Source organism: Anaerobacterium chartisolvens, assembly GCF_003337415.1.
In the GTDB taxonomy this organism is placed as follows: domain Bacteria; phylum Bacillota; class Clostridia; order Acetivibrionales; family DSM-27016; genus Anaerobacterium; species Anaerobacterium chartisolvens.
On the sequence record NZ_QPJT01000026.1, the window covers coordinates 1 to 57,671 of the forward strand.

56 protein-coding genes and 2 pseudogenes (1 of these 58 running past the window's edge) are annotated in these 57,671 nt (G+C 42.3%); 12 read left to right on the forward strand and 46 right to left on the reverse strand.

The genetic code is table 11. The features are described 5' to 3' along the window. The 10 genes and pseudogenes from DFR58_RS17545 to DFR58_RS17590 form a co-directional block, all read right to left on the reverse strand. A pseudogene (locus tag DFR58_RS17545) lies at nucleotides 1-277 on the reverse strand (hypothetical protein); the annotation flags it as partial. A 305-nt stretch (nucleotides 278-582) separates the two neighbouring features. Next, a complete protein-coding gene (locus DFR58_RS17550; protein WP_114299161.1) occupies nucleotides 583-1,749 on the reverse strand; it encodes a hypothetical protein in 1,167 nt (388 codons plus the stop codon). 63 nt (nucleotides 1,750-1,812) lie between these two features. After that, the gene (locus tag DFR58_RS17555) at nucleotides 1,813-2,121 is read right to left on the reverse strand and encodes a hypothetical protein (RefSeq protein WP_207659271.1); all 309 of its coding nucleotides are present in this window, start codon (nucleotides 2,119-2,121) and stop codon (nucleotides 1,813-1,815) included. A 361-nt stretch (nucleotides 2,122-2,482) separates the two neighbouring features. Next, nucleotides 2,483-2,596 (reverse strand): annotated as a pseudogene (locus DFR58_RS17560) (sporulation transcriptional regulator SpoIIID); the annotation flags it as partial. A gap of 269 nt (nucleotides 2,597-2,865) precedes the next feature. Next, on the reverse strand, nucleotides 2,866-3,744 hold the full coding sequence (locus tag DFR58_RS17565) for a M23 family metallopeptidase (RefSeq protein WP_242987717.1): 879 nt from the start codon (nucleotides 3,742-3,744) through the stop codon (nucleotides 2,866-2,868). 106 nt (nucleotides 3,745-3,850) lie between these two features. After that, complete coding sequence (spoIID, locus tag DFR58_RS17570) at nucleotides 3,851-4,885, reverse strand: stage II sporulation protein D (RefSeq protein WP_341457410.1); 1,035 nt, start codon at nucleotides 4,883-4,885, stop codon at nucleotides 3,851-3,853. Between the two features lie 62 nt (nucleotides 4,886-4,947). Further along, complete coding sequence (murA, locus tag DFR58_RS17575) at nucleotides 4,948-6,210, reverse strand: UDP-N-acetylglucosamine 1-carboxyvinyltransferase (protein ID WP_114299166.1); 1,263 nt, start codon at nucleotides 6,208-6,210, stop codon at nucleotides 4,948-4,950. Between the two features lie 33 nt (nucleotides 6,211-6,243). Beyond that, a complete protein-coding gene (locus DFR58_RS17580; protein WP_170138209.1) occupies nucleotides 6,244-6,942 on the reverse strand; it encodes a YwmB family TATA-box binding protein in 699 nt (232 codons plus the stop codon). A 200-nt stretch (nucleotides 6,943-7,142) separates the two neighbouring features. Continuing rightward, the gene (locus DFR58_RS17585) at nucleotides 7,143-11,087 is read right to left on the reverse strand and encodes an S-layer homology domain-containing protein (protein WP_114299168.1); all 3,945 of its coding nucleotides are present in this window, start codon (nucleotides 11,085-11,087) and stop codon (nucleotides 7,143-7,145) included. A gap of 30 nt (nucleotides 11,088-11,117) precedes the next feature. Further along, the gene (locus tag DFR58_RS17590) at nucleotides 11,118-16,187 is read right to left on the reverse strand and encodes an S-layer homology domain-containing protein (protein ID WP_114299169.1); all 5,070 of its coding nucleotides are present in this window, start codon (nucleotides 16,185-16,187) and stop codon (nucleotides 11,118-11,120) included. Between the two features lie 249 nt (nucleotides 16,188-16,436). On the opposite strand from DFR58_RS17590, the gene DFR58_RS17595 reads away from it, so the two are divergent. After that, a complete protein-coding gene (locus DFR58_RS17595) occupies nucleotides 16,437-16,958 on the forward strand; it encodes an A24 family peptidase (RefSeq protein WP_114299170.1) in 522 nt (173 codons plus the stop codon). On the opposite strand, the gene DFR58_RS17600 is transcribed toward DFR58_RS17595, so the two are convergent. Further along, nucleotides 16,936-17,169: a hypothetical protein gene (locus DFR58_RS17600; protein ID WP_114299171.1), complete on the reverse strand. Its 234-nt coding sequence runs from the start codon at nucleotides 17,167-17,169 to the stop codon at nucleotides 16,936-16,938. The two genes, DFR58_RS17595 and DFR58_RS17600, sit on opposite strands and share 23 nt — an antisense overlap. 128 nt (nucleotides 17,170-17,297) lie before the next feature. Between DFR58_RS17600 and DFR58_RS17605 the strand changes: the two genes are divergently transcribed. Further along, nucleotides 17,298-17,804: a shikimate kinase gene (locus tag DFR58_RS17605; protein WP_114299172.1), complete on the forward strand. Its 507-nt coding sequence runs from the start codon at nucleotides 17,298-17,300 to the stop codon at nucleotides 17,802-17,804. A 115-nt stretch (nucleotides 17,805-17,919) separates the two neighbouring features. Here the strand turns inward: DFR58_RS17605 and DFR58_RS17610 are convergent, their stop codons facing one another. From DFR58_RS17610 to lplA, 3 genes are all read right to left on the reverse strand, one after another. Continuing rightward, a complete protein-coding gene (locus DFR58_RS17610; RefSeq protein WP_114299173.1) occupies nucleotides 17,920-18,336 on the reverse strand; it encodes a hypothetical protein in 417 nt (138 codons plus the stop codon). Nucleotides 18,337-18,415: 79 nt separating this feature from the next. After that, a complete protein-coding gene (gene yfcE / locus DFR58_RS17615) occupies nucleotides 18,416-18,961 on the reverse strand; it encodes a phosphodiesterase (protein WP_114299174.1) in 546 nt (181 codons plus the stop codon). Between the two features lie 22 nt (nucleotides 18,962-18,983). Beyond that, nucleotides 18,984-19,982, reverse strand: coding sequence for a lipoate--protein ligase (lplA, locus tag DFR58_RS17620; protein ID WP_114299175.1), 999 nt, complete (start codon nucleotides 19,980-19,982; stop codon nucleotides 18,984-18,986). A 372-nt stretch (nucleotides 19,983-20,354) separates the two neighbouring features. Between lplA and pdxR the strand changes: the two genes are divergently transcribed. Then, entirely contained in the window at nucleotides 20,355-21,857 is a 1,503-nt protein-coding gene (gene pdxR / locus DFR58_RS17625; RefSeq protein WP_114299176.1) for a MocR-like pyridoxine biosynthesis transcription factor PdxR, read from the forward strand. Nucleotides 21,858-21,886: 29 nt separating this feature from the next. Here the strand turns inward: pdxR and DFR58_RS17630 are convergent, their stop codons facing one another. From DFR58_RS17630 to DFR58_RS17665, 8 genes are all read right to left on the reverse strand, one after another. Beyond that, a complete protein-coding gene (locus DFR58_RS17630; protein WP_114299177.1) occupies nucleotides 21,887-22,084 on the reverse strand; it encodes a hypothetical protein in 198 nt (65 codons plus the stop codon). Nucleotides 22,085-22,449: 365 nt separating this feature from the next. After that, the gene (locus DFR58_RS17635) at nucleotides 22,450-22,902 is read right to left on the reverse strand and encodes an Hsp20/alpha crystallin family protein (RefSeq protein ID WP_114299178.1); all 453 of its coding nucleotides are present in this window, start codon (nucleotides 22,900-22,902) and stop codon (nucleotides 22,450-22,452) included. Between the two features lie 168 nt (nucleotides 22,903-23,070). Next, nucleotides 23,071-24,639, reverse strand: a complete 1,569-nt coding sequence (gene spoVB / locus DFR58_RS17640) for a stage V sporulation protein B (protein WP_114299179.1) — start codon at nucleotides 24,637-24,639, stop codon at nucleotides 23,071-23,073. 55 nt (nucleotides 24,640-24,694) lie between these two features. Beyond that, a complete protein-coding gene (locus tag DFR58_RS17645) occupies nucleotides 24,695-26,536 on the reverse strand; it encodes a stalk domain-containing protein (protein ID WP_114299180.1) in 1,842 nt (613 codons plus the stop codon). 17 nt (nucleotides 26,537-26,553) lie between these two features. Then, nucleotides 26,554-27,060, reverse strand: coding sequence for an acyl-CoA thioesterase (locus tag DFR58_RS17650; protein WP_114299181.1), 507 nt, complete (start codon nucleotides 27,058-27,060; stop codon nucleotides 26,554-26,556). Between the two features lie 83 nt (nucleotides 27,061-27,143). Further along, a complete protein-coding gene (gene dusB, locus DFR58_RS17655; RefSeq protein ID WP_114299182.1) occupies nucleotides 27,144-28,124 on the reverse strand; it encodes a tRNA dihydrouridine synthase DusB in 981 nt (326 codons plus the stop codon). Nucleotides 28,125-28,351: 227 nt separating this feature from the next. After that, on the reverse strand, nucleotides 28,352-28,789 hold the full coding sequence (locus tag DFR58_RS17660) for a PilZ domain-containing protein (protein WP_114299183.1): 438 nt from the start codon (nucleotides 28,787-28,789) through the stop codon (nucleotides 28,352-28,354). Nucleotides 28,790-29,125: 336 nt separating this feature from the next. Further along, a complete protein-coding gene (locus tag DFR58_RS17665) occupies nucleotides 29,126-29,686 on the reverse strand; it encodes a biotin transporter BioY (protein ID WP_114299184.1) in 561 nt (186 codons plus the stop codon). Nucleotides 29,687-30,450: 764 nt separating this feature from the next. Here DFR58_RS17665 and DFR58_RS17670 point away from each other — a divergent pair. From DFR58_RS17670 to DFR58_RS17695, 6 genes are all read left to right on the forward strand, one after another. Next, entirely contained in the window at nucleotides 30,451-31,545 is a 1,095-nt protein-coding gene (locus DFR58_RS17670) for a methyl-accepting chemotaxis protein (protein ID WP_207659272.1), read from the forward strand. Nucleotides 31,546-31,633: 88 nt separating this feature from the next. Beyond that, nucleotides 31,634-32,029, forward strand: a complete 396-nt coding sequence (locus DFR58_RS17675; RefSeq protein WP_114299186.1) for a SpoIIAA family protein — start codon at nucleotides 31,634-31,636, stop codon at nucleotides 32,027-32,029. Nucleotides 32,030-32,321: 292 nt separating this feature from the next. Next, nucleotides 32,322-32,639, forward strand: coding sequence for a hypothetical protein (locus tag DFR58_RS17680; RefSeq protein ID WP_114299187.1), 318 nt, complete (start codon nucleotides 32,322-32,324; stop codon nucleotides 32,637-32,639). Between the two features lie 104 nt (nucleotides 32,640-32,743). After that, the gene (locus tag DFR58_RS17685) at nucleotides 32,744-33,295 is read left to right on the forward strand and encodes a MarR family winged helix-turn-helix transcriptional regulator (RefSeq protein ID WP_114299188.1); all 552 of its coding nucleotides are present in this window, start codon (nucleotides 32,744-32,746) and stop codon (nucleotides 33,293-33,295) included. A 112-nt stretch (nucleotides 33,296-33,407) separates the two neighbouring features. Further along, nucleotides 33,408-34,583, forward strand: coding sequence for an ArsA family ATPase (locus DFR58_RS17690; RefSeq protein ID WP_114299189.1), 1,176 nt, complete (start codon nucleotides 33,408-33,410; stop codon nucleotides 34,581-34,583). Beyond that, nucleotides 34,576-34,785, forward strand: coding sequence for a hypothetical protein (locus tag DFR58_RS17695; RefSeq protein WP_114299190.1), 210 nt, complete (start codon nucleotides 34,576-34,578; stop codon nucleotides 34,783-34,785). Before DFR58_RS17690 ends, DFR58_RS17695 begins: the two co-directional genes overlap by 8 nt. A gap of 306 nt (nucleotides 34,786-35,091) precedes the next feature. Here the strand turns inward: DFR58_RS17695 and DFR58_RS17700 are convergent, their stop codons facing one another. The 11 genes from DFR58_RS17700 to DFR58_RS17750 form a co-directional block, all read right to left on the reverse strand. After that, on the reverse strand, nucleotides 35,092-36,264 hold the full coding sequence (locus tag DFR58_RS17700; RefSeq protein WP_114299191.1) for an NAD(P)-dependent malic enzyme: 1,173 nt from the start codon (nucleotides 36,262-36,264) through the stop codon (nucleotides 35,092-35,094). 232 nt (nucleotides 36,265-36,496) lie between these two features. After that, entirely contained in the window at nucleotides 36,497-37,264 is a 768-nt protein-coding gene (locus DFR58_RS17705; RefSeq protein ID WP_114299192.1) for a type III pantothenate kinase, read from the reverse strand. Beyond that, entirely contained in the window at nucleotides 37,261-37,767 is a 507-nt protein-coding gene (locus tag DFR58_RS17710; protein WP_114299193.1) for a hypothetical protein, read from the reverse strand. Before DFR58_RS17710 ends, DFR58_RS17705 begins: the two co-directional genes overlap by 4 nt. A gap of 101 nt (nucleotides 37,768-37,868) precedes the next feature. Then, entirely contained in the window at nucleotides 37,869-38,660 is a 792-nt protein-coding gene (locus tag DFR58_RS17715) for an amidohydrolase family protein (protein ID WP_114299194.1), read from the reverse strand. Between the two features lie 17 nt (nucleotides 38,661-38,677). Next, entirely contained in the window at nucleotides 38,678-39,724 is a 1,047-nt protein-coding gene (locus DFR58_RS17720; RefSeq protein WP_341457411.1) for a biotin--[acetyl-CoA-carboxylase] ligase, read from the reverse strand. Between the two features lie 48 nt (nucleotides 39,725-39,772). Further along, nucleotides 39,773-40,405 (reverse strand): hypothetical protein, encoded by a 633-nt coding sequence (locus DFR58_RS17725; protein ID WP_114299195.1) that lies wholly within the window; start codon nucleotides 40,403-40,405, stop codon nucleotides 39,773-39,775. Nucleotides 40,406-40,516: 111 nt separating this feature from the next. Further along, the gene (folK, locus tag DFR58_RS17730; protein WP_114299196.1) at nucleotides 40,517-41,044 is read right to left on the reverse strand and encodes a 2-amino-4-hydroxy-6-hydroxymethyldihydropteridine diphosphokinase; all 528 of its coding nucleotides are present in this window, start codon (nucleotides 41,042-41,044) and stop codon (nucleotides 40,517-40,519) included. Continuing rightward, nucleotides 41,034-41,411: a dihydroneopterin aldolase gene (gene folB / locus DFR58_RS17735; protein ID WP_114299197.1), complete on the reverse strand. Its 378-nt coding sequence runs from the start codon at nucleotides 41,409-41,411 to the stop codon at nucleotides 41,034-41,036. Before folB ends, folK begins: the two co-directional genes overlap by 11 nt. Before the next feature lie 19 nt (nucleotides 41,412-41,430). Next, complete coding sequence (folP, locus tag DFR58_RS17740) at nucleotides 41,431-42,270, reverse strand: dihydropteroate synthase (RefSeq protein ID WP_114299198.1); 840 nt, start codon at nucleotides 42,268-42,270, stop codon at nucleotides 41,431-41,433. A 13-nt stretch (nucleotides 42,271-42,283) separates the two neighbouring features. Further along, nucleotides 42,284-42,775 carry a metallophosphoesterase family protein gene (locus DFR58_RS17745; protein WP_114299199.1) on the reverse strand — a complete coding sequence of 164 codons (492 nt, stop codon included), beginning with the start codon at nucleotides 42,773-42,775 and terminating at the stop codon, nucleotides 42,284-42,286. 45 nt (nucleotides 42,776-42,820) lie between these two features. Continuing rightward, on the reverse strand, nucleotides 42,821-43,927 hold the full coding sequence (locus DFR58_RS17750; RefSeq protein ID WP_114299200.1) for an iron-containing alcohol dehydrogenase family protein: 1,107 nt from the start codon (nucleotides 43,925-43,927) through the stop codon (nucleotides 42,821-42,823). A 236-nt stretch (nucleotides 43,928-44,163) separates the two neighbouring features. Between DFR58_RS17750 and DFR58_RS17755 the strand changes: the two genes are divergently transcribed. Together DFR58_RS17755 and DFR58_RS17760 are read left to right on the forward strand one after the other, a co-directional pair. Continuing rightward, nucleotides 44,164-45,540, forward strand: a complete 1,377-nt coding sequence (locus tag DFR58_RS17755) for a DUF4046 domain-containing protein (RefSeq protein WP_114299201.1) — start codon at nucleotides 44,164-44,166, stop codon at nucleotides 45,538-45,540. 36 nt (nucleotides 45,541-45,576) lie between these two features. Then, nucleotides 45,577-47,085 carry a Ppx/GppA phosphatase family protein gene (locus DFR58_RS17760; RefSeq protein ID WP_242987716.1) on the forward strand — a complete coding sequence of 503 codons (1,509 nt, stop codon included), beginning with the start codon at nucleotides 45,577-45,579 and terminating at the stop codon, nucleotides 47,083-47,085. Nucleotides 47,086-47,087: 2 nt separating this feature from the next. On the opposite strand, the gene DFR58_RS22635 is transcribed toward DFR58_RS17760, so the two are convergent. Together DFR58_RS22635 and DFR58_RS17770 are read right to left on the reverse strand one after the other, a co-directional pair. Further along, nucleotides 47,088-47,324, reverse strand: coding sequence for a PH domain-containing protein (locus tag DFR58_RS22635; protein WP_114299203.1), 237 nt, complete (start codon nucleotides 47,322-47,324; stop codon nucleotides 47,088-47,090). After that, a complete protein-coding gene (locus tag DFR58_RS17770; RefSeq protein WP_170138211.1) occupies nucleotides 47,321-48,049 on the reverse strand; it encodes a response regulator transcription factor in 729 nt (242 codons plus the stop codon). The genes DFR58_RS22635 and DFR58_RS17770 overlap by 4 nt, the downstream gene beginning before the upstream one ends. A 216-nt stretch (nucleotides 48,050-48,265) precedes the next feature. Between DFR58_RS17770 and DFR58_RS17775 the strand changes: the two genes are divergently transcribed. Continuing rightward, on the forward strand, nucleotides 48,266-48,832 hold the full coding sequence (locus DFR58_RS17775) for a hypothetical protein (protein ID WP_114299205.1): 567 nt from the start codon (nucleotides 48,266-48,268) through the stop codon (nucleotides 48,830-48,832). Nucleotides 48,833-48,881: 49 nt separating this feature from the next. On the opposite strand, the gene DFR58_RS17780 is transcribed toward DFR58_RS17775, so the two are convergent. From DFR58_RS17780 to murB, 11 genes are all read right to left on the reverse strand, one after another. Next, nucleotides 48,882-49,454: a stage V sporulation protein AE gene (locus DFR58_RS17780; RefSeq protein ID WP_114299206.1), complete on the reverse strand. Its 573-nt coding sequence runs from the start codon at nucleotides 49,452-49,454 to the stop codon at nucleotides 48,882-48,884. Further along, the gene (locus DFR58_RS17785) at nucleotides 49,447-49,626 is read right to left on the reverse strand and encodes a hypothetical protein (RefSeq protein WP_114299207.1); all 180 of its coding nucleotides are present in this window, start codon (nucleotides 49,624-49,626) and stop codon (nucleotides 49,447-49,449) included. The genes DFR58_RS17780 and DFR58_RS17785 overlap by 8 nt, the downstream gene beginning before the upstream one ends. A gap of 95 nt (nucleotides 49,627-49,721) precedes the next feature. Then, complete coding sequence (gene sigF / locus DFR58_RS17790) at nucleotides 49,722-50,477, reverse strand: RNA polymerase sporulation sigma factor SigF (RefSeq protein ID WP_114299221.1); 756 nt, start codon at nucleotides 50,475-50,477, stop codon at nucleotides 49,722-49,724. A 124-nt stretch (nucleotides 50,478-50,601) separates the two neighbouring features. Beyond that, the gene (gene spoIIAB, locus DFR58_RS17795; RefSeq protein ID WP_114299208.1) at nucleotides 50,602-51,030 is read right to left on the reverse strand and encodes an anti-sigma F factor; all 429 of its coding nucleotides are present in this window, start codon (nucleotides 51,028-51,030) and stop codon (nucleotides 50,602-50,604) included. Nucleotides 51,031-51,041: 11 nt separating this feature from the next. Next, nucleotides 51,042-51,377 (reverse strand): anti-sigma F factor antagonist, encoded by a 336-nt coding sequence (spoIIAA, locus tag DFR58_RS17800; protein WP_114299209.1) that lies wholly within the window; start codon nucleotides 51,375-51,377, stop codon nucleotides 51,042-51,044. 251 nt (nucleotides 51,378-51,628) lie between these two features. Further along, complete coding sequence (locus tag DFR58_RS17805; RefSeq protein WP_114299210.1) at nucleotides 51,629-51,892, reverse strand: HPr family phosphocarrier protein; 264 nt, start codon at nucleotides 51,890-51,892, stop codon at nucleotides 51,629-51,631. A gap of 3 nt (nucleotides 51,893-51,895) precedes the next feature. Beyond that, a complete protein-coding gene (gene whiA, locus DFR58_RS17810) occupies nucleotides 51,896-52,870 on the reverse strand; it encodes a DNA-binding protein WhiA (RefSeq protein WP_114299211.1) in 975 nt (324 codons plus the stop codon). A 91-nt stretch (nucleotides 52,871-52,961) separates the two neighbouring features. Continuing rightward, nucleotides 52,962-54,944: an amylo-alpha-1,6-glucosidase gene (locus DFR58_RS17815; RefSeq protein WP_114299212.1), complete on the reverse strand. Its 1,983-nt coding sequence runs from the start codon at nucleotides 54,942-54,944 to the stop codon at nucleotides 52,962-52,964. A gap of 101 nt (nucleotides 54,945-55,045) precedes the next feature. Further along, nucleotides 55,046-56,380, reverse strand: coding sequence for a gluconeogenesis factor YvcK family protein (locus DFR58_RS17820; protein WP_114299213.1), 1,335 nt, complete (start codon nucleotides 56,378-56,380; stop codon nucleotides 55,046-55,048). A 26-nt stretch (nucleotides 56,381-56,406) separates the two neighbouring features. Continuing rightward, nucleotides 56,407-57,276 (reverse strand): RNase adapter RapZ, encoded by an 870-nt coding sequence (rapZ, locus tag DFR58_RS17825; RefSeq protein ID WP_114299214.1) that lies wholly within the window; start codon nucleotides 57,274-57,276, stop codon nucleotides 56,407-56,409. A gap of 53 nt (nucleotides 57,277-57,329) precedes the next feature. Next, nucleotides 57,330-57,671, reverse strand: partial view of a UDP-N-acetylmuramate dehydrogenase gene (murB, locus tag DFR58_RS17830; protein WP_479722751.1) — the end only. The gene runs 573 nt beyond the window's last position; only the last 342 of its 915 coding nucleotides appear in the window; the start codon falls outside the window, past its right edge; the stop codon is at nucleotides 57,330-57,332.

A 57,671-nucleotide genomic window follows, 5' to 3' on the forward strand; every position in this document is an offset into this window, starting at 1 on the left:
CAAGCCTGATGCAAAATCCTAGCATTCTTGTTACCATGTCAATAGCCTCATTTGCAAGACCTGTAACAGGGTTCAGCCGATTAATTTTACTGTGCCGGCTGTCCATGTCGGGCATCAGCGCGGCCAGTGCCGCAACCAGCACCCCGGCGAGGCTGATCCCATCCTTTGCGATATCCCCTATTACCGGGACAGCCGCAATCAGGGGAACTGTGCCTGCCACAGCTCCCAGCAGTATGTAATACAGTGCCGCCAGCCTGTAGTGAGTTGTACCCATCATTTTTGCATTCCACCTTGTTGATTATTTTGTAGTAGTTGAAGCTGCCGGGTTCTTGCCGTCGTATTCCTTATTGATAATGTTCGTTACAGGATCTACAATAAGCTGCTGCCCCGTTTTGAAAAACTGCACCCAGATACCGCTGCCGTCCCCAGTTCATCCCATATGCTGTCTGCCGCAAAAGCGGGGATGGCGTATAGAGCCAGTGTTATTATTATACCAACAAAAAACAAGGTAAGCAGCATAGGGCTGAATGCCTTGTTTTTGGGACAGATTATATATGATTTTAAGATTTCTTTATTAGGTATTCAATAAACATACTTTGATAATTCTTTAAATGTACCAAATATTTTCTCATATGTGTTGTCAGCCGTAATCTCCAGCAAGGGTATTTCATACCCCATTACACGTTTTAATCCCCAATAACGCGAAATCGGCTTATCAACCTCTCCACAATACATTTCACCACATTCATAATCTGGAAACTCAATTATATCATTATACAAAGGGTCATAGAAAATCCAATGGTCACTTGGAGAGAGCGGAGCTGAAGACCAGTTCTTCTCAATATTATCATAATCATAGCGGGCGACATTAGCCATTGGTATTTCATAATCGGCAAAATTAAGTTCCAAAACATATAATGCACCGTTACGATAGCCATTTTTCAGCTTGGTGTCAAGGCACCTTTGGAATATTACAATAAAGCTGAAGTATGCCCAAGCATTGGAGTCTCTGTCACTACTCCATCTAAGAAACCTGTTGTTTCCCGTTATAGGAGCAAGCTCAAATTCGCATTTTTCATCTGCAAGCGCAATACAACAGGAAATGAACTCCTGTACATTTTTATGAGTCTCCTGCACTATACGAAAGGCTTTTATTGTTTCTTCGTTCATCATACCAAACCCCCTGAAACCGCCGAATCCCTTTTCATTTAACAGCGCTGACAAATCATCGCATATAAGACTACCGGCGGTGTTTTTACTTATAGAGTTATATAATCGCTGCCAAGTGATATAGCCAAAAGACACTTCCGCCGGAATATTTGTTTTGTTCTCATTAAAGATACTAATTGCCGATTCCTCACGAGCAAGTAATAATAGAAAATTCGCTTTATTGGGATAGTTGCTAAGAAGCAGCTCCGCCTCCCGAATCAACTGATCATTGCCGGATAAGTCGCTGTTATATTTAACCTCAATCAATATAGCCCCTTGCCCCAGCTCCATTACAACGTCGGGCTCTGTATTTGAATTGGGATAGTGCCTCCAGAAATAAACATTTCTCCCCCATTCATCACAGATTTCTGATGGCAGCGTTTTTTCAAGAAGCTCATTTGTGGCAGCCGGAAGAACGCTATTGATTATTATTTGCCGGGCCATAGGATAAGGCAAATATCTCAATGCTCCAAAAACATTTCCTGTCAGCTGGTCTTCAGAGGCAGTATCAACATTTTTATGATAAATCTCAGTAATCATAATGATTTAAATAAATCTCCTTCATGAAAATTTGATTATCTATATATTTAGCAATAGCAAGCACTATATTGCAACCCACCAATAAACACCGAATTTATCTACTAAATAAAAGCACAATTCACTCCACGGTAACGGCGCAGGTCCATCGGGATTTTCATTGTGAAAAGCACCTTCACTTAATACATTATATGCCTGAAGCACGGCTTCCCTTGTCCCCAGTCCATAACAGTTGAAAGACATAACAGGCCTTTTATTATCCCGTATAAAAGGGCTGCTCATATCTCCCTTATCTTCAGCCACTGCAAGTATTTCGCGCTCGCCGAACATAAGTGACGCATGCTCATATGTACCATCGCCGTCTTTAAAATTCATCCCCAATGTCAAATTAAGAGCTCTTTGATAAAATGCTGCCGCCTCAACTGACCCTTTCACATAAATCTGGCATCCTGATTGCATTTGTTCTACCTCCGCTAATATAATCTGTTACTCCTGCCTTATTTGTATATTTCGCCATAATTTTCCGAAGTCCTTTTTCTGAATCCTTCTTTTTCCAAGAGGATTCAAATAAATAACGGCATTAAAAAACACACCCTTTTAGATGTGTTTTTTTAATATATTTTAAAAATTAGTTTACCTGTTTCATTTTAGTGATATAATTTTAATTAAAGGCCTAACGCAGCCGTTTAGTAGCTTCCTGCCCTTTTCGTCCACCGTTCTGTTAATTTACAACCGTATGGACGGTACTTTTGCTTATTCCAAACTTTTTAGCAGCCGCCCTCACTGTAGTCTTCTTTTCAATAATATAGTTAGCAAGCTCAATAACCCTGTCCTCAATATAACCCTTCAACAACAAGCCCCCCTCTATAGATAATTGACAATTCAAATGGCAATTTATAGCTAAAACCATAACATTGAAGCCGTAATTAAAATGTATAGAAGGTTTTAATACTAATTGTCAGTTTTCTGTCTTATAGAGCATAATCTATTTTATATATATGCCTCTGCATAGGGTGATATGATAAAAAGGAGAAAGCTTAGACGCTTTCTCCTTTTTATCAATTACAGAATATTTATATAATTATATAGCACATATAAGATATGGCAATTTCAGCTCCGCTACTTTTCAGGCAAGTATTCTTTAGGATTTACAGGCTGGTTTTCCTTCCATACCTCAAAATGAAGGTGGGACTGCTCCGACGACTCAAAAACCGCCGTGTTGCCTATCGCCCCTATTACCTCGCCTTGCTTCACCTTCTGATTTGGGGAAGCCATTTCATCGCTTGCCAAATTTGCATATACTGTTTTAAGTCCGTTGTCATGCTCAATTACAACCATAATTCCATACCTGGGATCATTTTTAACCTCGGTTACTACTCCGTCATTGACGGCCTTTACAGGTGTTCCCCTGTCGGCCGCAATGTCCAGTCCGCTGTGACTTCTCCATTCCTCCAGCGTCTTGGAGTATACAAGCTCGTCCTCAGCATACCCAAGCGTAATGTCACCAAAAACCGGCATTACAAACTTTGCCCCGCCGGTGCTACCCGCACTTGTGCCGTCAGTCTTTTTCCCAGCCGGGTTTGTCTTTTTCCCTTCATCCTGCTTTTTCTCCTGCTGCTTGGGTGCCGCATTTTTATTATTTTCAGCAAGAACAGGCTCTTCTGCATCCGAGGCAGTTGCTCCTTCGGCATTGGCCTGAGGATTAAGCACCGGCCGGTTTGCCTCTTCAGGCTCTTTATCCGCTATAGATGGCTTCCCATTCTCATCAAGGCTTAAGCCTTCGTCATAATTGTCAACCAGCCTTTCTTCTATAGGCTCCTGAGGTATTTTAGCCTGAGGCTCATCCCCTGACGGTGTTATCCCTTGTGTTGACATAAACACCGCGGTTGCCCCGATAATGGCAATGCAAAGTATTAATACTATATAGAATCCCTTTTTATCAAGAAATTCCAAAAAACCCTTTTTTGTTAAACGCTTCTCTGGAAACAGCTTTTTCATATTCACATTTTCCACCTCCATATAATATTGTTTCCGCTCATGGCAGCAATATACATGGAAATAAAAAAATAAGAGGTTATTTTATTTTTTCAGGCACGGTATATTTTCAAGTGTCGTTAATGTTAAGCTGTGCCAAATCTACTCCTCTGTAGTAATACTTTAGAATCTCTTCATAGCTTCCTCCTCCCACAGACAAGTAATTTGCTCCCCATTGGCTCATCCCTGCCCCATGCCCGTTGCCTAAGGTGGTGATGCTAATGGAGTCCTCTCCTTCATTTTCAAGCTTAAAATTCGCGGATTTTAATGAAAAAAGCGTCCTGAATTCGGTTCCCTTCATTGATATATTTCCCACCCGGATATTTCTCACTCGGTTTCCCTCTGTATAATCAATTATTTTTATATGCTGTAAAATATCCTTTTTTTCTATTTCAAAGTCAGAGTATTTATTTTTTATAGTATCATAAAAATCCTCTATTTTAAAAACCACCGTATTCTTATAAGACGCGCTGTTTTCCTCTCCGCTGCTGGCAACACTTTTGAGATAGGGCTCGTTTGCTCCTTCCCACACATCCTCGGCATTTTCAGTTCTCCCTCCGCTGTTGGAATGAAAAACAGGGTTAATTATTTTTCCGTCGTACGTTATTATGACACCCTCTGTTTGCTTTACAGCTCTCTCGATTTTGCTCCAGTATTTAAATGAGTTTATGGCACCCCATTTTTTAAAGGCCTCAGCTTTGCTTACCCAGGCCTGACAATGTGCGAAGTCTGTACATACGTGGGCATCGGGGTGAATATCCTCTTTGGATTTGTAAATTCCCTTCATTCGTCCAACGGCGTACGTTCTGGCCGCCACAGCCTGCGCCTTTAATGCCTCCGCTCCGAACTCCGCAGGCATTTCTGCGGCTACAACGCCTTTTACATATTCCTCGAGAGGCATTTCCTCCGTCTTTTTCTCAGAATTAACGTAAACCTTTATTTTGATTTCCTCTGCCTGCCTCTTAAGCGGCAAAGGCTTTTTTGGGGCCACATCCTGCTTTGCAAAGCTGCAGCCCTTTATTATAAAAAGAGGCAGCACCACCATTATAAGCATCATTAAAAACATATAATACACAAAGTTTTTCATATTATCATATACCTTCACCGCATGAATATTTTTAAATGCCTTCTATAAAAATATATTCATGGGCAAGCAGTTTATGATTTTTACTCTTCCGCCCTTTGTATATCCGCCCCCAACGCCTTAAGCTTTTTATCTATATTTACATATCCCCTCTCAATATGCTCTATATCGGTTATTTCAGTAACACCCTCGGCAGCCAGCCCTGCAAGAATCAAAGCCGCGCCGGCTCTTAAGTCGGTGGCCTTTACCTGAGCTCCCATCAGCTTTGGAATCCCTTCTATTACCGCGCTTCTTCCTTCTATCTTTATATTTGCACCCATTCTTTTGAGCTCACTAACATGCATGAATCTGTTTTCAAAAATTGTTTCACTTACAATGCTGGTTCCCTCCGCCTTGCTTACCAAGGATGTCATCTGGGCCTGCATATCCGTGGGAAATCCCGGGTAGGGGTGAGTTTTTATATCCACGGCTTTTAAAGGGCCTCCCGCCTTTACATGAATCGCCGACAATTCCTCCGAAACCTCCACGCCCGCTTCTCTTAATTTTGCGCTTATGGGCTTTAAATGATCCGGCACTACATTTTCTATAACTACGTCTCCTCCTGTAATTGCAGTGGCAACCATAAAGGTTCCCGCTTCAATTCTGTCGGGTATGATAGGATGATTCGCTCCGCTAAGGCTTTTTACTCCGTTTATCTTTATTGTATCGGTGCCCGCACCCTTTACATCCGCTCCCATTGCCGTCAAATAGGTGGCGAGATCGACTATTTCAGGCTCAATTGCAGCATTTTCTATTATAGTCTGCCCCTCTGCCAAAGCAGCAGCCATAAGAATATTCTCGGTGGCGCCTACGCTTGGAAAATCCATGTATATTTTTGTTCCCTTAAGCCTTCCGTTTACTCTGGCTTCAATGTATCCATGACCCTGAGTTATTTCCGCTCCCAATGCGGCAAAACCCTTTAAATGCAGATCCACGGGCCTTGTCCCTATCGCGCAGCCCCCGGGCAGCGATACTTTAGCCATTCCCGTCTTGGCAAGCAGCGGCCCCATAACAAGAAAAGATGCTCTTAGCTTATTTACAAGCTCATAAGGCGCTGTAATATTACTTATATTGTCAGGGCAAACCCTGATTTTTTCCTGATTATCAAAAAATTCTACCGAAACCCCCAAGGATCTCAGCAAATCGCACATGACTCTTACATCATTCAAATAAGGTATTTCTTCTATTATGCTATGGGAGTTTCCTAAAAGAGATGCCGCTATAATGGGCAACACGGAATTCTTTGCTCCGCTTGTCTTTACCTTCCCTTTTAATGGTTTTCCCTCACCTATTATGTATTTGGGCATGTTAATTCTTCCTTTCAGTTACGTTGTTTAAGCTCAGTATTCCTTTAAAATTACGGGAGTAGCAAGCCATATACAGGTTTTATCCATATAAGGGCTGTATCTCATAGCCACATTTAAATTTATTTTCTTATTGCCTGACTTTATTGCACCGGGTATGCGGGGAGAGTACGCAGATATGCTTAATGTATTGCCGTCCTTCATTCCTTCAACCCTTTGGGCATCTGCCTCCCTTAGCACAGCACTGCTTATGCTGTCCATCTGCTCATCGCTCAAGCGTCCTTCATATTCTCCCGATATGCAGGTGTTTATATTTGCTTTAATTCCATATTCCTTAAATATCTTGTCCAGTATATTTCCTGACTTTTCCACTTCCCTGTGAGGAATGGTTGAAATTATACTTCCATAAATATTACTTTCGGCATTGCTGTCATCCTTTAGTGTGATTTTTATGCCAACACCCTTCCGGGGCTCTGAAGAATATTCTCCCTTTAATGCGTTTGAAAGATCGTATTCGATATTTTTAAGTGTATCACTTTTTTTCACAGTATCCATATTGCCTGTTTTTGACCAAAAATAAATTTCACTGCCAACCATATTTGCACCTGACGCATCAAAAGCCTTTAGGATAAGCTCCTTCGGACTTTTAAGCTCCCCATGCCCTCTTACATAATGCATGGAGAAAGAAAAAATGCAAATAATTAATAAGGTTAACACTGAAATTATTTTTTTCATGTACATCCCCCTAAATCAGCTTATGTTAAAATGCCTTATGAATTAATAATCTTTTTACAGTAAAATTATTTCCACTTTGGCATTGGGATATACATGCAATATTTAAAACACAACGCTATAACTGGCTTGCAAGCTAAACTTTGATTAAATTTACATATAACTTATATTATAAATTTTCCCAATTTATATGCTTAATTTTTTTAATTTATCTCTCCTGCAATCACTAAAACCTTCTCTAAAATTCCCATCAGCTCTCCTCTGGTTATGATGTCTTTAGGGCCGAAAGCAGTCGCGCTTTTACCCTCGACCATTCCATTCTGTATTGCAAACCTCACCCTTGAAGTGTTTACCGCAGCAACTCCGTTTAAGTCACTGTAGCCTGAGGAAAATCCGCTGTCGGGCTTACTTTTTTCACCTGTTTTAAGCTCATACAGCCTTACCGCCATTACCGTTGCCTTCTCTCTTGTGCAGCCTGCAGAAGCATTAGAAATATCTGCCGGAGCTATAAATCCGGCCTTGGCTGCAGTACTCATGAAATCTGCGCCGTAGCTGTATCCGTAAACGTCCATAACAAGCTTTATGCCATCCGATACAGTCAGGCTTTTAGAGGGACGGAAAGTTCTTCCCGACACGCTTTTCAGATTATAAACAGAAGCTATTTTTGTTATGGAATCCTCATATCTTGTACCGTAGATATCGTCAAAAAATGCTTTTCCCGTATCCGCCGCCGCTATGCCTCCGGGTATTATAGTCTCAAAGCTCAAATTCCCCCTCTCATTGTCTATGTCAAAGGTGTTTGAGCTGCCTGCCTTTTTCCATTGTCCCGTGCTGTCGTCATACACATAGCCGGAGGTTATTCCTTCCTTGTACCATGTGCTTCCGTCATATGGCACAATTACCTTCAGCGGCTTATTAAAAGCATTTACAGGTATTGAGTTCCCTCCGTCATATGCTGATACCTCAAGCCTTACTACATTTGTCTTGAAGTTGACATTCTGCTCATCGGTTCTTGTGGCGGTGTCGTTAAGCACCAGAGATATCTGATAGTTAAAGCTGGGCGACGATATTTTTACCAAATTATCGGTAAGCACTTCAGGTCTTATTACAAACCGACTGCCCTTTATTGATATTATAAGATTCTCCTTTAACACGCTTAATGAATTAAAAACCTTGTTGGAAACAAGAATGTTTATTCTCTCGGTATTTGCGGGAGGACTGCCGGCATCGAGCTTATAATCAAGAACGTTGTCATTTTTAATATGCTCCACAAACCTGTCTGCATTTATTCCGGTAATTTTAATGCTCCAGACATTTTTTACCGCGCTGCTGCCCTTTACTATATAATCCCCTGACGCAATATCCTCTATGTCCTCATCGGAATCATAATCGTCATCGCTTCTTTGTGTTCTTACGGTAATGCTCTGAGTGGGCTCGGATCTGAGCTGTGTTACGGGATCATATGCATACAGTCTTGCAAAATACCTGAAGTTGGACCTTAAGCTATCCACCTTAAGCTCTGCGGCAGCTCCCGCGCTATATTCCTTAACATCCTTATAGTCTATTCCACCCGTTACCTCCACGATATACTGCAGACCGTTTTCCTGAATCCATTCAAAGGTTATGCTGTTCTTTGTGACGGCATCCTTAGAGTTTTTTACCCCAAAGCCCCTTGGGGTGTCTGGAGCAGTCTGCGCAAGTGTCTTTACCGGCAGTGAATCGCTCCACTCGGAAAGGCTTGTCAGTGTGTCCTTTTTTGCTTCGGCCTGTATGAAAAAGTAGTATATTGTGCTGGGCTGAAGTCCTTGTATCCTTAAGTAGCTCCGTCCCGAATCCTTTATCTGCTTGGCGGTGGTGGTAATAGTATTTCCTGCCGCATTTACATTATCAGTGGTGCCGTATTTTAAATGGTATGTATAGTCATCCCTTATATTCCATCCCAAATCCACATAGGTGTCCCCTGCCTGATAATAAGTGAATTCAGGCACTGTGGGCTTCTCCACATGAATAACGTCATCAGGATAGGTTGTCAGCAGAAGGGCATCCGAAGGGGGCGATGTAAGGTTCTGGCTTACTCTGGACGCTCTCACCCATATAATGTATTTTGTATTTGGGGTAAGTGCCGTAAGCGGAATGTTAACATTATGCCTCTTATTGTCAAAATTCAGCGTCACATCCTCGGCAGCGTCGTTGGCTGTGACAGGAAACCCTATAACCTTGTTGGCGGGAAGATTTTTAAGGGTGTCAAGATTCATGCCCTCCTGATATTCAATGCATCCCACATCCAAGGTAACGCCATTTTCTCCCGAATCATACTCCACTATGCGGTATGTCTTGCCAAAATTTTTCAGCTCAGGGTCACTGGGATCTTCAAAAATACCATCATTCATTTTTGAAAAATAGTCTCTTATCTGCTGGTGAGTATAAATGGGGTCGGCGTCAGCGCCTGACGGCAAATTCAAGGGGTCTATATGCATCCATCTCCCCTCTGACTCAACATACTTTTCATACCACTTGTTTTTTACCTGAATAGTGGCACTGGTGTTTTTAATGGTTTCCGCCAAAACAACAAGAGGGGGCCTCCCCGGCACCAAAGGCTGATCAATAGAGCCGTCGGTAGGAGTTACAACCACCTTTATTGCCGGAAGGGATCTGTATTGCACGCTTTGCAATATCCCGTCCCTCTCCTCAAGGTAGGTTTTTCTTGCGGCAAGCTTTACATAATAGGTATGATTGGGAGTAAGATTTTCTATTTTATACTTATAGCCTATGTGGTTGTGATCCTCCATCACGTAGTTTTCGTCAGGGGAAAGCCTGAGCTCGGTTCTGCTGGCTTCAGGCGGATTATCTATCTGATTGGGATTATCCACTATCCACATATCATATATAATGCCGGTATCCACCGACCCATTCGCTTTTTTGGGAAGCCTCCACAATATAGTGGCAGTCTTGGGGGCAAGCTCTCCGGGGAATATCCTTCCGTCCTGCAATTGATCGCTGTAGGATATAATAAGCTTGCCGTCATAGGTTTTAAATTCGTCCACAAGCTCGGGAGCGGCGGGAACAGCCGGTATTTCCTGCTCACGGATTAAAACCCTGTCCGAAATAATCTGCACGGTGGGAGGGTATATAGAAACTCCGTTACGGGTTACCTCCGCCCTTATCATGTAGTAGTTGTTATCCTCTCCGGGAGGCACGGTAATAAATGTGCTTGTGCCGCTGTCAATGGATATTCCCACCGGCATGTTGTTAACATACTTATATATATAATATCTTACAATAATATCGCCGCTTCCCAGCCCCGTAACCACAGGGGTCCAGTCAAGCCTCCATATAGTACCCTCTTCCGTTTCGGACATTCTGGTGGTTTTTACCAGTATATAGCTTGAAACAGGGAGAACATCTGTCGAAGGATTGTATACCACTCCCTCCTCAACAATCTCAGGCTCAATCTTTACATAATAAACTCTGGCAGGGTCATTAACCTGATGTATATACTCAAGCTTTCCCGTAGACTGGTTAACGGTAACAGGCCCGTTAGGCTCAATCTGGCTGCTGCCTATATAGATGGGTATTGTGTTGGCAAAGCTGCTGTTATCGGATACATACAATTTGTAGCCTATTCTGGAGCCTGAATTCCAGACATCATCCCACTCTATTCTTATCTGGTTAGTTCCGTAGGAGGCAACCGTCATTCCTATATCGGTAAGCACCTTTACCGTTTTTGATGGCGACGACTCCGGGCTGGTATATGATACATCGCCGATGTTATACGTATAGAAGGCCTTTGCATTTATCAGGTAAAAGGTTCCCGAAGCAAGTCCCTTCATCCTGAAGGAGGAGCTTCCTGTAGGCACACTTCTGTCCCTTATCTGCATGGGCCTCGCCGGTCTGTATGCCTTGTTTATTTCCTGAACATAAAAGTTAAGGTAAGGCGTTCCCATAGGTGAGCTAAGAGGGGGCCACCCTAAATCCACATAGCATTTGTTTGCCGCGGCATCAGTTCTATCCGTTCCCGTGGACTGTACGGTAAGATCCTGCAAAGGGGGCTGGGGATCTGCCCCGTATACCCTTTCGTCAAATAAATTCACCTGCACTGCCAATATAACCGCAAGCACTATGCACGCTGCTTTTTTCAATACTCTCATATCCGTGTCCTCTCCTAAACAATATGTTTATCAAAGCCCCATAACCTTTACCATCGAGTCTATTGCCTGAGCCCGTGTAATGGAGGATTTGGGCTTGAAACTGCCCGTCTCGTCCGTAGACATTACCTTTAAGTCTATAGTCATCATTACAGAGCTGTAATACTTTGAGCCTATATCATCCTCATCCGATACAAATATATTTTTAGAGGGCCTGAGATTCTGTGAGTTCAGTCCCTTATTGGAGCAGTATACCTTTATAAATATAGCTGAGGCCTCCTGCCTGGTTATGTCCTTTTTCAGTCCTGCGGTGTTTACAATGCCGTTTAAGCCCATCTTAGACACCTTCTGCTTAATGTCCGCTCCCGCGTTGGCCTCAGTCTTTGCCATGACCTTTTCATACAGCAGCACCATCTCCTCTACCGACACATTCATCTCGGGATTAAACGACTTATCTACCCCTGCAAAGACACCTCTCAAATCATATTTTGATAAAAATTTGTCTATGCTCTCTTTAGCCCAATAATTTACAGGCAAGTCGCTTGCAGCGGTTATAACCGCAAACACACCGTATTTTCCCGTTCTCTCGGCGCTCAGCACCAGTGCGTTCGAGGCAGGCCGGCTTATATTTTTAGTAAGCTTCTGCCACCTGTCAACTCCGTCATAGTTAACATAAGGGGTGTTTATTCCCTTCTTGACAGTATACACCAATTTTACTCTCATAGCGTTTCCAAAGGATGTCATGTACTCCTTTGCAACAACCATTCCTCCCGAACCGTTAGTCCCCTCGACAGTTCTGCCTATATAATCCGAAAGCTCGCTTTCGGTCTCTTTTATCAGCTGATCCATAAATGCGTTAAGCTTTTGCTTTGTTTGGGTATTGTCAAAATAGGGGTTTGACAGCATATCTCTTTTTTGCTTAACAATGCCCGTCTTGTCGTTGTACATTTTGTCATAGAATTCCTTCTTAAGGGCTTCATCCGTCTTTGAGCTTCCAAGCACCTGCACCTCAAGGTCATTTACCTTTGAAGCAAGCGTGGCGCCTTGCGGCAAGGTGGAAGCAGGATAATCCCCCCTTGTAACGGTAAGCTTAAAGAATACCTCCTTAACTCCGGACTTCTTTTCAACCGCCTTAATTTCAGCCATATTCTCCACATCAAGGGTTCCCGGATTTATGGTATACTCCGCTTCAACGGTTTTTACCACAAGGCTTCCGTTCTGGGCATTCAAAACATTGGCAACAATCAGAGGCACATATATTACGTCAACACTGATAGCGGGCTTAAGTGTTGATATGTCTATTACGCAAGGAGTATCGGGACTGCCCTCTATGACATTTGAAACCCTGTCGCCTTTTAAAAGTATTTTTGTTGCTTTGGTGCTGCTCATTTCAACTCTCCAGTACAGTGCCTCCTCAAGCTTTGAGACCCTGTCCAAGTATGTCGCCTCCTTATTCGTATCGTCGTCCTCATCGTCATAATCATCCTGACTGAATTCCGTCCTGCTGTCCACAGGACCGGCATACTTGGAATAAGCCGATGGCCTCTGAGACTCTTCAGGGAGGCTGTCATTCAAGGGATCGTTTTTTACCGTCCTCACCTTAATATAGTATTTCATATTGGATTTGAGAGGCTCCTTAACCACAGTACCGTCAGCATACTTTACCGTAACTGTCTTTATTCTGGCATAATACATGTAATAGTCGGTGCCCAGAGTCTGCACAGTTTTCTCAGCGTATTGGCGAGCCGGGACAAGGTTATTGTTTCCCGGAGTCTTAAGGTTTACATTCTGAAATACCTCCAGATCCGAAGGCTCCAGAACTGTATACTCCCCTGCCTCGGGAGTTTTTATGGCTATTTCAAAGCCTGTGTAATCATCCAAAGGGATTCCCCTCCACTTTACCTCCAGCTCATGGTAAGCGTCTCTGGTCTTTAACGAAAGCTGCCTTATCAGAGTATCCTGCGTTCCAATACATACCTTTATATCATACAGCGTATCGGTCTTTAGCTTGGGTATCCTTCCGTAGAATATGCTGCCATCCTTTATCGCTGTATATTGCGTCCTTGTGAGAAGTGTATATTCGCTGTCCTCACTCTTTTTCAAGTATATCTTGTATTCCTCCGCCTGCTTGGAGAGCTCCCCCCTCCACCAGAAGCCAAGCTGAGCGTCATTCACAGGCTCCAAAAATGTGGGAGCCTCCACCTGCGTTGTAGTGACAGGTATGGAAATCCAGACGCTTTGCTTTTGGTTCACCGCTCCGTCCCATATTTCGGCCCTTAAGCTGAAGTAATACAGCTTATTGGGGAACAGCCACTTATTTATCGAAAGCGTATACGTTTCCGTAACGCCGTTATATGCAAAGGTATATGCGTCTATCTTGGGGTTCTGGTTCTCGGTAAGGTTAAGTGCAGGGTCCAGCGTAAAGCTCCTGCTGTCGCCGTCAATATTCTTATCAAGATTTCCGAAATAATCTATAAAGCTTTTATAAATTCCATCGCTGTCATACAAAAGAGAAACATCCTCCCTGCGGCCCACCTCTTTGGAGGTGCATACAAGAGAATACCTTACGGCGTTCTCTCTCTTTGCCCACGTGAAGGTTACCGACTGCCCTGTAAGCATAAAATTGCCCTCCCCGTCCAAGGCAATGTCAAAGTCCGCGGGGGCAATAGGCCTGTCTGCGGCATCGTCCGGGTCCTGCATTTCATCCCTGTCCGTTGTAACGGACAATATTGAGGTTGAAACGGCAGGGTTTAATGGGTACAGGGGGTGTTCAATAAAAAGCCGCGTTTTCACCTTAAAGTAGTAGGTTGTGTTGGACTTAAGCCCTTCTCCGAAAATATCATACGGGTCTATGTAAACCCCGCTTGCCGGATCGGTATAGCCCACTCCGGCTCTGAAGCTGCTTATCCCCGCCCTTATATAGGAAAGCTGTGTATTATCGACATTCTGAAAGGCTATATCCGATCTTTCATCATCGGAGGGGGTGTTCATACGCTGCGTCGTCCCTATCATTACAAAGGACTCGGGAGCTGTTCTGGTACTCATGTAAAGGTCATAGTACACTCTGTCGTTTGCCGTATGGTTGAAGGAATAATCGTCCCAGTTTATATTCACCTTGTCAAACTGAAGCACTATGGTATCCTCAGTGGGCTGTGAGGCTGTCTTGAAGTTTCCCGGCAGGGGAACATCCTTCTGGGCTGCGGCAACGGTTGTAAAGCTCGTGGTTACAGACCTGTCAGACATATAGCCCTGCGTATTTTTTGCGTCATAGTGGCCCCGGTTTTCGCCCTTGGTTGTATATACCTGCAAATAATAGGTCTTGTTTGTCAGCAGAAAATCCGGGTACACATTTCCGTCGGCATCCGTCTCATTGGGGTTGAAATCCTGCTCAGTATCGTCCCACTGTATGCCTTTAAACAGATCGGCTCCCTTCATGGTAAACTCCAGACGGCTGCCCCTGTCTATAATGGAACCGGCCCGCGCATTCACATAGCCCATAAGCCTGTATTTTACATTGAAGCTTCCGTATGTCTCCCCTCCAGCTTCAAGAGGGTATGTCACGCTGCTGTCTAAATCATTCTGGTTTATATTCAATATGAAATGAAAAACGATATCCTGATCGGGGTCTGTAATTGTCTTTATCTGATCCCATTGTGACGGCTTATCCCAGGATATGGTTACATCACTGGTCTTGTTAACCACGTCAGCCTTTGCCACGGCCAAAACATTCCTCGGAATGGGAGGCCTGGATATATCGTTCCTTATTGTATAGGGAGTTTTGAGTGATTCCAGCCTGTCGCTGGTTGCGTTGGACTTGACCACCACCCTGTAAAAAACCTCGTTTTCAGGGCTTATGCCCTCTATAAGCGTGTACTGGTACGGTCCCGTAAAATAGGTTCCGTCCATTACCTTTCCCTTGTCCCTAAAAGCCCCCTGATTCCAGTCACTGTCCTGATCCGACGGGAAGCTGCATAGCTGAACCTCATAGTATAGCTGAGGCATATTGAGATTGCCCTTGTTTATCCTGTATATTTTTACGTTTACATTGTCCAGAGAATCCTTTGTAAGGGCAAATCTTATAGGGGTATACACATAGGACAGCTCCCCCATTGTGGCCAGATTGCCAAGGGGGCCTGAGGAAAGGCAGTTGATATATGTCCCCGAAGCGTTGAGAGGAAGCGTATTCAAGCGCATGTAATATACCGTACCGGGGCGTATGTCCTTATGGGGAAGAACAAAGTTATTGTCGCCTATACCAGAAATGGCGTCCGGCAGGACCTTGTCAAGCTCTCCGTCAGAGGGATTCCCATAGCTGTTTGCCGCCACCTGAGCCGTGGTTGGTAAAACAGCACCATCCTCTTTAATGCCCAAAAGGTAGAAATAATATGAGTTTCCGTCCCTTTTCACCCCGGAGGTTCTTGAGCTGTCACCCGCAACTCTCGCCGTATAGCCTCCTCCAGACTGCCATGCTATATCCACATCCGCCCGGTTTGAGCTGTCCGCCACCGTTACCTTATAATTGAAGCTTTCTATCCCTGAGTTCAGCATTTGAAAGCTTGTTACGCTGTCCATGGGAATGTATCCGGCAGATCCGTCATATACCTTGGGTATATTCCAGCTCACCTTAAGAGAAGGCATAATACCCGATTCACTTCCCCCACCCGTATTTTCGACAGGCTGCTGGTGTACAATTTCAGCATTGAACGATATCTTAGGAAGGCAGTTAACAGAGCCGGTGGCTATTAAAATCCCTGTTCCGCTCTCTCCTCCCGCAGCGTCATACATGCTAACCGCTATATCATATATGTAGTCAGATTCTATTTCGTCTATCGTAACGGAGGACATCGTCTGCGAGGCACCCGAAGCACTTACCGCCACGTCAACATACTGTGCGGTATCTCCCGCGGCAGGCTTATGATACTTAAGCTGCACCGATCTTACATTTGCCGTATTCCATCTTATGGTAAGCCTCTTATTTTCATACCCGCTGACAATCAGTGCCGCCGTGCCTGCCCCATGAGCAAGCTGTGCCAGATTGGGGCACATTCCGTATGTTATGTTTATTATTAATACTAAGGCAAGAAGCTTTTTAAATATCCTCATTACATTACCCCCAGATTATAAAGCGTATATTTTAATTTTAGAATATCTGCCTTAAAAGGCATCAGAATTTTAATTTGCCGCTAATATTGTAATCCCTGCAATATTAGCAATATTAAGCTACCATCAAGGCATATGCCAATGGAAATTCCTATGAATTTATATCGTCATAACTTAATCAAAAATTTAGATATATGCTATAATGTAACCATATTGTAATTTAACCTGTGAGATAAAAGACGGAGGATTTAAATGGGTGTGAAATATGCCGGGCTTGGGCTGCTTATGCTGCTGGCACTTATCTGCGACTATAAAATCTACAGGATAAAAAATGCCGTTGTCGTGCCTTTTATAGTAGCCGGCATATTAACAAACACTGTTCTGGGCGGGCCGGAAGGCTTAAAGAGTTCTATCTCAGGAATATTGCTCCCCGTACTGCTGCTGATAGTGTTTTTTGCTCTCAGAATGCTGGGGGCAGGAGATATTAAGCTGTTCAGTGCCGTAGGCTCAATAATGGGGGCAGAATTTGTCATGTATGCAATGGCGTATTCATTTATTTCGGGCGGAGTAATAGCCGTGCTTATTATAGCCTTAAGAAAGAATGGCAAAGAAAGGCTCCGGCACCTTGTGGCATATATAAAAAGCTGTTTTCTCAGCTTTTCGCTGCTTCCCTATACCGATTTTGAGGATAAATCGGACGGTGCCAAATTCCGCTTCAGCTATGCTATAGCCTGCGGCACATTAATTCAGATTATTGCGGCCTTTTATTTATAATAATCTGGTTCCTCCCATTTCTGAAGGATTTTTTTACATCATATCCTTTTGATTCGAGGGCATTATAAATGTCATCCGTCTGGTTAAAGTAATTGTTGCCTATGTCCAGGACCAGCGTTTCACCCTCCTTGAATTCGTTTAAAATATTACTTAGCGTTGCATCAGTATTCATTATGCTTTCAGCGTTTATTATTTTTTCATTCCTCTCCATATGCTTCCTCCTCGCAGATACTTGATTAACTGTTTGGCAGTTAACTGCCTTGGCTGTGGGACCCTTCACTTATATTGTTATCAAATATGTGCTATTATATAAATAAAATTCACATGGGACGAGGTAAAATGGAAAAATCAAACGTAATTTTAACAGGAATGCCGGGAGCCGGAAAAAGCACACTTGGGGTTTTGCTTGCAAAAGCCTTGAAAAAGGATTTCATAGACACCGATTTATTAATACAAAAGCAAGAAGGAATGCTTCTTCAGGACATAATAAACGAAAGAGGGCTTGACTATTTCCTTTCGGCAGAGGAAAGGGCGGTAAAGGCTTTGAATGTGCGGGAGCATGTAATAGCTACCGGCGGAAGTGTAATCTACAGCACTGCCGCAGTGGAGCACCTGAAGAGAGACGGCATATTTATTTTTCTGAATGTGTCATATGATGAGATTAAAAGGAGGCTTAAAAACATAAAAAGCCGGGGAATAGCAATGGGAAAATCCCAAAGCATTAAAAGCCTGTACGGTGAAAGAATTGCTTTGTACAAAAAGCACTCGGATATAATTATAGACTGCCCGTGCGGCAGAATAGAGGATGCCGTTCTTAAGATAAAAAACAAGCTGGAATCTTTTTAAAATATTTTTTACAGCCCTGTATAAAAAATGTATAGGGGGTCAATAATATAAATGACCTCACAAAATACATTTTGACCCCCTTTACATGGTTAGTCGAAAGACTAACCTCTTTTTTTTATTTTACAAACATATACCGCCTTGAGCGTTTTATCATCGTCATATTAAACACACACAGCGCCACTATAATCATATGGGCAACGGCATAGCCCCAGTGAGCCATAATCCCTTCGCCGGGAGTTTCAGAAATAGTGCTTCCGTTGAAAAGCAGCCACAGAATGGTAGGCAAAACCTGCACAACTGCCAGAACAAGGCATAAGAAGCGCCCTATATAAACTACCAGTCTGCTGCTGGGCTTAAACCTGTATATTATGGTATCAATCAAAAGCAGAACGGCAAATACAAGCTGAATAAAGGCATAAAGCCATGTACTTGGATTTACGTCACTGGAAAAATCCACAAGCATATAAATAAGAGAGCTTGCAAACAAGCATATCAGCAAAATAACACTTAGTATCCCCTCTAACCCCTTCATTCCGACACATCCTTTTAAATCTTTTAAATAATACCGACGCATAGAAATCAAAATAGTTCCATTAAATCTAATGGAAGTTTCAGGATAAAGCTATTTGTTTAAACACTCTGCCTTTGAAATCCTTTATTTTAAACACGTTTTCCTCAAGAACGCCAAAGGAATTAGGGCTATTTTCTTTAGGAAGCGTTATAGTTCCCGGATTAATTATAAATATATTGCCCTTTTTCTCAGCCTTAGGCACATGAGTATGCCCGTATATCAGCACATCCCCTGCACTTAGGCTGGGCAGCCTGTCCTCATTGTATATATGTCCATGCGTTAAAAACAGCCTTCTGCCATTATATAAAACAGTGGAATAAGGAGCCATAATAGGGAAATCCAGAACCATTTCGTCAACCTCGCTGTCGCAATTTCCCCTTACCGATATAATCCTGCCGGCAAAGCCGTTGAGCAACTCCGCCACCTCTTTGGGACTGTATTCCAAAGGCAGAGGGTTTCTTGCCCCATGGTAGAGGTGATCCCCCAAAATAACCATATAGCCGGCATTCTCCTGCTTGAAGGCCTCCAATGCTTTTTTCAGGTAGTGAAGTGACCCGTGTATGTCGGACATAAAAAATATTTTCATAATTTAAGACCCTTCCTGTTATTTAAAATTCCTTGGCTTCAATCCATTTTGCCATATCCTCCAGCATCTTTCTTTGCTCTTCATCTCCCTCTAAGGCACTGATTCTATCAGCCAGAGCAGAAGAAGAAAAAACCGACCCTTGAAGAGCACCGGGAAGCATTGCAATAAAATCGGCATCCATAGCATCGGAATACACTGTGGCACTGCTTACTATTCCCCTCTCAAGCTTCAAAGCAAGCTCCACCCCTCCCCACGGAAAACGCGTGTCAACGTCCATATCAAAGCAGGGAGCTTCTCCATACCGCCATTCCCATGATGAATACTTGTTATACAACTCGTCCAGCTTCTTTTGGTCAAAGCTGTTGTTGTCCAGAATCTCAAGCCCGTTCCCCCTATATTCCTCCTCAAACGCCTCCAGCATTGCACCCGCCATTTTTTCTATCGTCAGCAGCTTATTGAAGTCCGTCAGGTTTGCAACTCTGGCCTGTACCGATTTAACTCCCTTAGAATTCATCTTTTCGGCTGAAACCTGAAGATATCTGCCCATCTTCTCCATATCGGCAGATACGAGAATTGTCCCATGGTGATATGCATTGAACTTCCTGAAGCAAAACGCATTGCCCGAAAACTTCCTGCCATCCACAGTTATATCATTGCGCCCGGTCTTCTCGGCGCATATGCCCATTTTTTTCACAGCCTCCAGTATAACGCTTACCTGCCTTTTCAAGTCATAGTCTTCCTTATGCATCAGGAAGGTAAAATTAAGATTCCCCGCATCATGAAAGACGGCCCCACCGCCAGAAAGCCTTCTGGCAAGATGTCCGCACTCCCTTTCCAGAAGCTCTGTACGGCACTCCCTCCAGGGATTCTGATTTTTTCCTATTACCACAGTATTGTGATTCTGCCAAAGGTAGAGTATGCAGCTTCCCTTTTCAACGCTTTCCAGCAAGTACTCCTCCAGTGCAAGGTTTCTCCATGGGTTAACGTCCTCAGAGCGTATTGCGTGTATGCGAGATATCATAGTTGCTCCTCCTGCTATGTTTTAATTTTGATGTATTGTTTTGAAATAAGTGTATTATTATTTTACCAGAAATCATGACGGATTAACATAGATTTGTTTCTAAATATGCGAAGGCCTCAAGGCTGCTTAAGAATTGCAGCTTGTTTCCGCTGCGAAAGCGTGGGGTACGGTTCCTATGCTTTCCTTTCAGTCCTTCGCTGCGCTTCGGAAGCACAGGAATCCGTCCCCAAGCTTCCTCCGCTGGTTTTACCATATATTCTTTTATTTATTAAATACGATACCCCATTAGTGACAATCCGGCGTCATTCTGTTAAACTTGTACTCATATGGACACCATATAGAAAAATGGGCAGTATAGAAAGGCGGTCGCTTATGCTGGAAATCTTCAGAACAATGCTTTTGGATAAGACACTTGCAGCTCCGCTGTACCTTCAACTGTACGAGGCTGTAAAAAACTTAATCGATGAGGGCACTCTCGTGGCGCATTCAAGGCTTCCCTCCATAAGAGGTCTGGCCGCTTTATTAAATGTCAACCAGATCACAGTGGTGTCGGCCTTCAAGCGTCTGGAGCATGAGGGATACGTATACTCAAAGCCCGGCAGCGGGACATATATCTCAAACACACTCTCCTTAAAAGGCATGACGGACAGCGGAGGCGGAAATATAATACTTGATGAGTTATACCAGCAGGATGACCTTCCCTTCTTGACCAGCGGGCAGGTAACTCTTAATGAAAATACAATTAATTTTGCAAGCGCCACTCCAACCTCGGATCTATTCCCCATAGACAACTTTAAGGTTGTACTTAACGATATTTTAGACAGGGACAAGGGCAATGCATTCAGCTATCAGGACATCAGGGGCTTTCTGCCGCTCAGGGAATGTATAAGCCAGATGATGCAAAAGGGCAATATTAAGAGCAATTCCGAAAATATACAGATAATCTCCGGCGCACAGCAGGGTATTGATATCATATCCAAAGCACTTCTGAATCAGGGCGACTATGTTATAACCGAAAGCCCTACCTATACGGGCGCTATAGCGGTTTTCAAATCCAGAGGCGCGGAGATATGTGATGTTGAAATAAATAAAGACGGCCCCGATTTAAATGTTCTGGAATACAACTTAAAAAAATATAACTGCAAGCTCATTTATACCATTCCCTCCTTTCAAAATCCCACAGGGCACTCTTATTCCAACCTTAAAAGAAGGGAGCTTCTTAAGCTTGCGGAAAGGTATAACGCTTATGTAATTGAGGACGACTATGTAAGCGATCTGGATTTTGACAACAGGGGCTTTGTTTCACTCAAATCTGAGGATAAAAGCAATAGGGTAATTTTTATAAAAAGCTTCTCAAAAATATTTATGCCCGGCTTAAGGCTTGGCTTTATGATAGTACCCTCGGACATACATGGCAATATCCTCGAAGCCAAGCATACAAGTGACATTTCCACCTCGGGATTGATTCAAAGGGCCTTTGACTTATATATACGAACGGGATTTTGGGACAAGCACTTTTCTTTTATGTATGACATATACAGAGAAAGGTATTTTAAGACGGTAGAAGCCTTGGATAGCTGTATTTGTGACGGCGTAACGTATTTTAAACCCGGAGGCGGTCTGAACATATGGCTCGACATGCCCTACGGCTTTCCTGTCGGCAGCCTGTTTAAGCTGTCATCCTCAAATGACATAGTTTTTGCTCCTGGCAGGATATTTTACAGCAACAATCTGCCGCAGAGGCTGAATAACATACGGCTCAGCTTTGCGTCCGCGTATACGGAGCAAATCCGGCCCGGCATAGAAAAGCTTTGCTCAATAATTTCCTCCCTTCAGCAAAGGCAGGATTCCCACAGGAACATGCCAATACTGTAGATCTTAAAGCCGGTAGTTTAAACCCACACCTAAAATGCATTCCGGCACACTAAAGAGCCCCCGCCCTTATACTTGATTAGCTTATAATACTTATACAGCAGGTTGTCAAGCTCCTTTTCCGCATCCCACACAATCACGCTGGCATCTCCTGAATCATCCCTTGTGGAATTTAATATTTTATTTTTTTCAGCTATCTGCGTTTTCAGTTCTCTCATTTCATCCTTCATTAATATCACCTCCCTGTTCATTTAATAACTGCTTTGACAATGTAAAAGCAGTCTATTTATATATATCTAATTGTATTCCATATTTATTAACAGCCTATAAACTAAATATTAAAATTGAGTTACACTTATATATGTAGCGATAAAGATTTTACATGGAGGATATAACTTGATGGAAGAAATTTTTTGACCCGTAAGGAATACATCTAAGAAAAGCGCCTGATGACATGCCCGTGAGACATTTCCCCGCAAGGCGTCTTTTCGTTGTAGTTAAAAATTTCTGTAAGCAATTATATCCTCTATGTTTGTAAAATCTTTATTGCATCCTATATAGCCAAAAAAATGGGCCCGCTTTGTCGGGCCCGTTTTCATTGAATATCTATTCTGTGGCTGTTTTCCTTTGCCCCCTCCTGCTTGGGAAGAGTAATTGTAAGAATTCCATTGTCATACTTTGCGGCTACATCTTCATTTTTTACATTGTCCACATAGAAGCTTCTGCTAAACGAACTCATCCTTCTTTCCTTCCTGATATAATTTTCCCTTTCCTCGTTCGTCTTCTGGGTGCTCTCCACAGCCAATGTAAGCGTGCCGTCCCTAAGCTCAAGCTTTATATCCTCTTTCTTTACTCCCGGCATCTCTGCATCTATAATGTATTCCTTATCTGTCTCACGGATATCTGCCTTTATGGGATGAGCGGCACTCATAAACCCTGTAAAAAACGGGTCGTTGAAGAAATCGCTTACAAAGCTCCTCAGATCCATGGCATCTCCTTTTCTTAATATTTCACTGTTTTTCCTGTTATAAGGAGTAAGTCCAAACATATTATCATGCACCTCCATAAATTTAATTAACTTTGACTTTCTTTGACTTTATATATATTTTATATCATATGATATGCATAAAAATCAAAATTTGTTTTTGACTTTCTTTGACCTTCTAAGGCTTTTAAGTTTAATTTCATATGAATACCTGATTTATGCTTTATTTTTCTAACGTTTTTTACGGATAGCATTGGAAGGCATTTTTACAAACACTTTAAATATCTCATCCCTGTCCAGCGCTCCTGCCACGACCATAAGAGCCGCTGATACCGCCGCATTTCCACATATGCTCATAAACACCGTCCATGTGTGCCCCGCATTGAATATCATAAAAAATCCATAAATATATTTTGATATAAATATCATGACGGCGGCCACCACCCCCGGTTTTATAATCCAGTTCCTTATATCCACAGCCATTCCTGTAGTCTTGATTATAGAATATATATTAAGACTGCACACTAAGGCCGAGCTTATTATTATTCCGACAGTGTATCCCTTAATGCCATACATGGGAATGAAAAAATATACAAAGCAAATTCTTATAGAATTGCCTATTATTGAATTTCTCAATGAGACCGCCTGCTTCCCCAGTCCGTTCAGTATACCCAGAAGAGTCTGCTGCAAATATGTGAAAATACAGGTAAATGATAAAAAATACAGTATGTCTCCTATATCCTCCTTCCTGTATACCATTTCCCCTATTTCCTTGGGATATGCCATGAAAATGACGGTAAATATAAATCCCAGTATAAACGTAAGCTGTATGGATTTTGAGATCCTGTAATTGACGGATTTGTACTGCTTCAAGGATATTGCCTCGGATATTGCAGGCACAATAGTGGTAGCCAGAGATGCTGTAGCCAGAGACGGAAAGAATATAAGAGGCATTGCCATCCCCGTAAGCCTTCCGTATTCCGAAATACTGCTCTGGTAATCCAAGCCTCCGGCAATAAGCCGTCTTGGTATGAGTATTACCTCTAAAGCAGACATTGCGGAAGCAATAAATCTGTTAAAGGATATGGGCAGAGAAATGGCAAGCAGGCTTTTAATTATGTCCCTCTTTGGCATAATTCCGCTCTTTGTAAAATTTGCCGCCAACTTTTTTTTCTTGAAATGATAGACAAAGTATAAAACCGCTAGGTTGCAAATTTCTCCTAATGCCATTCCTATGGTAGCCAGAGCACATGCATATTCAAGCCCTATGTTTACAAAATACGCCGCTAAAACTACTACCAGCCCTATTTTTACTGCCTGCTCCACTACTTGGGAAACAGCGGTCGGCATAACCTCTCTTGTCCCATAGAAATAGCCTTTTATTGATGCAGCCGCAGCTATTGCCGGTATACAGGGCACTAGCAGCATTAAGGAATAGTAGGTTCTGCTGTCCTTTAATATAAAGTCCGCTATGAATCGGACGTTAATGAAAATAAACACTGATATTGCCGCACCTGCCGCCGCCGATATTATAAGAGCACAGGCCGTTATTCTTATAAGATTTGCATTGTGCTTTTTTGCCATTTCCGAGGCAACCATTTTCGATACGGCAATGGATATTCCTGATGTGAGTGTTAATATTATAAGGGAATATACAGGCATGATAAGCTGAAAAAGACCCATACCCTCAGCGCCTATAAGGTTTGAGAGATATATGCGGTATACAAACCCAAGAATCCTTACAATAAAGCCCGCAGCCATAAGAATTATAGTTCCGCCTATAAATGATTTTTTGCTCATGCTTGCTCCAAATAAATAAATTCCCTTAAATATTAATATTTAAGGGAATTTATTATTAGAACAAAACCCATGCCCCTTCTATTGTGCTTTGCTTTTTTTCATCCCACCTGTAAATTTTTACGTCATTTTCAGTATCCACCAGCCAGGCGCGATCCTTAAGGTATATAAGAAGACGAGTATCGGAAAGCCATTTTGAAGAAATCCTTCCTGCAGCTTCACCGCTGTCTGTTCTATAGTTTAATGTGATTTCCGTTATATCGGATGAAGCCTCCTCTATAATGTTTAAGCCCAGAAAACCGCCCCTGTTTACAAGCACCGCAGTGCGCTTTCCGCCTTTAGCACGCGATATTGCTTCCTCTGCCCCTTTTTCCCCCAAAAGCCCCCCTGGGATCAAAAGCTCGCTTGCGGCGCATATATTAGTGAGCTTGTCTTTGTTAATATAATAAACGCTGTCCTCCTCACTTGATACCGCTATGTAAAGTCCTTCCTCCGAAAGCCTTAAAACACTGTCGCATGCCCACGGAAGCTGCAGTACAGGCTTCTCTTCCCCATTGGCTTCGCACATCAGCAGGTTTCCCACAGTGAAAAGAACATCTCCGTTAGGGGCCTGTCCCACCTTACGCCACAGCTTTTCCACATTCAGCTTCATTTTATCGCTTATGTCAAATAAGTATACTCCCCTGTTATCGCTTAAGGTTATTTTATCGTTATTTACCCATACCGCGCTTACATACTCACCCAGAAAAATATGCCTGGTTCCATCCACAACAGACACATAATAGCCTTCTCCGTTTTTATAATAGAGTACTCTTTGCCTGTCGGGAGAATATGCAACATATCCTTGCAGTACTGTCTTGCCTTTTCTTTCGATAAATGCATACTTACCCTCGTGCATGGCATTTGTAAAAACTGCCCTTCTGTACAGAGAAGCTTTCTTATAGTCGTAAAGCACGCTGTTTTGAGCATATTCCGGCTGCACGCTTTTCTGAACATTGTCACGCTCAATTCTGAAGTAATAATCCCCCAGCTTTTTAGTCAATGCCGTTTTTATGTCATATATGTAAGAAAGCTTTTTCTCATAGTCAATCCAGTAAAGATATTTTCCATCGGCAGACCAGCCGGCCTCGGGACTAACATTTACAGAAGCGGGATAACCGTTTCCCCGAGACTCTATTATGTAACTGCTCTCACCTGCCTTCAAAAGATATTTTATTCCTTCGGCGTCCCGGCTGATAGAATCAATACCCTCCCTTTCACCGGGAGCCGACCAGTACAGCTCGTTGCCCTCCATATCATATATTCCGCCAAGCCCGTTTACCAATCTTAATACACGCACATTTTCTGCTTTTTTCATGTAATCCGGATAATAGTTGATAAAAGCCGTTTCACTTTCCCCGTAAACATCCGTTTCAAATCCGGGGATATGTGAAAAGGCTTCAATAGGCACCAGTATGCTGTTCTTGGCAGCCACGGGCGAACAGTGCATGTCAAAGATGCTGTCTCCAAATGTAAATTCATTGCTCCCCAGCTTAAATACCGCCTTTTGTCCCGCTATTTCAAATTGAAACGTATCATCCGGGCTGAAGTATTCAAAGCCGACACCTATCTTCCGAAGTATAAGATCTATGGGCACAAACACAAATTCACCTGCATATGTATATGTTGTGAGGACATTAATTTTCTGACCGTTAAAGAAAAAAACGCACTCCTTAAGCTCGTCCGCTCTCACAGGCTGCACGTTGTTGCTCACAGGCTGCTGAGGCTGTACGGCAATCGTCCTGTCCCTTCTTTTCAGCATAAAAACAGACACGTCAACAGCTATTACCGCAGCGGCCAGACACATCACCGAAACAAGAGCTATTGCAATGAAAGCGGCTTTAGAACGCAAAAACTTCATGAACTCCTCCAATGCTCCTACAGGTTGAAGCTTTTTCTTTTTAATCTTTCATTGCGTCTTGCCTCGGCCTCTGCAAAATCCTTTTTTTCGTCCTCTGTTTCAGGTATAAGGGGAGGAACCGGCGTAGGCTTACCCTCCTCATCCAGTGCCACAAAGGTCATATATGCCTTATTAGTCATAATTACGCTGCCGGTTTTAGTATTCTCGGCATATGCCTTTACTGTCACCTCCATAGATGTCCTTCCAACCCATGTAAGCCTTGCCCTTAAAATAACAAGCTCACCCATGCGTGCAGGATGCCTGAAGTCCAAGCTGTCTATGGATGCCGTTGCAACCACCCTGCCCGAATGCCTTGAAGCGGCTATGGCTCCCGCTATGTCGATCCAGTGCATAAGCCTTCCCCCCAGCAGGTTTCCCAGAAGATTGGTATCGTTAGGCAGCACCAGCTCAGTCATCTCCACCGCAGAGATTGCCGGTGTCTTTGCTGTCAGATTATCTATATATTCTTTTGAAATATCGTGCATTGCTTCAGCCTCCATGTTAATTTACAGCCCCTCGCCGCAAATTAAAAGTATTATGTATTTTTAGTAGTATACCACATTTTACTTTAAAGTTTAATATCCTTGCATTCAATCAGCATATATTCCCGCAGCAGGCATATTATTTCCTCCTTTGAAGTAAGCCTGAATATCTTTTCCCTCACATAGGTCGAATTTCTCATGCCCTTTATATACCACGCTATGTGCTTTCTCATCTCACATACCCCTATATGCTCCCCCTTTAAGGCCACAAGCATATTCATGTGGCGTATGACGGCAGACAGCTTTTCGCTTGCATCCGGCTCGGGAAGCTCAATTCCCGTGGCAAGAAAGTGCAGCACTCTTTTGAAGATCCACGGGTTCCCCTGTGCCCCCCTTCCAATCATAACAGCATCACAGCCCGTTTCTTCAAGCAGCCTCTTTGCGTCAGACGGTGTTGTCACATCACCATTCCCTATAACAGGTATGGATACCGCTTCCTTTACTCTGCGTATCGCCTCCCAGTCGGCGGTACCGCTGTAAAACTGTTCTCTCGTGCGCCCATGTACTGCAATTGCCTTAGCGCCGCATCTCTCCGCTATTTGCGCTATCTCTGCGGCATTAACGCTTTCGTCATCCCAGCCCTTGCGTATTTTAACGGTAATCGGCTTGCATGAAGCCTCCGACACCGCCCTGACTATATCGCCAACGAGGCTCGGATTCCTCATTAAAGCACTTCCCTCGCCATTTTTGGTTATCTTGGGAGTGGGACACCCCATGTTTATGTCAATAATGTCAGCATCCGAATTGTTTAGCCGGCCGGCAATCTCAGCCATAATAGACGGGTCTGAACCAAATATCTGTACCGCCGCAGGTCTCTCACTACCATCTATTTCAGTAAGCTTAAAGCTCTTGTCGTCATTATAGTGCATTCCCTTTGCACTCACCATCTCAGTATACACCAGCCCGCAGCCCTGCTCCTTGCAAAGTATTCTGAAGGGCATATCGGTAACCCCTGCCATGGGCGCAAGAAAAACATTGTTCTTTAAAGTCACATTCCCTATGTTCATTTATCTTCCTCCATTTTGTATAAAATATTTTACCACAAGGAGGAGCTTTAAATCCATAATCTTTATTTTATATATGTAGCGATAAAGATTTTACATGGAGGATATAACTTGATGGAAGAAATTACATCCTCTATGTTTGTAAAATCTTTATCGCGTCCTATATAGAAACAAGCTTTCTTTAAGTAAAGAAGAACGCAATAAAAAATCCCCGTATGTGGGGATTGTTATTATCTCTGTACTTTTTTCAGCGCGGGGGGCCTGCCCTTAGGCACAAGCATAAATGTGTAAATACCGTCCTCCGCTGCGTGGCGGTTGGAATTAATTGAATTGATGTGGGAATTTATAATTTCATCCAGCTGTACCTGATTATATATGCTGATATCATCAAATTTGACAGAGTACGCATACCCATGCTTTGCGCGCTCCACCCTTATGATATACCCGTCAATCTTCATTTTGAATTCTGAAAGCAGACTGTAGACAGTGAGGCTAACCGTCAAGGACGTATTTTCTTCATACCGGCTTTGGGAAGCAAATTTGATACCTCCCGCTGAAATATCACAAAGCTCGATCTCCTCCTGTCTTCCCCCGTTGACGCTAATAACGGCTTTGCAAATAGATCCGCTGCATCTTTGATATTTCCTCCGCTCAGTAAAATTGTCCATAAAATACACTTCCCTTCTTTAATACCCGGTTATTATGTAACAGTCTTAAATGCCTTACATTGACACAGCTGTAAACATACGTGAAATATTTAATAAAGAAGTATTTTATAGTTCGTTATCTATGTATAATAAAATGCGGATAAAATACGCTTTTTTAAAGAATAAATACCGTGACTGATTAATATAAAAGCCTCAAAACCCTGCTGACTATGGGATACACATATTCTATATAATTATTCTAGCATAACATCATTTTAAAGTCGAGGGTTATATTTTTAACACATTTGCGGCAGGACTGTCCGTATCCAGCCCCAGATGTCTTAAAAACTGCTTCGTTTAAGAATTGTATGCACGCGCGGGCTTTACACGTCCATAAATCTGCTTTGCAAGCCATGATGCTAAGGCAATCTTTACAATATCCCACGGAAGAAATAAAAGAAAGCCGCTTGTCAAAACACCCGAAGCAGTAGCATTTGCATGATTTACATACTTCATTATTATGTACAAATAGGGGACTCCCACCGCATAGCATACCATTAAGCCTGCAAAGGAAGCGATAAAAAATCTGTAAATTGTCTGCTTTGACGACCTTTCAGATATAAGCCCCACCACAAATGCGGCTGCCGCAAACCCTATTAAGTAACCGAATGACGGACTGAACACATAGCCTAGCCCTCCCCCTCCCGTGAAAATCGGCACTCCCGCAAGCCCCAGCGCTATATAAATAACCTGTGATGCCAACGCCAGCTTTGAACCTAATATCAGCCCGGAAAAAATCGCAAAAAATATCTGCATTGTGAAAGCCACGGGCGGAAGAGGAATTTTAATAAATGCTCCTACAGCCATAAGCGCTGCGAAAAGTGATACTAAGATCATTTTATAAGTTCTGTTATTCATGCCTTCCTCCTTAACTCTGTTTGTTAACCATGTTTTATTTGCAGGTTTACAATTAATTATAGGATTTTATCATTGGCATGTCAAGATATAACCTTTTAAACACAAAAATATTTTAAATATAAAAGTTATGGAATTTTACGACATTTAAAGGGAAATGCAGATATTAAGATATAAACAAATGTATTTTATTTTTATGGCTCTAAATAAAAATCGACAAAACACCGCTTTTAATAATAATATAATACATTATAGGTATTAATTTCTACAAAATTTAATGGGGTTTGTTAAAAAAAAGTCATATTTATTGACACTTATAAACATTATTTTAGGACCTGCAATATTAATATTTTATAGCATATATTTATTTCCTCTTGTTAATTAACTGTTCATATTAAATATTGTTATACTATTCGGCCTTCTTTGTCAAAATTAGAGCTGCGTTAATTTTTCGCTGCCAAAGAAGGCGTTTAAAAACATACTCTTTTATGCAGAAAGCCCGGAGGAAGCCGGTGTCTTTAAATAAAATTCTTTTATGACAGTAAATATGTCTTAAAAATTTGCTGTGTTAAAAGAATAGTGAGCTAAAAGTTAAAAGTATATCTTATAGGGGGATGCTAATGAAGGTATTAAAATTTAGAAGTCTTAGGATGAAGATACTTTGTCCGATTTTATTTGTATTGATTTGTGGTATATCGCTAATATGCATTTTCACGCATTTAAATGTATTTCACTATTATATAATATGTCCTGCTGCTGCAATCCTCATGGCAATTCCAATTTTTATTCATATTAATATGTGTGTAAAGCCTTTTTTATTACTTGGTGAAAGCGTCAGAAAATCTATTTCACAAAACTTTAAAACAGGAATATATCTTTCCGACACCACCGAGCTTGGGGTACTGGCCGAAGAGTTAAACAACGCTGCAAATATGCTTAATGGTTTAATGTCAAGCTTCACAGAGACATTTTATGTTATACATTCATCTATGGAGGAAATACTCACGTCAAGCAAGCATATGAGCTCCTCTGCAGAGCAAACCTCAAATACTGTGTCGGAGCTTGCAAGAGGTGCCATGGAGCAAGCCTGCTCTACTGAAAAAGGCAGCTCTGTGATTAATGATATAGTGGAGGGCTTAGTTCAAATTGTCAGCGATATGAAGAAATCGGAGGATCTGATAGAAAAAGCGGAGGAATTAGTAGCTGCTTCAAGATCTCTGGTTGATAAACAGGAAATTAAAATGAAGGAGAACAAGCAGATATCTTCCAATGTAAATGAAGCCATGAACGTGCTTTCACAGAAATCTCAGGAGATAGGAGAGATACTAAACGCCATAGAGCAAATTGCGGATCAAACAAATTTGTTGTCTCTAAATGCCGCAATTGAAGCGGCCAGAGCCGGGGAGCAGGGAAAAGGCTTTGCCGTTGTAGCCAACGAGGTAAAAACACTTGCAGATCAGTCAGGGACATCGGTTAAAAGAATATCGCATATTATAAGTGACGTACAGATTGGAGTAGCACATGCCGTGCAGGAAATAAGAAAGTCTGAGGCTGCCGCAATCAGTCAGGAAATTGCTCTGAACGAAAGCCTAGATGTATTTAACCAAATAAGCGAGTCAATAGCTTCGGTAGCCGGAAATATAAAATCCGTTTATAACTCTGCAAATCTTCTTGCAGGTGAAGCCCAGAATGCGGGAGGGGCAATAAATGATATTGCGGCTGTGTCGGAGCAGACTGCCGCAGGCACTGAGGAAATTTCCGCCTCCATCGAGGAGCAGACAGCAGCGTCGGCACTGATTTCAGAATGCGTGGAGGAGCTGTCTGAAAGGATAAAAGACAGCCTTAAGCTCTTCAAAGCTTAAGCTTTGCAGTTTACGTCATATAAATAAGGATGACAACAGGAGTCTTTTTACTTCTCTTGTTAATATAAAATATAATGGAGGTAATTTTATGACAATCAACGACCCGAAAGGATTGTACAGCATTAAGCTGGAAAGCGGAAAGAACGTTGTGTACGAGACACCTACCGGTCTTTGGACAAAGGATGATTACAAACAATACCACAGCCATTACGTGGAAAAGATCGGCCCTGCTTTAAAAGGCAAGAAATGGGGAATGGTTGCCGTGATGAAGGACTACAAGACCTCAAGCCTTAGCGATGAGCTTAATACACACGCAGCCTGGCTGGAAAATAACGGCTGCGAAAAGGTTGCCATTGTAGTTGACAGCTCCATAGTTAAAATGCAAATGAACAGGGCAGGAAACAACAAAAAGTTTGAACAGCAGGTGTTTACAGACATTAATGAGGCAGAGTCCTGGCTCTCGTCAAAAGGCTTTTCACTATAGTGCGCACACCGTCGGGGATGTCTTTAGGAACGGAAAGCTTCCTGCCGGACATCCCCCAAGATTTTTATATTCCAAAAATCCCGCCCATTATCTGTTACATTCTTTAACATATTTATTAATAATTATAGATTAAAATTCCTTTTTCAGCAATAAATCATAGGCAGATTATGTTCAAAGACTTACATAATATTTTACCTTTCTTAAAATAAACAGCTCCTAAAGGTCTACCCAAACTGAATTTATTTTGGTACAATTTAAAAAAACGCAGGGTCTTTAAGGGAGGTGTAATTTAGTGGAGGATATTTCTAAAAAAATCAGTGAAATAAACCGTAAAATACAAGAGGATTTAAATGGCCTGCTGCCATTGAATGAGCTGATGGATGAGGCATTCATGCAAAGCAGCAGCCGTTTTAAAAGCTTTGACGACATGCTGGATAACTGCGGATATAAAGTGGAAACTGAGCAGGACTTCATAGATATCCCTGAAGCAGAATGGGATTTGTTTATAAAAAATAATACGTCGTTTAACGGTTGGGCTGAAATGCAGCAAAAGGCAGCAGATGAATATACCTATAAAAAGCTAAAGGAAGCAGGGTTTGAAAGGTTTTAGGCAAAACCCGATCTTTATATTTATACGGGGATAAAAGCAATATCGTTTTTGCCCCCCGTATAAGCTTTTTTTGGAGAATATATTATTTAAGCTTCTATTGACTTATGCACAAAAATATAGTATTATTTGAATATACTTCGTATGTCGTAATATTTGCCGGAGGAATAATAGTGCTGGAGCAGGATAATATTTTTGATTTTTTTCTTGACAGTATAAAAAAGTTTTTATATCCTCAAGACTGGCTCGATCTTGATCTGTCCTTCTCTAAGTCCGAGCTTCTGGCCCTGTTGCTTGTCGACCGCAATGAAGAGATAATTATGAGCCAGATAGCGGATTATATAAAGGCACCTATGAGCACAGCTACCGGAGTTGTGGAAAGGCTTGTGAAAAACGGATGCATCCGCCGGGATCGCAGCGAAACCGACAGAAGAATTGTAACCCTTGCCCTGACGGATAAGGGAAGGGAAATTGTCCAAAGAATTAAATCAACCGCTATGAAATATATTGGAATGGTAAATGATTCATTGACTGATGATGAGCGTCAGGTTATATTTAAGATTTTCACAAGAGTTGTGAATATTCTGGAGGGTAAGGCCTCAGATAAGGAGCAGAAGGGTGTTGGTATGCCCGCAATAAAGAAAATTGAAATAGAATAGCTTTAAAACAAGCCCTGAAAATGGGCATTATATATGTCATATATTTCGTCATGCGAACTATTCATTTTGCAAAATAATAGGTGCAATTAAAAGTATACAAGGAGGGGTTTTTATGAGAATTATACTTTATACGGGAAAGGGCGGCGTTGGAAAAACAAGCGTTGCAGCCGCCACAGCGGTTAAAAGTGCAGAAAAGGGTTTAAAAACGTTAGTGGTCAGCACCGACCCCGCCCACAGCCTTGGAGATTCTCTCGACATCAAGCTTTCCCCTGAGCCTGCTATGATAAAAGAAAATCTGTGGGCTCAGGAAATCGACTCCACCCATGAGGTTGAAAAGGGCTGGGGAAAAGTGCAGGAATACCTTACGGCACTCTTTACGGCTAAAACAGTTAAGGACATTACAACAGAGGAATTGACTATCTTTCCCGGCATAGAGGATCTTTTGAGCCTTTTAAGGATATTAAATTACTATAACGAAAAAACCTTTGACGTAATAATAATAGACTGTGCTCCCACGGGGGAAACTCTTGCTCTTTTAAGCTTTCCCGACATGCTCAGGTGGTGGATGGATAAGCTTTTCCCCCTGAAAAGGAAAGCATTAAAATTTGTTAAGCCCGTTGTGGAGCCTTTGCTTGGCGTACCCATGCCCTCTGACAATGTTATGGGCGAAATAGAGAAAATATACAGCCAGCTTGATGAAATGCGCAAAATACTGTCCGACAGGAGCATAACCAGTGTACGCATTGTGGTAAATCCCGAAAAAATGGTTATAAAAGAGGCTCAAAGAAGCTTTACCTATCTTAATATTTACGATTTTAATATTGATGCCATTGTGGTTAACAGGGTAATCCCTGAAAGTGTTACAGATGAGTATTTTAAAGTATGGAAGGATATTCAGTCAAAGTACAAGCAGACAATAATAGACAGCTTCTCTCCCCTGCCCATTTACTATGCCCCTCTATTTGAAAATGAAATAGTGGGCATGGAGATGCTGGAAAGAATGGGAGAGGAGGTTTTTAAAGAACAGGACCCAATAGCCATAAGCTACAACAGTCGGACACAGCAAATAGTCAAGGACGGCAGTGAATATGTTTTTTCAATATATATGCCTTTTACCGATAAAAAGGATTTGTCCTTAAATCAGAAGGGAGAGGAGCTTATCATAAGGGCAGGAAGCGTTAAAAGAAATATATCGCTGCCCAAAACTCTTGCGAATCTTACGGTTAAGGGAGCAAAATTTGAGGAAGAAATTCTGAAAATAAGATTTGGTGGTGAGTCAAATGAATGATCTGCTGCTGAAACAGCTTATAGGCCTTAAGCTGAAAGCAATTGACAGGCTTATTGATGCGCTGCCCGGTAATGCAAAGATTCGGTCAAAAAACATTCACCAAACCATAACTAAGGCTTTAAATGAGGCCCTCTCCGAATACACCTCCTCTGCAGGAGCTCCAGAGGAAAAAGCAGGGCTGAAAAACGTCAGCATAGACTAGTGACGAAGTTGTTTGTGTGTCAGCAACAACCTTCTATATAGGATGCAATAAAGATTTTACAAACATGGAGGATATAATTGCTTCCATCAAGCTATATCCTCCATGTAAAATCTTTATTGCTAAATATATATATATATATGAAATATCGGTGAAAAATGGGCAGTAAACGCTCAAAGAAGGCACTATCATTGTGATAATGCCTTCTTTGCCGGTTTTCTATCGATTTGAGGCACGGCTCAATAAGTTCCGCTGCTGAAACGTACCTTTTAGCTCGTCTCTTTTTTTCGAGTACTTTTATCGCATCTCCTACAGCCTTGCAACTCCTGTGTCCCTTGCAGCTTTTGCTACCGCCTTGGCAACTGCCGTCCCTACTCTTGGATCAAACGGAGCGGGTATTACATATTCAGGCTTTAATTCCTCATCTGAAACAAGTGATGCTATAGCCTCAGCAGCAGCTATTTTCATTGCATCGTTTATATCACTCGCCCTCACGTCAAGAGCGCCTCTGAATATTCCGGGGAATGCCAGCACGTTATTAATCTGGTTTGCAAAATCCGAGCGTCCTGTACCCACAACACTCGCTCCCGCTGCCAATGCTTCATCAGGCATAATTTCGGGAGTAGGATTTGCCATAGCAAATATTATAGGGTCCTTTGCCATAGATTTAACCATGTCAGCAGTAACCATTCCGGGTGCGGATAAGCCTATGAATACATCCGCGCCAACCAAGACATCCTTTAATGAGCCCTTCTTCAACTGAAGGTTAGATATCTTAGCCATTTCCGCCTTCTCTGTGTTCAGGTTGTCCCTTCCCTCATAGATGGCACCCTTCGTGTCGCACAGTATAACCTTTTTAAGTCCCATGCTCATAAGAAGCTTGGTTACGGCTATTCCTGCCGCTCCTGAACCGTTTACAACAACCTCAATTTCGTTTATGTCCTTTTTAGTCAGCTTTAATGCGTTGAGCATAGCGGCAACCGTTACTACCGCAGTACCGTGCTGGTCGTCATGGAATATGGGAATATCACATTCTTCCTTGAGCCTTCTCTCGATCTCAAAGCACCTGGGAGCAGATATGTCCTCCAGATTAACTCCTCCAAAGCTTCCTGCAAGAAGCTTTACAGTGTTTACTATGTCATCCACGCTTTTTGATCTTATACACAGGGGAAAAGCATCGACATCCCCAAAGGTTTTAAACAGTACACATTTCCCTTCCATAACAGGCATACCTGCTTCGGGCCCGATATCTCCTAAGCCCAGAACTGCCGTACCGTCGGTAACTACCGCCACAAGGTTCCATCTCCTTGTGTATTCATATGAAAGATTTACATCCTTGCTTATAGCAAGGCACGGCTCTGCTACTCCCGGAGTATATGCTAAAGACAAATCTCTTTTGTCGGCTACCGGCACCTTGCTTATTACTTCCAGCTTACCCTTCCATTCTCCATGCAGTTTTAATGATTCTTCTTGAATAGTCATAATAACCCTCCCGATTTTAATATTAACTACAAAAATTTTATATAGCTTTTTAAGTAACAGGTCTTGTTACATATATATTGTTAAAAAATATACAATCTATATTATAGCACATGGGCTTGGGATTTCAAGCTAAATTTTATGTCTTTTAAACCAATAATATGGGCCCTTACGGCTTAACGATGCTCCAATTAAATAACCCGCACAAGCTAGAATATATGCGGGTTTAAAGCACTTACCTATTTTTTTCATATATAAGCCTTAAGCCTTCCATGGTAAGGAAGCCGTTAATTTCATCTATGGCCGGAGTCTCACTTGCAATGTATCTTGCAAGCCCTCCTGTGGCTATTACCTTTATTCCACTCTCCTTCATTTCCCTTTTCATACGGTTTACAATGTAGTCCACCTGACCCACATATCCGTATATTATTCCCGACTGCATACTGACTACAGTGTTTCGTCCTATCAAATTTTCCGGCTTGGTGAGCTCTATCCGCGGAAGCTTTGCCGCCTTCTGGAAAAGAGCCTCTGCGGAAATCTTAACCCCTGCGCAAATTACTCCCCCCATAAAATCTCCTCTTGAAGATATTGCGCTAAATGTGGTAGCGGTGCCAAAATCAACTACGATAAGAGGCCCCCCATATATTTCATATGCCGCTACCGCGTTTACTATTCTGTCCGCCCCCACCTCGCGGGGATTTTCGTATTTTATATTAATCCCTGTTTTCAACCCCGGTCCGACATTAATAGGGTCTAGCTTAAAATATTTCTTTATGGCATGTTCCAGCGAGTACATTATAGGCGGAACCACCGAAGCAATGATGACGGCTTCAATATTTCCGGGCTTAAGCCCTTCACTGTTGAAAAGATTCAACATAAACATTCCGAATTCATCTGAGGTCTTTTCCTTATCGGTACTCATTCTCCAATGGCACAACAGCTTGCTTTCCTCATAAACCCCCAAAACAATGTTGGTATTCCCTACGTCCATTACTAAAATCATAGTCCAAGCCTCATGCTCCTTATTTCTTTTATCTCCAGCTCTATTTCCTTTTCAATTCTCATTATATCAGCTTTTATATCTTCGACCGTTTCCACGGCTCTTATTCTGTTGCTGTTAAATCTGGAGGATGAGCTCTGGTGAGAATAGCCTTGCCTTGGACTGCTCTCTCTCTGAAAGCCCCTGCTCTGGCTGTTGTCTCTTCCATAAGAGCTGTCCCTGCCCCTGCCGCTGTCCTTATTGCGGTTATTGTCCTGCGGGTGAGCGTTATCATGGCTGCGGAAGCCATCCTTTGCGTTGCTGTTATCCCTTCCTCGGCCATTATCCTTTACATAGCCGCCCTCCTTAGAGGGTGAAGTCTCACGAACCTCACGAGCCTCTCGAGCCGCACTTCCTTCCCTGTTGTAGCTCTGCCCCTGATTGTTCTTAGGCCCCCTGCTTTGAAATCCGCCCTGATAATTGCTCCGCTTGTAGTTTTCATTGCCTGTGCCCTGTCCCTTTTGCACTATATATCCCCCCTTGTAATCACCATTATTATATAACATGGCGACTCTGATGATACACTATTTTATATTTTCTACTTAAAAAACAAAATTGTCAATGAAATTTATTCCAGCCCAAGCAGCCTTACGGCATTTTCGCCCAGTATATCCTTTTGGGCATAGTCCTCCAGCCCAAAGCCTTTAAGCTTTTCAATCTCATCCTTCTGAACGCACCATGGCGAATCTGTACCGAAAAGAATCCTGCTGTGCCCATGCTCCCTTATAATGCTTCTTATCAGGCTGTCATTACCCCTTCCGATACTAAAGGAGGTGTCGAAAAATACTTCTGTCCCAACCAAAAATTTTGCCACATCCCCCCAGCAGTCATAGCCTCCCATGTGCGCAGCCACTATTTTTCCGCCCGGGAAGTCCGCCGCAACCCGTGCAAGCCTGTTAGGAGTGCAGTGATAAGGCTCGGGCAGACCTATATCCACACCTGCATGAAACACCACAATCATATCAAGCTCAAAAGCCTTTTGATATATGTCATACATTTTTTTGTCATCAACATAAAACTCCTGATAATCGGGATGAAATTTTATGCCCTTTATTCCTAAGCCCTTTATTCTTTCAAGCTCGTGCTTCCATTCCCCAAAATCGGGGTGTATGCTCCCAAAGGCTAATATTCCCTCGTTCTGTATCCCAATGGACCAGTCATTTATTTTCACAGTCTGAGATGGCTTTGTGGCAATAGAAAGCACCACAGAATAGTCAATCCCCGCCCTTTTCATCGACTCCTTAATATCTGCTGCCGTTCCATTGAGCTTTGCCTCAATACCGCACCTTTCCGCCAGCTTCGAAACCGCTTGCGCCGCCACATTGTCGGCAAAGCAGTGAGTATGAAAGTCAATAATCATTATAGTGCCCCCGCTTCCTATGAATATCCCAAAAGCCCTCTTACAGATACCTCCCCCGACATCACCTCTCGTATGCTCCCGTCTTCGCAAGCTATTATAAGTCTTCCGTCTCGCGTAATGTCCGTTGCAACGCCTACCAGCTCCTGTCCCTTCATTGCCGCCTTTACCCTTCTTCCTATTGTTACTGAATATTTTTTCCACTCATCCACTATTTGCTTTGCCTCATCGGCATATGCTTCTTCATTTTCGGTATTTAACCGTCTATATATCACATCCAGCTCAGCCAATATGCATCGGATTATATTTTTTCTGGAAAATTCTTTTTTTGGTTCTGCCACTTCTCCCCCGCAGCATTCCTTGAGAGAACCGGCTATTTCCCTTAAAGCCTCAGGGAAATCCTCCATATCATGGTTTACATTTATTCCTATTCCCAGTACCAAAAAATTTATCCTCTCTATCTCGCAGTTCATCTCCGTCAATATTCCGCATACCTTTTTGCTTTCAAGCAAAACATCATTAGGCCACTTTATACCCGGCCTTACATGGCATTCTTGCTCTATGGCCTTTGCAACGGCAATAGAAGCCGCCAGAGTCATTATTTGAATTTCCTCGGGAGCTATTAAAGGCCGGAGCACTATCGACATCCATATGCCCTTTTTATGGGCAGAGCTCCATCCTCTTCCCAGCCTGCCCTTTCCCGCCGTCTGCGCTTCGGCTATCACAGCCGTTCCGTCGGCACAGCCTTCCGCAGCAATAAGCTTGGCATATGTATTGGTTGAGTCAAGCTCATTAAAATACTTTATATCCTTTCCCACCACCTGAGTTTCAAGCCCGTGGCCTATCTCATAGGCACTGATAACCTCAGGCCCTTCGCTCAGACTGTACCCCTTTTTAGAGGACGACTCTATTATATACCCTTGAGACTTCAGCTCATTAATATACTTCCAAACGGCAGTCCTCGATACTCCCAACTGTTCGCTCAAGGCCTCCCCGGACACGTACAATCCCATATTTGCCTTTAATTTGTTCAATACCTTATACTTCACGCGTATTATTCTCTCCAAACCATATATTTTATTTTAAAGTGCCTTCCACAGCTCTACCTGCTCTATTTACAACAAATACATTCCCAAATCAGGTATTTTTACAATATACCTCTTTTCCCCATTATCTTTAAAAAATACCGCTATTCCCTTGGCGGCATCTTCAATTTTTATCAATCTTCCCTCGTCTGCAAGCTTTGAGCAGAAGCAATATAAAAGAGCCTCGCTGAAATTTTCAGACCGATCCTTACAGATTTCAATAATATTATTTACATAAAGTGCCTCGGAGCTGCTATACAAAACAGGAGAATCAAGCCTCTTATCGACAACCTTTATGCTTTCGGGCATTACCGTGCTTTCAATAAGGCACTCAGGCATTCTGTAAGAGCCCAGAACATATTTTTCAGCCGGAACTATCGAATCTATGTACAATTGCGCCGCCCGATCCCATTCCGTGCTCAGCTCATAAAGCCAGCTATCCCCTATCCAGCACCTCTCCTCGGGCAGCTCAAGCCTTATGCATCTCGTGCGGGAGCCGCGGCGGATTGATCTGTTATCCCGGGGATTCAGCAGAGCAGATATATATTTCCTGCTTTCTCCGTTAATAGTTACGCTCTTGCTCCACCACTTTGAAAGCTTAAGCCCGCACTCAGCTATATTGTCTACCTCATCCACAGGTACATATAAATAAACCTCAATCACATTCTACCTCCGGCAAGTCCAAACATACCTTGACTTGTAGAAATGGCTTACTGCTGCTGTCAATCATATAATGTATTACAAGCCCTCTTAAAATTTACATATTTATGAATATTATATCATAAAAATTTTTCTTAAGCGATATTCTGTTAAAAGAGATTTCCTGTATAATTTTATACCATCTCTATCCCCGCAGCTTTGTATAAGCTTATTTATGTCGGCACCTAATACCTCGGGACAGTCGTAAACATCCTTAAAGGGTATAAGCACAAACGCCCTTTTGAGCATTTGCGGATGAGGTATTTTAAGACACGGCAAATTTATTTTTTTATCTCCGTAAATAAGCATATCAATGTCCATAGTTCTGGGCCCCCAGTGGATTTCCCTTGTCCTTCCCATCCTGTCCTCAATCCCTTGCAGCTTGCCGAGCAGCTCTAAAGGCTCAATATCCGTTGCGGCAGCTATAACCATATTGAGGAACCGGTCCTGCTCCAGATAGCCTACCGGGTCGGTTTCATATATATGTGAAAGCTTGTCTACAGTGAGCCCGTCAATGTTTGAAATATGTTCAACGGCATTTCTCAAATTGCTTTCCCTTTCACCCAAATTAGACCCAAGTGCAATATAAACCTTATGTCCCATCCCTGCTCCTCACCACCTCCACTCCCGCCCAATCAAGCTTTCCGCCTATGGGCGCCTGAGGCTTCATTACACACACCGTAATTTTTTCCACTTCCTCAAATACCGACAATATTTCCCGGGAAATTTTGTCGGCCAGTCTTTCAATAAGTCGAAATTTATTTGTTTTATTAATATTTTCAATAATTCCGTATACCTTGGAATAATCAACGGTATCCTCCAAATTATCACTTTCACAGGCCTTGTGCAGGTCGCAAAGCATTTCGACATCTATTAAAAAATTCTGTCCCTCTTGCCTCTCTTCGGGAAGCACGCCATGATATGCATAAAAACTCATGTTTTTTAATACAATTTTATCCAATTTATTCACTTCCAGTCTCAATATTATGTCAAATTCTTACCATTGCATCTGTCATTCTCGCAACTCTGGCCATTTCCCTTACATCATGAACGCGTACTATATCAACCCCATTGGCAATTCCCAGTGTTACGGTAGCCGCTGTCCCCTCAAGTCTTTGATCCACCGGCAAGCCCAGAATATTTCCTATCATGGATTTACGTGAGGTTCCCAAAAGCACGGGAAGGTTCAATGCACTCAGCTCGCTTATTCTTCTCATTACCTCCAAATTATTTTCCAGAGTTTTCGCAAAGCCTATTCCCGGGTCTACCGCCATGCTCTCTCTTGCTATACCGGCTTTTTCGGCAATTTCTATGCTTTTGGTGAGAAATGCCGCTATATCTCCCATTAAGTCTTTATATGAAGCATTGTCACCGTTATGCATCATTATTACTCCCGCGCCGGATTTGGAAACAACCTCAGCCATACCGGAATCCATTTGCAGGCCCCACTGATCATTTATAATATGCGCTCCCGCCTGCAGAGCCTTTTCCGCAACCATTGCACTTGAGGTATCAACAGATATCGGAACCTGCAGCTCCTTTGAGAGCCTGTCCACAACGGGTACTACCCTTGCGATTTGCTCAAGCGCATCCACCGACTTATGCCCCGGCCGCGTGGATTCCCCTCCTATATCTATAATATCTGCCCCCTGACTGACCATTTCTCCGGCCCTTTTGACAGCCGAGTCCAAGCTGTCATACCTTCCCCCGTCGGAAAATGAGTCGGGAGTTACGTTAAGTATGCCCATTATATATGTCTTTTCACCTATAGCAAGCTTATACCCGGCACACTTAAAATATGGCGGCTTACCCTTTTTAGCATCTGTCATCCTTCACCTCAAATTAAAAATATTTTATTTCTCCCGTTACGGTGCCGTTCTCCGCTTTAAGAAGCCCATATGAAAAATACTTCTGCCTTCTCTTGTCAGTAGGCGACCCTGGATTGAAAAACAATACCCCTCCAATAACCTCATTGACAGGCATATGGCTGTGTCCAAACACTATGCAATCCACCGTCTCATTCCGAAAAGCCCTCCGTGACCTCTCCAAAGAAGACGCTCCTTCACCGTAATGCCCGTGTATTATTCCTATTCGTACTCCTTCTTCACAGATTATCTTTTTATTCTTTGTTATGCCCAAAACGTATTCATCGTCATTATTCCCTGAAACAGCCTCCACTCTCGCTATTTCCCCAAGCTGATATAATACATAGTCCCTACATACGTCGCCCGCATGAATTATAAGCTCTGCGTCCTTTATCCCCTCTAAAAGCTGCCGCGGAAGCGTTTTCCCTTTTTTCGGAATATGAGTGTCTGAGACTACCCCGATAAGCACCTTCTAAATCCTCCTTTTTGCACACATTGTTTACTGCATCTACTGTTAAAGCTGCTTAACACTGCGCCTTATAATTCCCTCAATATCCTGTGCAGATACAGTCTTTATGTTGCTTAGCGTACTCCTTTGCTTCATGGTAAGATCTGCGTAATAATTAATTTCCTCCCCGTTCAAAGACGGCTTTTCCTCAATCAAAGAAGCTATAACGCCTCCAAGCTGCTGTGTACTCTCCACCTTCAGCAGCCCAAGCACCCTGTCTGTCTTCTCTGGTGCCGCATCACGGTTAAATTCCAGATATTCCTTTACAAACAGTGCATTTGCCTCACCATGAGGAATGTCCTTAAAGTATGTGAGGGAATATCCCATTCCATGTATAATTGTCGTACCGGTATTGGCTATTACCATACCCGCAAGCATGGAGGCATATAAAAGCTTATCCCTTGTACCAGGGCTGATTTCTCCATTATTGAGTGCTATAAGGCATTCTCCCAGTATTTCCATTGACTCTGCGGCCAGAGCATCTGTCACGGCAGTGCTCCTTTTGCTGAGATATCCCTCCATCGCATGGGTCAGGGCATCTATAGCGGTATTGACAGTTACGCTCCGCGTAAGGCTTTCGGTATAGGAGGCATCTAAGAAGGCCGCCGCAGGAAAGGTTTCATCATTGCCAAAGCTCATTTTCGTCTGCATATCAGGCCTTGTAAGTATGCAGTAAGGGGTTACCTCGCTTCCCGTCCCTGCCGTTGTAGGAATTGCTATAATGGGGAGCGGCCTGTTTGGAAAAGAATTTTTATACAGCTCCACCGCCTCCATCCTATTGACGGCCAGAACAGCCACAGCCTTTGACGCGTCAAGAGGAGAGCCTCCTCCTATTCCTATTATAAAATCTGCGCCGGACTTTGCGGCAAGTGCTCCTGCCTCCTCTACATTGTTTAGGGAGGGATTGTTTTCAACTCCGTCATATATTTCATATTTTATATTTGCTTCATTTAACACACCTTCAATATCGTCCAGTGCGCCACTGGCTCTTGCCGAGCTTTTCCCCGTTACAATAAAAGCCTTCCTGCCTAATCTGGCAAAAAAATCCTTATTCCGGCTTATGCATTGTCTTCCGAAAAACACCCGGGTGGGCATTCTGTAATTAAAGTCCATATTAATCCATTCCTCCTTTGTACCGTTTAAACCGCACTAATAATATATAATATTATAATATATTACTCATGCCGTTTAAACCTTCTAAAAATAATCTTCCTTAAGCCTGCATACCCCAAAATTCTCCAAAACCCGTATAAATATTATTATTGTACTTAATTTATAAAAGTGGTATTATGAGGATTGTATACTGATATTTCAATTTTAAAAACTCCTGTGCAGAGGTTTATTAACCCATGGTCGACTTATTTAAACTAAACACAAAAGAGCTGAAGGCTCTGGTTGAATACAAAGAGGTCTTGGAAAAGGGAAAACATTTTAAAAAAAATTTCTGGCTCAAGGAAAAATACCAGCTAAAGGGCATAAAGCAAAGCTGCAGAATTATCACGAGGTATTGCCTTGAGAATGTGGCATCCATAGAGGTTAACAGTCTGCCCGGCTACAATCTTAAGCAGATAAAAGCCATACTTTCAAAGCATAAGCTCTTTGGTATGGTGCAAAGGGTTTTTTGCCACGACATTCTGGCAGTCTTGAAGAACGCTTACCCTGAAGAATTCAGGACAAGGGTCTTAAAGGACTGGATGTGGAGCAAGCATGGTATATGGCATGACGACAATGCAATTATTGAGGCTGTTCACGACATGGTATATAAAGAGGGTATCAGGAGGGTTCAGGATATCCCCTCTCTGGACTGGAAAAAAAGGCTGCTAACGCATGGGATATATAATGTGCTTGCGTACTTTAACTGGTCTATTTACGCACTTTTTAATTTTGTTTACCCCAATAAATTTCACCCGACGGATTTTAAATACAAAACAAAATGGGCTGCCTCAGAATCCCTTGAAAATGCCTTTTATTTTATGCATAAGACCTTTAAAAGCAAGAGGTACACATTAAATGATATCCTTCTTCTCAGCACCTCCGATTTCCGTGCGCTTGGACTGGCAGGAATGCTGACGGCACTCTTTGGCTCCTCTGCCCTAAGTGCAAAGGAGTATTACCTGTATAAAACCATAGGCAATGAAGCACACAGAAATGAAATTACAAGCGATATAGAAAGCCTTATAAAGAAAAAATATGAGCAGGCAGTTTTTAATAGATTAAAAAAAGCGGCCGTAGGTAATTTTATTTACAATCTGCATCTTAATTCCACACTGTACAGCTATATAAAGAGACATGCCAAAAAAAACAACCTCTCTGTTGAGGACTTTATATCAAGCTATGGGTTTATATATAAAAGTGCAAAGCAGGATATAAGGTCTATAAGCAGGGATGATATATGGGATATGCGAAAGCAGGGGCTTACCTATGTTCAAATTGCCCAAAAGCTTGGAAGCAATCCAAACACGGTGGCGCAATTTTGTTTGAAAAATTTCGGAGGCGATCCCCTTATCCCAAGACCAATTGAGGAATATATAACCCCTCAGGAGTTAATGAATAAATATCATGTGGATCATAAAACTATAATGAAGCTTGTAAATGAAAACAGGTTGGAAAACCATACTACAATAAGGTTCAGGTATTTAAAAAAATCACAAATAGAGCCTGTGCTGAATCAATATATATCAGGCAGCAGGCAGCATCAGAGCATGGTAAAAAGGTATATGAAATAATAAAGAGAAAAGGCGTGGTGAAATCTGGAAAATAAAATGGGAATTATAGACTTAGGCTCCAACTCGGTGCGTCTGGTCATTTTTGAAGTAAAGGACAGCGGTACATTCCGTATAGTAGACGATATAAGCGACACTATACGCTTAAGCGAGGGTATGGTAGAGGGAAAGTATATAAACGATCTGGCTATAAGAAAGGCTATTAAAACAATTAAGCTTTTTAAAAAGCTGTGCTCGGCTTATAATATACAAAACTCCTCAATTATTCCCGTAGCAACAGCCGCAGTAAGAAAAGCGGAAAACAGGGACGATTTTTTAAAGCTTTTGTTTAACCTAACAGGCTTAAAATTTAACATCCTCTCAGGGGATGAAGAAGCGCTCTATGTATATAAGGCAGTGATAAGCTCTATAGACATTGACGCCGGAATCATTGTAGACATCGGGGGAGGAAGCACAGAGATAATAAAATTCAGCCAAAGAAGTGTAATAAATCATATCAGCATTCCCATAGGCTCCATTGTTGCAACAGAAGAATTTTTGGGCAAAAACGCTGTATCCCCTGATAGCATAAGGCTTTTAGACAGGCATCTTGAATCGGTTCTCTCAGGTCTCGGCTGGCTTTCGGCAGAACAGTCTCCTGTCATAATAGGGCTTGGGGGAACCATAAGAAACATGGCTAAAATTCACAGAAAGCGGTTCAATTACCCTCTGGAGGCAATACACAACTACACGATTCCCATAAGTGATTTCTATAATATTTATGATCAAATAAAAAGCCTTGACTTGGAGGCAAGAAAAAAAATAGAGGGAATGTCCTCTAGCAGAGCTGATATTCTGGTTGGGGGGTTGACTATACTAAAAGCCATATCCTCAATTACCCGATCCTCCACTCTTGTTATAAGCGGAAACGGGCTTCGGGAAGGTATAATGTTTGAATACATAATGGGAAAGTATCCTGAAAAAAGGTTTACAAACGTTCTGGATTTCAGTCTTGACAATCTGGTAGAGATGTATTCGATGCGTCAGGATCATTCAAGGCACATATGCGACATGGCATTATCCATGTTTGACCAGCTAAAGCCTTTGCACAGGCTCGGCAATAATGAAAGGAGAATTCTCAGGGCGGCGGCTCTGCTTCACGACATAGGTATTTCCGTTAACTATTACCGGCATTATATACATTCCTTTTATATGATTTTAAATTCAAAGATTAGCGGGCTGTCTCATCGCGAAATAGTAATGACTGCAATTATAGCGGCTTGTCATGAGAAGGAGAAGCTGAAGAAGAATTTTTACAAGGATTATGAAAAGCTTCTTTTAAGGGATGATGAAAAAATACTGTCAAAGCTTTCTCTTATTTTAAGAATCTCCGAAAGCCTTGACAGGAGTGAAACCAAAATCGTTAAATCCCTTATATGCCAGATAGACTCCAAATCGGTAAAAATAAAGACTCACAACAACGGGGACGCCGAGCTGGAAATAAATCTCTCAAATGAAAACGCCTCAAGCTTTAAAAAGCTTTTTAAAAGAGAATTGCTCATAACATAATTTTATTCTTTTGTCGAAATCGTCGTAGGGGCAGACCTGCGTGTCTGCCCTGAATTACCTACAAACACGGAGAAATTTGAGGGCAGACACATAGGTCTGCCCCTACATATTTCATGAAGGAACTTCACATTATCTCTTGGTGAGATTATTGTAATACAACTATTATGTTCTATTTTTAGTCTGTCTAAAGATAAGGCAGGTGAAGAAGTGGTTTGCCCTGCGGCACGCTCCTTTGTTATTGCACCCTAATCTCCCCATCCTTAGGCTCAAGCCATATCCTGTATGCTGAATTTTCATCCCTTAAAATATTTAAACCATAGCCCGACCATTGGGATATTTTTAGAGCTATTGTGTCCATGCAAATATCCAGCATATCGCAAGTCTCGTCGGTAATTTCCCCCCATACCCTTTCAACTAAAAAATTTCTCTTAAGCGACTTGCCTTTATTCTTTATTAAAAGATATAAAATTTCAAATTCCCTTGAATTTAAAATTATCTCATTTCCGGCAGCACAAACACTTCCTTCCTCGGGATTTATCACAATATCCCCGTACTTCAGAGCAGGCATTGCCGGTTGATTCCATATTTTAACGCCTCCTAGAAATTTAAGCTGTGATTTTATCCTTGCAGCCATTTCCTGAAAGCTAAACGGCTTTATTATATAATCATCCGCTCCAAGCTCGAGTGCCAGCACTACGCTTAAGTCATCCGACTTATCCGATATCGCAAGCAGCGGTGTCCTTACTAAAGAGGGCTCGGCCCTTATTTGTCTTATAATGTCGAACTGCTCCATATCAGGAAATGATACCTCTGTAACAATTATATCAAAGCTTTTTTCCTTAGCCTTTACCACTCCCTTTTTCCCCACATCCGAGCTATAAACCTTATAGCCCTTTTTTTTCAGATCGTCTCTTAACATTTTTCTTATATTTTTATTGTTATCTATAATCAGAACAGATTTCATAGACATACTCCCGGCGGGCTTTTTTACTTTATTATGTCTTAGGGTAATTAAAGCAATATTAATTAAATGTAAAGACAAGGTAAATTAAGCGGCAGACGAGCATCAAAAGAGCCAAAACGTTAATCCCACTCTCTCATATTATAATTTGGAACTTTTTTTTAAAAGCCATAGTCAAAATTATCGAAAACTTTTATAGAAAGAATTGAGGAGCCGGCTATGAACATTTGTAAGATTGTAGTATTGTTTTTTTCTGTTATAATAATGCTTTCCCTGACAGGATGTCACGATAAGGCTGCTTTGCCACAAATGGAGCCTGAGACAGTTTCAGGCACAGGTGAAGATATGCAGGATTACAGCAAACTCTTTGAGTTGAAATTATATTCCGATAAGATTACATATAGTACTTCTGATAAAATTAATATTTGGGCAACCTTGAAGTACATGGGAGAGAATGACCATATAAAAATATGGCATGGTGAGCCTTATATAAACTTTTATATTTCTGATGGCAAGGATTTTAACATCGGAGGCATAGTTAATGATATCTTAAAATCAACAGAGTTGGAAAGGGAGAAGCTCTATAAATTTGATTACTCAAAAAACGGAGGGTTTTCCGCTGATGATCCGAGAGCTGATTTCTGGGAAAAGTTCTATTCTGAAACTTATCTGTACCTGCCTGAAGGCGAATATACCGTAAAGGTTGGTGCGGCATTTTCATTAGAAGAGGACGCAAAAAATATTAGCGTCATCCCGCCCGAAGAATTGAAGATTGTTGTTAAATGATCTTCAAAAAGACCGGCAGACAAGCAACTGTAAATTTACAAAAACAATTTTAGTTAATGCGCTGCCTGTAGCCGCTCCTTTTTATTATTTCCCTTAAAACCCTTGTGGATACCGGCGCTCCCTTGTATACCTCGTCATAGAAATCCATCTTTCCCGGATCTCCCATTCCAACCACCAAGATATTCTCCATTCCATTCAAAACACTCAAGGTATCCCCGCATATCTCATTTCCGCCGGTAGCATTGCCGTACTTGTCTACCGCACCTTCTATAACCCGCCCTTCCTTGGTTACAGAGCAGGTGACCTTTAATCCGTTGCAATCACTTCCATTGGAGGATACGGCAGCTATACCCAAAACATTGACAGCCTCGCTTTGCATTATTATTTTCATGGCATACTCCCCCTTCCCTGCACCCTCCTTGCCCCTGTCATCCACCATAACCACCACAGGGTCAGACCCGGCTGTTTTTATCAGAGACACAATCTGATATCCCGTCAATGCAGTGGGATTCCCGGCGGATGCCGAAATGCATCTTCCCCCTATGTTTGCCGCCGCTGTCTCCATGGCATGTCTGGCCGACCTGTCCCCGTCGGTAACAATAATTACATTGTGCTTATCCATAAATCCCTTGCCATTTTATATCCTTCGGCATCGCCGACATCACAAAAACACCTTTGGTATAAGACTTCTGTGAATTATGAGTAAGAAAAAATATGCCCACAGCCACCCCTATTGCAATGAGCGCCAGCACTATAAATATCACTGCCTTATGTCTGCCAAAAACACCCGTCATATATTACCCTCCATATCTAAGTCCCGTTCAAAGCAAATCTTTAAATAGTATTTCAAAAAATAAAGGCAATATGCAAAATTTTGCACATTGCCCGCTTATACGCAGTTAATTTTTTTTCTTATTTCCTGCAGTATTCTCTTCTCAATCCTCGATACCTGAACCTGAGATATTCCAAGCAGCTTTGCAATCTGAAACTGGGTCTTTTCCTTAAAATATCTGAGGATAATTATCTGCTTTTCCCTAGGGCCCAGCGTATCTAGTATTTGTCTTAGCGCAAGCTTATCTATGAGCTCCACCTCATTATTATTTGCCTCTCCGTTTATTCTGTCAATTAAAAGCATGGGAGAGTTGTCCCCTTCCCCCACCGTGCTGTACAGAGATTCGGGGGAGCACCCTGCCTCCATAGCCATTACCAGCTCCTCCGCAGGTATATTGAGCCTTATTGACATCTCACTTATTGAGGGCTCGCGCCCAAGCTCCTTGCTCATAATTTCCTTTGTTACCCTGGCTTTATTGGAAATCTCCTTTAGTGAACGGCTGACCTTTATAATTCCGTCATCTCTTATAAACCTTTTTATTTCACCTATTATCATAGGCACGGCATAGGTCGAAAACTTCACCTCAAAGGATTGGTTAAACTTATTTATCGCCTTTATAAGCCCTATGCAGCCTATCTGAAAAATATCCTCCGTTTCATACCCCCGGTTCTGAAATCTTTTCACTATGCTCCATACCAGCCCTATATTCTTTTCCACCAGAAAGGCCTGAGCATCCTTATCCCCTTCTTTAGTCCTTTTTATAAGCTCAAGCACATCTTCTTCACTATAGTCCTTATTATAAAAATCATTCATAAATTCTCCTAAGCCTCTCATGCATATAAATAATCCTATATGCATATTATTGCTTAATTTACTTATTTTTACACCATTGCTCAAAAAAAAATACTATTTCCCGCTTTGTAAATTATTAAATTCCTTATTTTGGGCTGAATCTCTTAAACATTTTAATAGTTGTACCCATACCCGGCTCAGAAATTATTTTAATTTCATCCATAAACGTCTCCATAACGGTAAAGCCCATTCCCGATCTTTCAAGCTCAGGCTTTGACGTATATAACGGCTGTCTTGCCATTTCAATGTCATCTATTCCCCTGCCCTGATCCGATACGGTGATTTCCGCAGAATTCTCATAAAGCATACAGCTCATTTTTATGTACCCATCCCCGTTTTCATATCCGTGTATTATGCAGTTTGTCACCGCCTCCGAAACAGAGGTCTTTATATCGGCAAGCTCCTCGAGAGTAGGGTCAAGCTGTGAAACAAAGGCCGCGGCGGCAACTCTTGCGAATGCCTCATTGCTTGATCTGCTCAAGAACTCAAGTTTCATTTCATTTATCGGCTGCATTTTTTTCCTCCTCACATGCTGCTGACAGCAGTGTCTATATTATCGTATACAGGCATTATCCTTAAAAGTCCCGACATTTCAAAAATACGCTTCACCTGTGAGTTGACATTTGCTATTACAGCTTTTCCATTCAGCTTTTGAATATTCTTATATCTTCCCATTATTACCCCTATCCCCGAGCTATCCATAAAAGTAACCCTTGAAAAGTCAAAAACTACATTTTTAGTGGTGGATTTCATCATCTCTCCGTCAACCTTTTCACGGATATATTCGGCGGAATGATGATCCATTTCCCCATATATTGCAACTATCAGTGTAGAGCCTCTGCTTGAAAATTTAACCTGCAAATGTACACGCCTCCCCATAACATATTGTACGCAAATAATTATTTTACAATTATGACCATATTAAGCCCCATCTTAATCTATTCTCTATCCTTCAGAAAAACCCTTCAAAGAAAATTGCAATATTATGTAAGATATAGATTTTTATTTCTCTATAAAAAGACAAACGAGCCGACTGCAAAGCACATTGTATTTAAGCACTTGCTTTGCGCTCGCCCCATGTACAGCATTTAAGTTTCAATATCGGGCAATTCTTATTCCTTAAAACCCAAGGACATAAGCTCTGTCAGCTCTTTAACCGCCAAATGCTCATCCTCGCCCTCGGCTCCGATAGTAATTTGAGACCCTTGAACGGCAGTCAAAGACATCAATCCCATTATGCTCTTGGCATTTACCTTCTTATCCGACTTTATTATCCAAATATGTGAAGTAAACTTTCCCGCAGTCTGAACAAACAAAGCGGCGTGTCTGGCATGAAGCGCGGTTGAATTCGATATCTCAACAGTACTCTCAACCATTAATTACTCCTCCTCCAAGTTTCTGGCATTCTCTGCAATCTCATCTAATCTTCTCAATCTGTGGTTTACACCCGATTTGCCCAAGGCAGGACTAAGCATTTGACCCAATTCCTTTAAATTTGCGTCGCTATAGTTAAGCCTCAGCTCGGCAACCTCTCTCAAATTATCGGGAAGGTTATCGAAGCCCAAGGTGTCTCTTATATATTTAATGTTCTCCACCTGCCTGACTGAAGCTGTAACGGTTTTTTCAAGGTTGGCGGTTTCACAATTGACAATCCTGTTTACATTATTCCTCATTTCCTTAAGAATACGCACATTTTCAAGCTCCAGCAAGGAAGTATGCGCTCCTATTATATTCAAAAAGTCCACTATGTTTTCACCTTCCTTTAAATAGGTAACATATGTGCCTTTTCGTTTTACTATCTTGGCATTTAAGCCAAACCCGTTCATAAGCATCTGTATTTGGGCAGCAGCCTCTCTGCTGTGATTGGATATTTCAAGATGATAGGTCTTTTCAGGATCACTTATAGACCCTCCGGACAGAAAGGCACCCCTGAGATATGCCTTTTTACAGCAGGGCTTTTTAAATTTATTATCCCCAAATAATGATGAGTCCGCGGCACTGTTTAAAAAGCTGGCCCCCCTTTTGTTTCTGGCAGTCATGCGGATATCCTCCAGTATCTGCCCGGCACCTGCCAGATCAGTTATTACCAGTATATATGAAGTATGCTTTTTTAGTTTTTTGCTCTTTCTGGCCACAACCTCAGGATAGATGTTGTATATTTTCTTTATATTAGTAAAAAGCTTGCGCGCAAAAGCAGCGTTTTCAGTTACGACCTTAATGTTAGCCTCACCCTTTGCATTGAAGCCTATCACCCCGCTTATCCTGACAACTGCCGCCAATTCGGAAAGCAAACAGCACCTTCCCGCTATTTCAATCCTGCATAATTCGTTTTTTACCGATGATGAGAATGACAAGTGACACACCCCATCCAAAGACTGCTATAATAAAGACAAATATTCCGCCCTGTTTTTGCAGAGCTTAATACAATATATCACAAAAATAATTTTATTGCAAATCCCCCGAGCCATGCGCTATAAGCTCTGTATATGCCCTGAGAATCTCTCCTACGCTCCATGCCTGTGCAAAGCATCCCTTAGGAGCATTTGACCCGTCTCCATCAAATATTTCCGATATTGAGCCTATGCAGCCGTCTGAAAGATGATCCCTTAAGGGCTCTATAAATTTAAGAGCAAGCCTTCTATTGCTTTCAGTATTTCCATAAGCTTTTATAAAGGCGGTTATAAAATGCCCCAGCGGCCATGTCCAAACCGTCCCTTGATGGTAGGAGCTGTCTCTGCTGTGAATGTCACCGGTATAAATGCCTCTGTAGTTCCTGTCACTGCCGCACAGGCTCTTTAGACCATAAGTGGAATATAACTCCTTCCATACCTTACGAACCAGCTTTTTTGCTTTTTCTCCCGATATCACAGGATAAGACAGGCTAACGGCAAATATCTGATTGGGCCTTACGCTGGAATCCCTATAATCATTAATTACCACATCATACAGACATTGCTTGCGGTTATTCCAAAAGGCAGCTTCAAAGGATTTCCGGGCCTTTTCGGCTATAGACCTGTAATAACCGGCGTCATCCCCGTTTAGACCGGCAAGCCTTTCCATTATATTAATAGCATTATACCATAACGCATTTATTTCAACCGCCTTGCCATGCCTGGGCGTAACCACCCAGCGCCCTATCTTGGCATCCATCCATGTAAGCTGTATCCCCGCCTGGCCTGCTGAAATAAGATAGTCGGAATCCATTGCTATATTAAACCTTGTTCCTTTAATATAGTGCCCAATAATGTCTTTTAATACCATATATATGTTTTCATTTATAAACTTTAAATCATCGGTATGCTCTATATACTTGTTTACCGCCTCAAAATACCATAGAGCGGCATCCACACTGTTATACGCGGGTTCATGGGACTCGTCGTCGGGAAATACATTGGGTACAAGCCCATCCTTTACATACCTTGAGAAGGTATATAATATGTCCCGTGCATCCTCAAATCTCTTTGTCGCAAGGGTAATACCCGTAAAAGCGATCATTGTATCCCTTCCCCAGTCGGTAAACCACGGATACCCTGCCAGAATGGTCCTTGACTTTGTAGATTCCCTGTGAACAATAAATGCGTCAGACGCCATAACAAGCCTGTCCGCAAGCTCATCGCCATACCCCGCGGTACTCACCAGAGCCTTAAGCCTCTTCTCCTCGGCGCTTATCAGCTTCTCACCGCAGCAGTCCTTTACTTCCTTTTCTAAGGTAGCTATAATGGTCACATGCTTTTCTTCATAGCTTTTAAGCTTTATGTCAAAGCACCCGGGTATATAATGATCCTCTATATAATCAAGGCCCCTCTCCCTCTCAGCCTCATAATACATATTAAAAAAATAGCACCCGTCCCATACCGTAAATTCTCCCTCGCCGCACAATAAGCTTATATCGGTATTAAAATAGGCAGGCTTTATAATTGCTCCATTAGGCGCCTTGCTGACATCAAATTTTAAAAATTCACTCCGAGAGCTGTGATGGTAATTTCTGAAATTAATAAGAGGCGTAAGCCTTAAATTGGCCTCCGCCGCCCCATTTATAATACGGTACTGGATTACTGTGGTATTCTGCCCGTAAACCATGCAAATCTTTTTTTCTATAAACGCATCCTCTACACTGTATGTAAAAGTGGGAAGAGGGTTTATGGACACCCTCTGCAGGTTGTAATAGCCCCTCATTATATAATCCGGTGTCTGAAATGAATACAGGTTGTAATCCTTTCCATTAATTGTAAAGCATTCATCTATTTTTGATAAGATCAGGTGCCTTTCCACAGGCGCTTTCAGAGAAGCGACCAGCAACCCATGATACCTTCTTGTATTTGCGCATATAATAGTGGATGATGCAAAGCCCCCGATCCCGTTAGTTAAAAGCCATTCCTTTTCTATGCCTCTTTCAAAGGTCCTCCAATCGGCTTTACCGAATTCCATTAAATAACCTCCCGCAAAACTGTAATTTGCTATTTCTCACGTCGATTCTACTTTATATTACCATATTCACTTTTTTTGTCAATACAACAAGGTACTGTCAGCTAGGAGCCTACAAAGAGCTTCCTTAACCTGTCCTTAACATAGTAATAATCTATTATCCTTTTCTTGTCCTTTGCAAGCACGGTTTCCGCAACAAGATCCATTATTGTAGCCGCAAGCTTTACCGGATCGTGCCTTATAAAATTGCTTTTTATGCTCACAAAATCGGCTCCTATTATCTTTATTCCCGCCTTATTTAAAATGCCTGAATCCACCCCTACAGTCTCTGCTCCGTCATTTGCGTAATGCAGTCGAAGCCCCTCGGGTATATCTGCGGTATTTACAATACAATAGTCCAATATCCCCTCATATGTATGCCTTTCAAGTGCTCTGATATGATCGGAAACAGAATACCCGTCAGTTTCTCCCGGCTGCGTCATAACATTGCAGACATACACCTTTACCGCATGTGAATTCTTGATTGCATTTTCAACCCCGTTTACAAGCAGATTGGGAATTATGCTTGTATACAGGCTTCCGGGACCCAGTATAAGCATATCCGCCTCTGAAATAGCATCAAGAGCCTCCTGCAAGGGTATTATATCCTCGTTTTCAAGAAAAACTCTTTTTATGTCCCCCGGATGGGAGAGGTTATGCCGTCCTATATTTGACTCCCCGCATACAATATGCCCATCCTCCAGCTCGGCGCACAGCTTCATATCCTGGAGAGTAACGGGAAGAACATTCCCTGTCACAGCAAGCACATCACTCATTTTTCTTACCGCCTCTTCAAAGCTTGTGGAAATACCATCCATTGCGGCAAGAAACAAATTTCCAAAGCTCTGGCCCTTTAAAAGCCCGTCCTCAAACCTGTACTGCAAAAGCTTCTCCATTATGGGCTCGGTATCCGCCAATGCAAGAATACAGTTCCTTATATCTCCCGGAGGAAGCATTCCTAAGTCCTGCCTCAGCACACCGGAGCCCCCTCCATCATCTGCCACCGTTACAATGGCGGTTATATTTGAGCTGTATGCCTTGAGCCCTCTAAGCATTGTAGAAAGCCCCGTTCCCCCTCCTATGGCTACAATTTTAGGACCCTTTATCAATATGCGCTTTTCGTAAAGCAAATTACTCAGCCTGTCGGAGTCAAGCGAAATTCTGAAGCCGCTGTTTGAAATAGCGTGAAAGAAGGTTTTTGCCACATACTTTACCGAAAGAAATATAAATACACAGCCTGCAATAATTAAAAGTATTGACAGAATGATTTTAATAGCGCTTAAATATATTTCAGTAACAAGAAAGGACAGTCCGAAGCTGATACTTGCAACCCCCACAGCTCCAAGGACAATCCATCTTTTGACCCTGATGCCCGGTCTGAACCAATCAATAAACCTCATAACATCCTCCATTTTGGTGATGATGCCTAATGCCTTCTGTTATCCTTTTCAATATCCCTGTGCTCTACTATTACACTATTTTCTCTGCCTAAGAGAGACTTATACAATTCATCCGCTATGGCCACAGATCTGTGCCGGCCTCCCGTACAGCCTATTCCTATAACCAGTTGTGATTTTCCCTCTTTTATATAGTTAGGTATCAAAAATTCCAGCATGTCGTTCAGCTTCCCCATAAACTCTATAGTCTCATTTGAGTTCAATACATAGTCCCTGACTGTCTGCTGCTTTCCCGTAAGGCTTTTCATGGAAGGTATGTAATAGGGGTTGGGGATAAAGCGCACATCAAAAACAAGGTCACAATCCATAGGCATACCGTATTTGAATCCAAATGAAATTATGCTTATAATTAAGCCGCTGAAGCTCTTCCCCTCAACAAATATATTGGATATTTCCTCCTTAAGCTGCCTTGTACTAAGGTTAGAGGTGTCTATAATATGATTTGCCCTTTCCTTTATAGGCTTAAGTATTCCTCTTTCCTGCCTTATACCATTTATAAGGCGACCCTCGGGAGACAGAGGGTGTGATCTCCTGCTTTCCTTATACCTCTTTATCAGCACCTCGTCTGAGGCCTCCAAAAACAGTATCTCATAAGAAAAGCCTCCTCTTTTTATATCATCAAGCGCAGGGAACAGGTCACGGAGCAGCTCCCCTCCCCTTATATCAATAACCAGCGCAATCCTGTCCATTTTATCATTGCTCTGGAAGCATATTTCGGCAAACTTCGGTATAAGCGCAGGCGGCAGGTTATCCACACAAAAAAATCCGAAATCCTCCAGATATTTTATCACCTGACTTTTGCCCGCACCCGAAATACCTGTAATTATTACAAACCTCATTTGTACCTCCTGTTGAGTTTCAGAGTCCGTCATCTATAGAAAGACCGCAAGCTTTATTGCTCTCCTAATATTTTTACCTCTGTCTGCAAATTAACCCCAAAACGCAGGCCGACTTGGGATTTTATATGCTCTATCAGGCATATTATATCGGATGCTTTGGCATTGCCTGTGTTTACAATGAAGCCGCAGTGCTTTGGCGAAACCTGTGCGCCCCCTATGGAGTACCCCTTAAGCCCGCAGTCCTCAATAAGCCTGCCTGCAAAATATCCCTCAGGCCTTTTAAATATGCTCCCGGCGCTTGGCATTTCCAACGGCTGCTTATCCCTTCTCCTCTTGGTGAAATCGTCCATACATGCCTTTATGCAGGCTTTATCCCCTTCCCGGAGCCTTATAAC

Bases quoted from the DNA above. Each gene is read 5' to 3' on its own strand.
- DFR58_RS17755 (WP_114299201.1), top strand. From the start codon at position 44,164: ATGGTCGACTTATTTAAACTAAACACAAAAGAGCTGAAGGCTCTGGTT.
- DFR58_RS17705 (WP_114299192.1), bottom strand. From the start codon at position 37,264: ATGATTTTAGTAATGGACGTAGGGAATACCAACATTGTTTTGGGGGTT.
- folP (WP_114299198.1), bottom strand. From the start codon at position 42,270: ATGACAGATGCTAAAAAGGGTAAGCCGCCATATTTTAAGTGTGCCGGG.
- spoIIAB (WP_114299208.1), bottom strand. From the start codon at position 51,030: ATGCAGCCGATAAATGAAATGAAACTTGAGTTCTTGAGCAGATCAAGC.
- DFR58_RS17635 (WP_114299178.1), bottom strand. From the start codon at position 22,902: ATGTTTGGACTTACTCCTTATAACAGGAAAAACAGTGAAATATTAAGA.
- DFR58_RS17685 (WP_114299188.1), top strand. From the start codon at position 32,744: ATGCACAAAAATATAGTATTATTTGAATATACTTCGTATGTCGTAATA.
- DFR58_RS17590 (WP_114299169.1), bottom strand. From the start codon at position 16,187: ATGAGGATATTTAAAAAGCTTCTTGCCTTAGTATTAATAATAAACATA.
- DFR58_RS17565 (WP_242987717.1), bottom strand. From the start codon at position 3,744: ATGAAAAAGCTGTTTCCAGAGAAGCGTTTAACAAAAAAGGGTTTTTTG.
- sigF (WP_114299221.1), bottom strand. From the start codon at position 50,477: ATGAATGATTTTTATAATAAGGACTATAGTGAAGAAGATGTGCTTGAG.
- DFR58_RS17650 (WP_114299181.1), bottom strand. From the start codon at position 27,060: ATGCACGATATTTCAAAAGAATATATAGATAATCTGACAGCAAAGACA.
- pdxR (WP_114299176.1), top strand. From the start codon at position 20,355: ATGCTGGAAATCTTCAGAACAATGCTTTTGGATAAGACACTTGCAGCT.
- DFR58_RS17675 (WP_114299186.1), top strand. From the start codon at position 31,634: ATGACAATCAACGACCCGAAAGGATTGTACAGCATTAAGCTGGAAAGC.
- DFR58_RS17715 (WP_114299194.1), bottom strand. From the start codon at position 38,660: ATGATTATTGACTTTCATACTCACTGCTTTGCCGACAATGTGGCGGCG.
- lplA (WP_114299175.1), bottom strand. From the start codon at position 19,982: ATGATATCTCGCATACACGCAATACGCTCTGAGGACGTTAACCCATGG.
- dusB (WP_114299182.1), bottom strand. From the start codon at position 28,124: ATGAACATAGGGAATGTGACTTTAAAGAACAATGTTTTTCTTGCGCCC.
- DFR58_RS17550 (WP_114299161.1), bottom strand. From the start codon at position 1,749: ATGATTACTGAGATTTATCATAAAAATGTTGATACTGCCTCTGAAGAC.
- DFR58_RS17595 (WP_114299170.1), top strand. From the start codon at position 16,437: ATGGGTGTGAAATATGCCGGGCTTGGGCTGCTTATGCTGCTGGCACTT.
- DFR58_RS17775 (WP_114299205.1), top strand. From the start codon at position 48,266: ATGAACATTTGTAAGATTGTAGTATTGTTTTTTTCTGTTATAATAATG.
- DFR58_RS17700 (WP_114299191.1), bottom strand. From the start codon at position 36,264: ATGACTATTCAAGAAGAATCATTAAAACTGCATGGAGAATGGAAGGGT.
- DFR58_RS17805 (WP_114299210.1), bottom strand. From the start codon at position 51,892: ATGGTTGAGAGTACTGTTGAGATATCGAATTCAACCGCGCTTCATGCC.
- DFR58_RS17760 (WP_242987716.1), top strand. From the start codon at position 45,577: ATGGGAATTATAGACTTAGGCTCCAACTCGGTGCGTCTGGTCATTTTT.
- folK (WP_114299196.1), bottom strand. From the start codon at position 41,044: ATGGGACATAAGGTTTATATTGCACTTGGGTCTAATTTGGGTGAAAGG.
- DFR58_RS17600 (WP_114299171.1), bottom strand. From the start codon at position 17,169: ATGGAGAGGAATGAAAAAATAATAAACGCTGAAAGCATAATGAATACT.
- DFR58_RS17820 (WP_114299213.1), bottom strand. From the start codon at position 56,380: ATGAGGTTTATTGATTGGTTCAGACCGGGCATCAGGGTCAAAAGATGG.
- DFR58_RS17750 (WP_114299200.1), bottom strand. From the start codon at position 43,927: ATGGACTTTAATTACAGAATGCCCACCCGGGTGTTTTTCGGAAGACAA.
- DFR58_RS17555 (WP_207659271.1), bottom strand. From the start codon at position 2,121: ATGAATTTTAAAGACGGCGATGGTACATATGAGCATGCGTCACTTATG.
- murA (WP_114299166.1), bottom strand. From the start codon at position 6,210: ATGCCCAAATACATAATAGGTGAGGGAAAACCATTAAAAGGGAAGGTA.
- DFR58_RS17630 (WP_114299177.1), bottom strand. From the start codon at position 22,084: ATGAAGGATGAAATGAGAGAACTGAAAACGCAGATAGCTGAAAAAAAT.
- DFR58_RS17690 (WP_114299189.1), top strand. From the start codon at position 33,408: ATGAGAATTATACTTTATACGGGAAAGGGCGGCGTTGGAAAAACAAGC.
- DFR58_RS17605 (WP_114299172.1), top strand. From the start codon at position 17,298: ATGGAAAAATCAAACGTAATTTTAACAGGAATGCCGGGAGCCGGAAAA.
- yfcE (WP_114299174.1), bottom strand. From the start codon at position 18,961: ATGAAAATATTTTTTATGTCCGACATACACGGGTCACTTCACTACCTG.
- rapZ (WP_114299214.1), bottom strand. From the start codon at position 57,276: ATGAGGTTTGTAATAATTACAGGTATTTCGGGTGCGGGCAAAAGTCAG.
- DFR58_RS17665 (WP_114299184.1), bottom strand. From the start codon at position 29,686: ATGAATAACAGAACTTATAAAATGATCTTAGTATCACTTTTCGCAGCG.
- spoVB (WP_114299179.1), bottom strand. From the start codon at position 24,639: ATGAGCAAAAAATCATTTATAGGCGGAACTATAATTCTTATGGCTGCG.
- DFR58_RS17585 (WP_114299168.1), bottom strand. From the start codon at position 11,087: ATGAGAGTATTGAAAAAAGCAGCGTGCATAGTGCTTGCGGTTATATTG.
- DFR58_RS17785 (WP_114299207.1), bottom strand. From the start codon at position 49,626: ATGACGGGTGTTTTTGGCAGACATAAGGCAGTGATATTTATAGTGCTG.
- DFR58_RS17645 (WP_114299180.1), bottom strand. From the start codon at position 26,536: ATGAAGTTTTTGCGTTCTAAAGCCGCTTTCATTGCAATAGCTCTTGTT.
- DFR58_RS17610 (WP_114299173.1), bottom strand. From the start codon at position 18,336: ATGAAGGGGTTAGAGGGGATACTAAGTGTTATTTTGCTGATATGCTTG.
- DFR58_RS17770 (WP_170138211.1), bottom strand. From the start codon at position 48,049: ATGAAATCTGTTCTGATTATAGATAACAATAAAAATATAAGAAAAATG.
- DFR58_RS17815 (WP_114299212.1), bottom strand. From the start codon at position 54,944: ATGGAATTCGGTAAAGCCGATTGGAGGACCTTTGAAAGAGGCATAGAA.
- DFR58_RS17660 (WP_114299183.1), bottom strand. From the start codon at position 28,789: ATGGACAATTTTACTGAGCGGAGGAAATATCAAAGATGCAGCGGATCT.
- DFR58_RS17670 (WP_207659272.1), top strand. From the start codon at position 30,451: ATGGCAATTCCAATTTTTATTCATATTAATATGTGTGTAAAGCCTTTT.
- DFR58_RS17695 (WP_114299190.1), top strand. From the start codon at position 34,576: ATGAATGATCTGCTGCTGAAACAGCTTATAGGCCTTAAGCTGAAAGCA.
- DFR58_RS17580 (WP_170138209.1), bottom strand. From the start codon at position 6,942: ATGAAAAAAATAATTTCAGTGTTAACCTTATTAATTATTTGCATTTTT.
- DFR58_RS17780 (WP_114299206.1), bottom strand. From the start codon at position 49,454: ATGGATAAGCACAATGTAATTATTGTTACCGACGGGGACAGGTCGGCC.